Consider the following 52,007-nt stretch of genomic DNA (forward strand, 5'->3'; position numbering starts at 1 on the left):
CTTTATCAGTTAGAATAAATGCACTTGGTTTTTAATCAGAAACTTAGGGTTTTAATTGATATTGAATTTTTATCTTTAATAAAAATTCTGTCCTTATTGCACCTGATTGTTGACTTAGAAGGATCTTCTTTTGGATAGATTAATTTATCGGGTTGATTTAAAGTTTGATAAAGATAGATGCCAGATTTATCTTGGTAATAAATGTGGTTTCCAATTAGCTGGAAGTCTTGAAGATTTTTAATAGACAGCTTTCGAACAAATTGACCATTTTGATCCAATTGTAAAATGCCTTCATTCTTATAGAGTAAATACAGATAACTATTGTGTTCGAATATTTTAGTTACCTCTGCATCATCAAAAAAGGATACCAACAAAATAGTTTGATCTGCCAATTCGCCATTATTGGTGATGTGAGTGGCTTGTTTTTCTATCGAGTTGTACATCCAAAATCCACCTTTCTGAGAATTGCATACAAATTCAGTTTCGTTATCCGAAAAATCGTACAAATTGATTTCACTTCCAATGTTTGATAATTTATTGTTTAGATAAATAATCTGATTAAAATCTCGATAAAACACTAGAATTCTTAAAGGATCTGAAACATCAATAGAACAGATACTTCCCAAGGAAGAATCTGAAAAATTACAAACTTGTTTTCCCTCGGAATTGTACCTTGATAATTGAGCCCCATTTACCACATATACATTTCCCATGTGATCAATTTCGAAGAAATCGCAAGGAGTAGTAATTTTAGTGGGTTGATATAAGTTAAGGACAGATAAAAACCAGATGAGTAAAATCGGCATATGTTATTGATTGTCTTTAAGCAATTCTTCAATTAATGTTCGATTATTGGATAAACGAGGAACTTTATTTTGACCTCCAAGTTTTCCTTTCGATTTTAGCCAGTTGTAAAATAAACCTTTCTTGGCAATGCTTACAATTGGTTTTTCGAGAGTGATGTTTTTGTAACGCTTGGCTTCATAATCCGAATTTAGACTCATTAATGCATTATCCAGAACGTAATTAAATTCATCAATATTTTGCGGAGCTTGCTCGAATTCAATCAACCACTGGTGTGTTCCTTTCTGGTTTTTATCCATGAAAACCGGAGCGGCAGTATATTCTTTAATCACCGAATTGGTTTTGGTACATGCTATTTTCATTGCTTTTTCGGCATTATCAATAATTAACTCCTCACCAAAAGCGTTGATATACAGTTTTGTCCTTCCTGAAATTTTAAATTTGAATGGCGATTTCGATGTAAAATGAATGGTATCGCCAATTTGATATCTCCATAGTCCTCCATTGGTAGTAATTAGCATTGCGTAGTTTTTATGCAACTCAACATCTTCCAGACTAATTGCTTTAGGGTGTTCTTCATTTACATTTTCCAGCGGAATAAATTCATAATAAATTCCATAATCCAGCATTAATAACATGGCTTCATCATTTGGATTATCCTGAATCCCAAAAAATCCTTCTGAAGCATTGTATGTTTCCAGGTAATTCATCCGTGATGAAGGCAATAGCTCCTTAAATTGTTCGCGATAAGGGGTGAAACTTACACCGCCATGCACGAAAAGTTCCAAATTTGGCCAAATTTCATGGATATGACTTTTACCTGATACTTTTAGAATGTGTTTCAGTAAAACCAGGAACCATGACGGAACGCCAGAAAGACTGGTAACATTTTCGTTTAATGTAGCCTCAGTCATTTTGTGCAATTTCTCTTCCCATTCATCCAACAATACGATTGACGTATTAGGTGTACGAATAAAATCAGCCCAGAAAGGTAAATTTTGAATCAAAATGGCAGACAAATCTCCATAGTAAGAATCATTGTTCATGTTGTTGATTTGATGGCTGCCTCCCAGTGTTAATCCTTTTCCATATAGAATGCCGGTATCAGGATAAAGAGATGTATAAATGGCTAAAATATCTTTACCACCTCTAAAATGACAATCTTCAAGGGCTTCTTTACTAACCGGTATAAACTTACTTTTTGAATTGGTGGTCCCCGATGATTTTGCAAACCATTTGATTTCTGAAGGCCAAAAAACGTTTTGTTCGCCATTTCTCAGGCGTTCAATATGTTTTTCAATGTCTTCGTAGGTTAGTATAGGAAGTCTTTCTTTAAAGTCTTGCAGAGATTGCATTGACTTAAAGTCGTACTTTCGTCCCCATTCTGTGCCAGATGCCTGATACAGTAACTGGGTAAGAGTTTCTTTCTGGATTTCAATAGGATGCTCCTTGAAAAAATCTATTTGCGAAAGTCTTTTGGTATTTAACCAGCTGACAAGAGAGTTGATAAATGCCATTTTTTAGTGTTTTTGCTGTCTTAAATATAAATATTTTTAACAGGTATATTGTCTTAGTTCATTCTAAATTAAGGTCATTATGTTGGTTTTTCTTATCTTTGATCGTCTATTGATAATTATAACGAACCCATTATGAACATACTTGATATCCTAATTGGCTTGCCTTTAATTTATGCCATATATAAAGGATTTACCAAAGGGCTAATTATTGAAATTGCTACTTTACTGGCTTTAATTTTAGGAATTTACGGAGCCATACATTTTTCGGATTTTACTGCAGAATTCATTGAAAATCAATTTGATTACCATTCAAATTACATGGGAATTATTGCTTTTATTTCCACATTTTTGATAATTGTGATTGTCTTAAATGTTTTGGGTAAAATGTTGAATTCTTTGATTGAGGCAGTTGCTTTAGGTATGGTAAATCGTTTGTTGGGAGCCGTTTTTGGATTGTTAAAAGGGATTCTGATTTTAAGCATATTGGTATACTTTGTGGATTTTTTAGATCAGAAATTTGATTTTATTTCGAAGGAGAAAAAGAAAGAAAGCTTGTTTTATCAGCCAATGGTGCAAGTGTCAGAAACCATATTCGATATATTTAACTCAGATTTAGGAGATACTACCGACAAAATAAAGGAAGAAGTCCAAAAACAATTACCCGTTGAAGTGTGATGAAGCAAAGAATTAAGAAGTACCTCAGAAAATTACCCAAAAGAAGAGTTCAGCATTTCGAAGGTTTTTGTCCCAACTGTGAGTATCCTGTAAATGGCAAATTTTGCTCGAATTGTGGTCAGTCAACTAAGAGTTTTCAACGTCCATTTTGGACTGTTGTAAGTGAATCTTTAGGCGATGCATTGTCTGTAGACAATAGATTGATACATACACTTGTTCCCCTGTTTTTAAAGCCTGGTTATTTGACCAGGGAATTTATGCGAGGGAGAAGAGCTCGGTATACACCGCCTTTTCGCTTGTACCTGTTTTTAACTTTTTTTGCTTTTTTGTTGCTAGCTTATAATCACAAACCAGAAAGTGCAGCAGCCAAAGAGTTAGCCATTGAAACTGATGATGGTAAGAAATTGGATATGGTGTCCATACTTGAAGAAATGGTAAAGGAGGAGGACCATAATGTAGATAGTTTGAAATTAGACTCTTTGGCAAAGATCGATGAAAAGAGTGGGATCTTAACAATTAATGTTGGCAAGAAGAATGTTGCCAAAGATTCTCTAAAAGGAGCTGAGAAAGATGAGGACAGCCTTATTGATAACGGTAATGTGAGGAAACTAATTGAAATGTGGAAGTTAAATCCTTCTCTGATGATGGATAATGCTTTCAAGAAATTATCACAAACGCTATTGGTGATTTTGCCTCTTTTTGCATTGTCTTTAGCTCTTCTATATATCAGAAGGAAACACTACATGCTGGAACATTTGTTGATTTCTCTCAACTTTCATGCTTACATTTTTGTGCTTGTTATCATTAGTGAATTGCTGCTGATGGTGAACCTGGACTTTCTAAATACGCTGGCTTTGTACCTGTACCTATTGATTCCAATTCAATTGTTTCTGACCATGAAATTTTATTACAAACAATCTTGGGTAAAGACCTTTTTTAAGTTTGTGTTTGTTTCTTTTATCTATAATATTTTACTTCTTACGGGAATTATTATAAGCTTGGTTTCAATGGTAGCTTAAGAACCAATTTAATAGGAGAAAAGAAACGGTAAAATTCTTATCTTTGTCGTTCGATTAAAAAATAGGATAAGTATATCCAAATAAGGAAAAAAATAGAAAACATGAATTTTATTGAGGAACTACAGTGGCGTGGCATGATTCACGATATGATGCCAGGAATAGAAGAACAACTTCAAAAAGAATTGACATCAGCATATGTGGGAATTGACCCAACTGCAGATTCTCTTCACATTGGCCACTTGGTTGGTGTTATGATGTTGAAGCACTTTCAGGTGGCAGGACACAAACCAATTGTGTTGGTTGGAGGTGCCACAGGTATGATTGGTGACCCATCGGGAAAATCTCAGGAAAGAAACTTGTTGGACGAAAAAACTCTTCGTCACAATCAGGAGTGTTTAAGAGCGCAGTTGTCTAAGTTCATGGATTTCGATTCAGATGCTGAGAATGCTGCTGAAATGGTAAACAACTACGACTGGATGAAGGACTTTTCATTCCTTGATTTTATTAGAGATATTGGAAAGCACATCACCGTGAATTACATGATGAGTAAGGATTCTGTGAAGAAAAGATTAAGTTCTGAATCAAAAGTTGGAATGTCTTTCACTGAGTTTACTTACCAATTGGTTCAAGGTACAGACTTTTTGGAATTGTACCGCTCTAAGAACTGTAAATTGCAAATGGGAGGTTCGGATCAGTGGGGAAATATCACTACTGGAACCGAATTAATTCGTAGAAAAGAAGGTGGAACTGCTTGGGCGATTACCTGTCCGTTGATTACAAAAGCCGATGGTGGTAAGTTCGGGAAAACCGAATCAGGTAATATTTGGTTGGATCCAAAGCGCACTTCTCCATATAAATTCTACCAATTTTGGTTAAATACTTCGGATGAAGATGCAGAGAAGTATATTAAGATTTTTACTTTGATTCCAAGAGAGGAGATTGCTGCCTTGGTGGAAGAGCACAAAGAAGCACCACACTTGCGTAAACTACAACAACGTTTGGCAAAAGAGGTGACCATCATGATTCACTCTGAAGAGGATTATAATACTGCCGTTGAAGCTTCTCAAATTTTGTTTGGTAAAGCAACAGCTGATGTCTTGAAAAAATTAGACGAAGATACTTTCTTGTCTGTTTTTGAAGGAGTTCCTCAATTTAATGTAGATAAATCGGAGTTTGAAGCGGGAGTTGATATTTTGGAACTTTTAGCGGTTAAAGCTGAAGTATTTCCATCAAAAGGAGAGTTAAGAAGATTGTTCAAAGGAAATGCAATTAGTATCAATAAGGAAAAGATTCAGAATTCTGAATTAGTAGTAACAAAAGAATACCTTATTGCGGATAAGTATTTTCTTGTTCAGAAGGGTAAAAAGAATTATTTCTTAGTTGTGGCTTGTTAATTTGATGGTATTGCCTTAATTTTAGAGGATAAAGTAAAATCAAAAACCAAATCATAACCAAAAAATTGAAATTTATGAAACTATTAAAGTATGCCTTAATGGTATTGTTCTCTGCAGGAATGATGAGTTGCGGCGGCGGTGGAGGTGATGATCCTGTTGATGAGAAGAAGCCTACAGGAAGCATTACGAGTGCATCAACTGTAACTGCAGGAGATAATTATACTGTGGCATTTTCAGCAAGCGATGATATGGAACTTGAATCATACAGAGTTCAGATTGCATTTTCAAATGCAGTTGGTATGACTGTAAAAACTTATCAGGATTTTTCATTTGATTCAAATTCTGACTTAACAGATGCTGATGGAAATAACTTGCCAAGTATTGATGGGAAGAAAACAGCAAGTGTAAGTTTCCCTGTTTCTACTCGTTTCGGAGAGAATACTGTTGCTAAAAAAGGCATGTACAAATTAACAGTTACATTAACCGATGCTTCAGGAAAAGCATCTGATCCCGTGACTAAGGAATTCCAGATTCAATAACTTGGATTAAAAATATAAAAAAAAAGGATCGGCTACCGATCCTTTTTTTTTATGCTTTAAACTCTATACCAAACAAGGCAATATCATCCACTACAGCTTTGTTCTTTTTACCAAGATCTATGTGCCTGGTTAAATCAAGAAATGTATCTTTTATGTTTTTATTATTTGAGAATAAATTACTGATTAATTGCAAGCCAACTTCCATTTTATCATCTACCTCTAATTCAATTAATCCATCTGTATAGCAAAGTAATTTTGAGTGATCTCTAATTGCAACTTCACCTACCAATACCATGGGGATTTCATCAAGCATTCCCAAACCAATACATCCTTTTTTTAATTGTGTAGTTTCTTTTGTTTTGTAATTATACAAAATTGGAGGATGATGACTTGCATTTACATATCGAAGTTTTCGGGTAGTATAGTTGTAAACACCTATGAATAGGGTTAAGAATTTTTCATCGCTAGAACTTTCACATACCTTTTGATTCAACTTATTCATCAATTCATCCAATGGAGTATCCGGATTAAAAAGAGCTCGTAGAGTAGCCTGGAAGTTTGACATGATTAAGGCTGCAGGAATTCCTTTTCCTGAAACATCACCAATACAAAAGCCCAATTCCTGGTCATTAAAATTAATAAAATCGTAATAATCGCCACCAATTTCGAAGTGTGGTTGATAGTATCCTTGAGATGCAATGTACAGGTTCTGCGGAAGTGAGTTTTGATTCGGAATAAGTAGATTTTGAATTTTAGATGCCAGTTCCATTTCTTTTTTAATTGCCTCTTGAACGAGCAACTGCTTGTGCATTCGCTTATTTTCCATAGCAACTATTATAATGTTAGAAATGGTTTGGATAAAGGCCAGATGCTTAATAGCGGGACTCATTCCTTCCATTTCTTCATCCAAATCGCCAATAAAAATATAGGCAAGAACTGATTTCTTATGAAATACCGGAATTAAGAAATCAAATATTCGAAGATGTTCTGGAAATTCAGTTGAAATGTAGGTGATCTCATCATATTTTGCTAAATCGCTTTCGATTTTGATATTATCAATAGTACTGTTGGGAACACCTGAAATTAGCAATTTCTCCCAAGTAGAATTGAATTTAAAAACGACAATTTTACCAATCTTTAGCTCATTAAATAGGATGTTTTTATATTGTTTTAGCAGACCTTCAACGGATAAATTTTCATTGATTGCTTGTGTGATTTTCAGTATCAGATCTAACTTAAACTTACTGTTTACGCTTCGTTGCTTAATCACTATAGTGGGGTTTTAAAGATAAGGTTACCACTAATGTAGTAAATAATGGTGCTACAGACAATTCGATGGAATGGAATAAAAAAAGGATTCCATGAAGAATCCTTTTTATATGATAAGATTTACAGATATTAAGCTTTTACACGCTCAACATAGCTGTGATCACGAGTGTCAACTTTAATTACATCGTCGGTATTAATAAACAATGGAACCATAATAGTTGCTCCTGTTTCAATTGTAGCAGGTTTTAATGAATTTGTTGATGAAGTATCACCTCTAAGACCTGGTTCAGTATATGTAACTTGCATTGTTACATGGGCAGGTAATTCTGCATATAGAGGAGTTTCCGTATCAGCGTGGACTACAACCTCAACAGGATCTCCATCTTTCAATAAATCTGGAGCATTAAATAAAGATTCTTCAAGTGCAATTTGCTCATAAGTTTCAGTGTGCATTAGGTTGTAACCCATGTCATCTTTGTAAAGAAACGTATGTGGACGTCTTTCAATTCTTGCAACATCAACTTTAACACCAGAGTTAAAAGTGTTATCGATAATTTTACCAGTTTTAACGTTTTTAAGCTTAGTTCTTACGAAAGCCGGACCTTTTCCTGGTTTAACGTGTTGAAATTGAACAATTGTATATAAATCATCCTTATAATGGATACACATTCCATTCTTAAAATCTGCAGTACTTGCCATGATATTATGAATTTAATTTTATAATCGATTTCAATTTATAATGAGCATTCCATGCTCATTAATTTTGTGCAAAAGTAATTGAAACAATTAATAATCTAAAATATTAAGTGTTTTTGTTTGATATAGATAGCTGTGAGAAATATAGAATTTTAATTCTTACGTAGCGAACTTGTTGAAAAATTTGAAAAATTTATAAGATCGCAACGCAGCGAACCTAAGAATAGATCAAACTGTACGCGTACAGGAACTTTGTTGGCATCTGCCGAAATCCAGATTTTCATATCATCTTCATCTTCAAAAGCACGTCCGGTTTGAACAATTGGAATAAATTTGTAGCATTTCACATTCCCAATTTTGCTTTTTACATTTTCGTATCCCATAAATCTAAATTGCAGCAAAAATTCTTCGTCTGCGAAATAAGTTTGGATTTTAACTACCTGACCAATTTCCAAATCTGAATTAAAATAATACGCCCTGGCAAAATAAAAAGCAGAAAGGATGTCATGAATGCCAACAGGAACATTTTTAATTCCCGATCGCTGACTATTAATTTGATTTTTTTCTCGGTCGAATGTAACCTCGTTATATCTTTTATAACTTCCTTCTCTAATATCACGAATTGCTTTTACCGGAAGCAATGTCTCTTTATCAAAATAGCTTTCGTAGGTATCCCTAACCCGGTAAAGGCTATTAAACAATCCAACAGTTCGTCCCGTTAAAGTGGCATGATATACTTCTTTGCCATTAATTTTATCGGATTTAAGTTTTAAGCTGGCTTTCCCACCTCTTACAATGCCATAGTGGATTACATATTTTAAATGTTCCCCTTTATCAGTTGATTTTACAGGTGTATTTGAATATGTACTTGTTGATAGTACAAATAAGGAAATTAAAAATAGTGTAAATCTCAGCATACGCATTGTTTTAGTTCTTAATTAAAGATATTCTTTTTAGGCGTTGTTGCTACAAAATCTTTCAAATAAAATGGTTCAAAATAAGCAACATCTTCCAATTCATTTTTGTTGAATTTATCTTCTGCCAACTCAATCATTCCAACAGCAGTTGCATTTACATCATCAAGAAAGATGCCATTTTCATTTGTGATCACATCTTTGCATTTTCCGGAACCATCACCAAAGAAAACAATCTCTTGTTCTGAAAGTTCACTTGAAAATGAGTTTTCATCGATAATGTCAGCAGAAATGTCTTTTACCAATTCAGCTTTTGCATTGTAGAATGCTGTATAAACTTCCATTCTTCTGGCATCAATCATAGGGCAAAACAAAGCTTTTTCCTGATTCTTTACCACAGAGGATAAATCAGAATTGTTTTGCAAAGCTTTTGTCATTGATTGTAATGTGCTAACAGCGATTAAAGGAATTCCTGCCCCGTAACAAATGCCTTTAGCTGTTGATACACCAATTCGCAAACCTGTATATGAACCAGGTCCCATGCTAATTGCCACACCATCTAAATCAGCTGTACTTAAATTGTTTTCTTTCAATATATTTTCGATGAAAACAGTAAGGTGGCTTGCATGTTTCATGCCTTCTTTGTTTTCCTTTAAAGCCAATAATTTCCCGTCTTTTCCTAATGCAACAGAACAAATTGCTGTTGATGTTTCGATATTTAAAAGTAATGCCATGGTCTATTTTTTTAAATCACTGCAAAATAAATGATAAAATGGGAAATTAATGACAATTGCTCAAATAAAATTAGCTACTGTTTCTTTCTAACAAACTTACTGATATTGGGATAGCATTAATTCAATTTTAAATTGTACCGTTTTAAAAAGAAAACCCCCGACTAATAAATCATCAGCCGGGAGTTTCGAGTTGTTATGTGTAAACTTGATTATAATTTTATCTCAATGCCATTGTAAAAGTCAAGAATCTTTGTTCTGAAAATGTATTCGTATTTTGCTTGGAGCAAGATTGATTTTGCTTGAAACAGGTTGTTTTTTTCCTGATTGTAATCAACTGAATTTACCAAGCCTAAGTTGAATTTTTCTTCTGTGTAACGGAATGCTTCTTCGGTTGAGGAAACTGCTGTCTCACTCGAGAAATATCTGTTCATTGCAGCTTTAGCATTCGCATGAGCCTGTTGGATTTCTTTTCTCAAGCCATTTTTTCTGTTTTCCATGTTCAACTTTGAGCGATTGATATCAATTTTGGCATTGGCAATATTTCTATTTACTTGTCCACCATTAAAAATTGGAATGCTTAAATTGAATCCGAACATTTTATTTTCACGATTTGATAACTGATCGCTTAGCCTCATCTCTTCTCGAATAATAGCTGGATCACCATTTACATCTAATCCATATTCAGGGAAGTCTTTTGAATAACTAGATCCCCAATATCCAGACATGGTTAACCTAGGAGATCGTTGACCTTTCGCCAATATGAGTCCTTTTTCTGAACTTTCTAATCTGTATTTTGCAGCTTTTATTTCAGGTCTGAATTCCAAAGCATTAATAAATACAGATTCCGGATCGACCATTGAGCGAGTTGCATTCAATACAGGCAATTCAGGAACGCTAATGTCGAAATCCGCTGGTTTTTCAAGATCTAGCAATTGTGCCAAATCTAGCAAAGCCAAATCAAGATCATTTGATGCATTAACTACCTCAAGTTCTTCTCTGGCTGCCTGAGCATTTTGTTCCATCAGAGTTCCTTTTGGAAGCGTTCCTGCTTCAACCAAAGCTTCTGTTCTTTTAATCTGAAGTTTGGTAACTTTTAATTTTTCCTGAGCTATATATAACAACTCTTTGTTGAAAAGAATATTCAAATAGGAAGAAGTAATGTTTAAAGCCAAATCTTCTTTTGCTTTTTCTACATCTTGAAGGTAAGCTTGAAGGTCAAGCTCATTTTTCTTTATTGAATTATACTTTTGAAAGCCTTCGAATAAAGTTACATTTGCTGATAATCCAACCGAACCACTTTGCGTATTAAGATCACCATATGTGTTATCTGCTTTTAGTGTACGACCATAGCTAAAGTCGTACCTTGTGCTACCATTTAAATTTGGCAAAAGGGCAAACTTTGATTGTTTTGTATTGTTAGCTTGAACTTCAGCATCAAGTTTTCGAAGCTGTAAATCAATATTGTGTTCTTTCGCATAGTTGATGCATTTCTCCAAACTCCATTTTTCTTGAGCATTTGCTGAAGAGAATGTAAATGCAATCGCAATTAGCGGTAATAATATTTTTTTCATTTGTTTTTTGTTTTATAATCCGTACTACGGTTTAGGCAATTATAAAAACGATTTTGATATGATAAATATGAGCAATATTAAGCTCTTTACAAAGCTTGCTTAATCTTTCTTTTCTTCTTTTTTCTTCTCTTTAATCATATCAGATTTTTTCTTCTTCTCACCCTTAAGTTTGTCATCTTTGGTAATACCTTCTAGAACTTCGATATTGATTCCATCAGATAATCCGGTTTTAATGAAACGTCTTTCAAATTCTTGAGGAGAAGTTTCTACTTCAACAAAGGTTGAGTCATTCTCAAACTCTAACAAGCTTTCGTTTACAGCAAGTACTTTTTCTCTTTTATCCAAAACGATTTCAGCATTTGCACTATAACCTGAACGAATAAAATATTTATCGTTTAACTCAACTGAAGCTTTAATTTCAAATTGAATTGCACCATTTTCTTCAACTCCTTTTGGAGAAATGTATTCAAGATTTGCATCGAATTTAACATCCTCAATTGCACCGATGGTAAGTTTAAGGTTCATTCCTTGATTAATTTTTCCGACTTCAGTTTCATCAACTTTACCTTGGAAAATCATTTCACCCATATCAGCTACGATTGCTACAGTAGTACCATCGTTAAATGTATTGGATTGAATTACAGAATTACCTTCCTTAATTGGAATATCCAAAATCATACCTTCAATAGTTGAGCGAATGATAGTGTTCGTTGCATTTGCTGATTTTTTGGTAACACCTTCTTTTATCAGCTGTAAATTATCTTTTGCAGCTTGCAATTCTTCTCGAGAATTACGGAAAGCCAACTGTGTTTTCTGGAAATCTGATTCGGAGATTACTTTTTTGTCGTATAATGCTTTATCACGATTGTAATTGATCTCAGAATCTTCAAAGTTAATTTTGGCAACATTAACACGTGATTCGGCACTATTCAAGTTAATCATGTCTGGAATGATCTTAATTTTTGCAATTGGATCACCTTTTTTCAACATTTCACCAGCTTCAACATATAAAGTTTCGATAATACCAGAAACACCTTGAGGTTTAATTTCAATTTCTTTTCTAGGTACCACCGAACCAGTTGCAATTGTTTTTTTAACAATGTCAGTAATCTCAGGAGATTTTGTGTTATAAACTACAGGTTTGTCTTGCGACTTTTTATAAAGGAAAAAAATGGTTCCTACAAAAAGGACGATTAACCCTACAACCATTAAGATTCTTAGAACTTTTTTCATGACTTGTATTATTTTCAGATTTATGACTTTTATTCGTATCTCAACGCATCAACGGGTTTAATTCTGATGGCTCTTTGTGCTGGTAAAAGTCCAGCAAGAACTCCAAAAAATATCAAAACTCCGAGTGCTATAAATGCTACATTAATATCAACGTAGGGATTTAAAATTTGAGGGTTAGGACTTCCTTCAGTTGCTTTGCCAATTAACTCAACAATAACAACTCCAAGTACCAATCCCCAAAATCCTGCAAAAGTGGTTAAGAATACCGATTCGTTAATGATTTGACCAACAACTAATGCAGGTTTAGCCCCAATGGCACGTTTAATCCCAAGCTCTTTGGTTCTTTCTTTCACAACAACGTGCATGATATTACTTACACCAATTACCCCTGTGATTAGAACTCCAAAACCAATAACCCAAAACAGGAATCCAATACTATTGAATAGTCCAAATATCTTATTGAATATTTTTGCAATATTGAAGTGTCCAATTGCTTGGGTATCTTCAGGGTGAATAGAGTGACGACGAGCTAGAATTTCAAATATTTTATCTTCCAATTCAGCTACCGATTCACCCACCTTAGCAGTTGCAAGGAACACATAGAATTTATCGCCATAATTATACAATTGTTGCAAGGTAGTATAAGGCAACTGAATGATATCATCTCGATTCCCCATGTTATTACTCAAAGGTTTGATCTCACCAATGATTTTGAAAAAAATACCGTTCACCTTTAGGTATTGCCCAATTGGATCCTCATCTTCTTCGAACATGAGTTCTTTAACACGAGGACCAATGGTAATTACTTTACGGAATTCTTTAAGGTCATTCTCGTTGATAAACCTACCTGAGATTACTTCAACAGGATTTACCATGTTCATTTCTGGAGATGTACCTTTGATTCTGAAATTTCCTTTTTTCTCTTTTCGAAATGTATTGTGAGTTGCACCACCACTCCAACCATTAATATCAGGAGCGATATGTTCCAATTCAGGAATGTTTTTCTTGAGAGCTAATAAATCGTCATTGGTAAATTGGTAAAATCTGTTTCTGGGCAAGCCCTTATATGCTTTGGTTGTTCTTTCTACCCAAAACACCGTTGAATTGGTTGCAAAGTTTCCCAAAGAAGATTGAATGTTATTTTGAAATCCTCTTCCTATTCCCAGAAGAGTTACCAAAATAAGAATCCCGAACATCACACCTAAGCCTGTTAGGATGGTACGAAGTTTATTCTTTTTTAGTGCGGCAGTAATTTCTTGCCATTTATCTAGATCAAACATTCTAATGTCGTTTATAAATTCGTATTACTCGTCTCTTAAAGCTTCAATTGGTCTGATGGCTGCAGCTTTTCGTGCAGGGAAAAATCCTGCCAAAGCACCGGTAATTACCAAAACAATTGTTGCGCCTATTGCTATTCCAAGATCAACTTGTGGGTCAAGGAAATATATTGCTGCTGGTGCATAAATTTTTTCGATAATGTCAAACTGATTGATAGCTTCCAATAATCCTACCCCTGCAATTAATCCTACATAACCCGAAGCAGCAGTAATAAATATTGCCTCCATTAGGATTAAGCCAACAACAGAGCCTGGAGATGCGCCAATGGCTTTTCGTATACCAATTTCTTTTGTACGCTCTCTAACAACAATCATCATGATATTGAAAACGCCAATTACGCCTAATACAATGGTGAATATTCCTATTATCCAAACAAACATTTCGATTGCACTAAATAAACCAGCGAAAGTTTGAGAGTTTTCAATATTATTCCGAATCCATAGGGCATTTTTATCTTCCTTGCTGAAGTTGTGTCTGTCAGCCATTTTATAGGTAATCTGTCTTTCAATGTTTTTACTTTCCTCTACCGAAACATCATTTAAGGTGAAAGAGATTCTACGGATATGATCGTTGTTATTGAATATTTTTTGAGCTACAGTAATCGGAATGTATATTTCTCTTGAGTTATCATCGAAACTTGACTGATGAAAAATACCAATTACTTTAAACTTGATATCGTTAATGTTGATGTATTTGTTAAGAGCAGTTTCTTTTGGGAAAAGTACTTTTTTTACCTCATCCTGAATGGCTACAACTTTTCTGTGTTCATCCAGGTCATTTTGATTAAGAAACCTTCCCTTAAGGATTTCAAAGTTTTTAATTTCTTTGTAGGTATCATGAACAGGCGATACGTTAAAATTTCCGAAATTATTTTTGTAGGAAATGGTTTCAGCTCCTGGAATGTATGACATCGCCGAAATCACATCTATTTTTTGAATCGATTTTTTCAGATTCAGGAAATCATCATTTACCATTTGAATCCTTTTGCCTTCTGGAGTTCCTTTGTATGCTTTGGTCGTTCTACCACCAAATATTTGCATGCTGTTTGTTGCATCCTGAGCAAAAACAGAAGTCATACCATTACGTAGGCCTCTTCCTGCACCCAAAAGGAAAATCAACATAAATATACCCGTTGCAACCGAAAAACCGGTTAATATCGTACGGGTTTTGTTTTTCCTGATGGTACTAAATATTTCTTGCCACTTATCTCTGTCGAACATAGCTTGATATTAGGGTTTGTTTTATTCCTGAAGAGGAATTTTAACCGATTCAGTATTGTTAATTTTGTTATTCTCTACGATTGATTCGATAACACCATCCTTTAAATTGATGATTCTATCTGTCATATGGGCAATGTCATTTTCGTGAGTAACAATAATTACTGTAATTCCTGATTGGTTGATTTCTCTTAAAAGATCCATTACTTCAATTGAAGTTGCAGAGTCAAGAGCTCCGGTTGGTTCATCGGCTAAAATAATTTTGGGTTGGGTGATCATAGCACGGGCGATAGCTACTCTTTGCTTTTGCCCACCCGAAAGTTCGTTTGGCATATGGTGTGCCCATTCTTTTAATCCCATTTTATCAAGATATTCTACGGCAAGATTATTTCTCTTTTTTCTTGATACTTTTTGATAGTAAAGTGGGAGTGCCACGTTTTCCATGGCATTTTTAAAAGAAATCAGATTAAATGATTGAAATACAAAACCCAACAAATTATTGCGAAGCTTGGCAGCTTTTGTTTCGCTCATCGATTTAATTTCCTCATTGTTTAGCTCGTAAACTCCTTCGTCATGGTTGTCTAAAAGTCCGAGAATATTCAATAATGTTGACTTTCCGGACCCGGAAGATCCCATGATTGATACCAATTCACCTTCTTTAATGTGCAAATCGATACCTTTAAGGACATGCAACTTGTTGGTTCCGGTAATGTACGATTTGTGAATGTTTTGTAATCGGATCATAATATTGATGTATTTTTAAAAAACCTATATACAATAGTAATTTTATGTGATTGGATTTCAAATTTATTTAGACCAACGTACACAATTGTCGACAAACCTGTATTATCAACTGATAATGTCGAAATAAATAAGCATAATAATAAAATAGAAAATCTTCACCCCAATGATCTTATATTTTTCAATACTCGTGCCACATAACGGAACTGTCATTAAATCAGTGTAATGAATGATTTTTATATTTTTTTTTGATGATTTATGTGTACGATGTTATTACATAGGATGTACGGATTCGTACAATTCAATATATCAGTATAACAGTTAAAGTGGTGAATTGTTAATAATTGCTAAACAAATCGGGCAACGAGAATTTTTAATGTAATTTAGGAGCTTTAAATCTAAATTATGGATTGGATAAAATTACTTTCAACGAAAAGATTCGGACAAGAAGATAAATACTCACCAGCAAGTGTTGATGTGAGAACTCAATTTCAAAGAGATTACGACAGGTTGATATTTTCATCGCCATTTCGTCGTTTACAAAATAAAACACAAGTATTTCCGCTTCCCGGAAGTATTTTTGTACACAATCGATTAACTCATAGTCTTGAGGTCTCTAGTGTTGGAAGATCACTTGGTAATTTGCTGGCTGAAAAATTAATTGAGAAGAAAAAAGTAGATCCTGATTCAGGAATTAGGGAAATAGGCAGTATTGTTGCGGCAGCATGTTTGGCTCATGATTTGGGTAATCCTCCTTTTGGACACTCTGGGGAGAAAGCTTTGTCGCACTATTTTGAAAAAGGAGAAGGGGCAGAGCTTAAGGATAAATTTAGCGATGAGGAATGGTTTGATTTAATCAACTTTGAGGGCAATGCAAATGCATTACGATTATTGACACATGCTTTTAATGGAAGAAGAAAAGGAGGGTTTGCACTAACTTATTCTACCATCGCATCTATTGTAAAGTATCCTTGGGAGTCAAATAAAATTCCTGAAGTTGGAAAAAGAAAGTATGGATATTTTCAAACAGAAAAGGAATCTTACTTTAAGATTGCCAAAGAATTGGAAATTCCCGAGGTAAGTAAAGGAATATATGCACGATTTCCTTTGGTTTACCTGGTTGAGGCAGCCGATGATATTTGTTATCAAATTATGGATATCGAGGATGCTCACAAATTAAACATTTTGAGTACTGCAGAAACCAAGGAACTCCTTCTAAACTTTTATGACCCTAAAAAAGACAAATCAAGTCTTGAGAGAATTGATGAAACTTGCCAAGAGGTTACTGATACCAATGAGCAGATTGCATTTATAAGAGCCAGCGTGATTGGTAAACTGGTGGGAGAGTGTGTTCATGTTTTTCTTGATAATTACGACGATATTTTAAGTGGAACATTTACTGGTACTTTAATCAAGGAAGTAGAGCCAATTTGCAAGCAAGCTTATAAAACTTGCACGGGAGTTGCTGTTCAGAGAATTTATCGACACCGATCTGTTATCGAAATAGAATTGGCAGGTTATAAAATCTTAGGAACCTTATTGGAGGAATTCGTTTCAGCAGTGATGGAACCAGATAATTTCTATTCTAAGAACTTACTATCCTTAATTCCTCAGCAATACGATGTGTCGGGTGAGAACGATTACAAGAAAATCATGTCGGTATTGGATTTTGTATCTGGCATGACCGATGTATTTGCTCTTGATTTGTATCGAAAAATAAAAGGGATTGAGTTACCTGAAATAAAGTAAAGTATGAGAAAGTTTATATTGATCTGTATGCTAAGTTTGGCATGGATATCAGGTGCAATTGCACAGGAAGAATGGAAAAAGGTAGAATCAGAAAAATCAAAAATAAGATTTTCGATTCCCGATCAACCCATTGTTCAAAATAAAGAACTCAATGGAATTTCGATAGAGGTTTTTAGTTTTAAGGATGCAGTTACAGTATTTGGGATTGTAGCTTCTGATTTTTCAGGAGTAGGAATTGATTTTACCTATTCAGATCCGACCGAATATTATGAAGAAATGAAAGAAGGCAGTTTGGTAAGTAATGGAACAATTTTATTAGAGGAAAGATCCGTGGCTTACCAAAAAATGCTGGGAAAAGAAATTGAATATACCCAAATGGTTGGTAAACATGAGTATACCTATTTTAAACGATTCTTCTTCCGTGGAAAATACATTTATCAAATTGCGATAGGTGGGCCATCTCGAATGAAAAGAATACTTCTTGACAAAAAGAATTTGTACTTTAATTCGGTGGAATTTTTATAATAACCGGACTTTCTGTGAATAATATTTTTAGTCAAAATCAGGTTAATATTTACGTAAATATTAATTGATATTACGTAATTGTGAATTCATATTACGTAATCGTTAAACCATACAAAAACAGCTTGAATATTAATCATATTCCTATTAAATTTAAGGTAGTAAAACAGTAAACTTTAGGGGATATGAAACTATTAAAAAAGCTAAAAGATTTGTTCTACACGGTAGACGACGATTTCGTGGTTGTTGATCTTACTACGAAAATGATTCAATCGATGAATGCTAGAGAGTGGAATCGATTAAAAAACAAGAAAAACTTCATGGTAATAAAGTAGTTCTTTTTGTAAAAAGTAAAATAGATAGGCTAGAATGATATTGGCAAATCGTTTTAGCCTGAGGGTTTGGCGACCTTATGAAAAAATGATTTCGACTATTTGTCGGAATTTTTTTTGTCTTTTTCTTTGTATTTCTTCAATCCCCGAATAACAATGTTACCTGTTCCGTTTGGATTGCAAGGATATTGAAATTCCCTTTTGCTTAATTTTTCATCATTGATAATTTCATAGAATCTGTCGAGGTATTTAAGTGTGTGTTTCTTGTAAGTCTTATCGAGGAAGGTATTGCTCTTGTAAATGGCATAAATTTCTTTTTTCAATTCATTAAATAACTGGAAAGTAGATTCAAATTCACTCATATCATCAATACAATATCCTCTATACCTTCTATCGCGAACAGAATTTAATTGAAGGGCTTCTGCAGGTGCTGCATATGAAGTATTTACCATTCCCGACATGTCAAAATCATAAGGAACGGCATACAAGGATGAGTTCTTTTCGCTGTTTAAGATTTTAATATTGTGAAGGTATTGGATAGACCAATCGGTGTTGCCAATCAGAAATTGAAATACAGACATTTTAAGAAAATACTCCTTATTGATAGTTTTAGGATTAACATTTAACTGCTTTCGAATTGCAGAATGATTTCGCCCGGCCATTTCATCCTGATCTTCCAAAAGAATTCCATAGGTAGCACTTCTGATTTTATTTCTTTTTGTGTCTTCAAAAATTACTTTCACCAATCTTACTCGAAAGCTTTTCTCTGTAATTAACTGGTAGATTTTATAAACCAGGTATTCTTGCACAACAAATTTTTCATCAGCACAAGTTGTAACCAGTTTTAATTTATTCTGCCCCCTAAAAATGGTTTCAGCCAAATCTGGCAAAGTATCAAAATTTAAAAGTAGAGGAGGAGTTGCACAGTTTATTCTCATTTTGCGAAAATGCCCACGTGTTTTCACACGGATATCTAAAGAGTGTTCTTGGTTATTGATTTCATATGAGAAAACAAAAGGGTGATATTTTGCATTTTCTTTTCTGTCATTGAACAATTTTCTGATATCTCCTTTGAGTTTGATTTCAAAAATCTCATCACTATCGAACAGTGGAGATGGCCCATAAGAGTTGTTTGTGTCATTTTGAGCGCAAACTTCCCAGGTAAAACACAAGGATAATATCAGGACGAAAAAGAATCTCATATTAATAATTTGTGGTGTATGTGATTTATTTCCGAAGGGTATATTCATCAATCAATTCCAATGTGTCAGGATTCTTAACGCGAACACTGATTTTGTTTCCATCAACATCAATCAGCACAAGAGCATTTTGCGTAGAAAAGTTTCGAACATTTTCCGACCATGGCGTTTTCTCCTGTGCATAATAGGGGGCACCAGCTGCACCATTGTTTATCTGGTAAAAAGTTCTGCTCAATTCCAGCTTTTCGTGTGGATACTCTTGGGGATATCTTAGCATTTTATTGGTGATGGTAAGTAAGTTATAGTTGTGTTCATCGCCACTTAGAATGGCCACCGTTTTTTTGCACTTGTTAACGATGAGGTCAAGCAGTTCATCACGCCTTTCGATGATGCCTTTCTCATAAAATTGTCCTTTCACAACCGCTCTAAACTTGTTGTTCCCATCATACCACATATCATCTTTTACATGTCCGCCATTGGGAAAGAAAGGAGTGTGTATAGAGATAAAAACATGGTCGACATCTTTATTTTTTTCCAACTGCTTTAGTGTTTTTTGAAGCCATATCATTTGATTATCCATTATAAAAGCATGGAGATTACCACCAGTGGTGGATAAGCCACTTGGAGCATAAAAATAATCTGAATTCAGGACAACTACAGCAACATTATCGTAGGCATACCAGAATACACTTTCCTTGTAGGAAGGAAAATCTATTTTATTGGGATTTGGATCGTATTTTGAGTTGTCTTCGCTACGTGGGCCATTTTCGTGCAATACAAAATTATCCTGGAACAAAGATTCACTTGAATCATCCTTAAAAGGAAAGTGATCGATGGCATGATAAGTGCCTGCCTCGGTATCGTTAAAAACAAAATTATAGGCTTCGTGGTTTCCAAAGCCCGGAACAAAAGGAATGTAATGCCACCAGGGTTCCACTGCATGTTTCCAGTTTGCATATTGCAGATTCATCCGTTCGCGACTGGTATCGTAGCCATTAATTAAATCGCCTGTAAACTGAACAAACTTGACATTTTCGGACATGGCCAAAGCTGCAATCTTTTTCATGATGTAAGCATTGGTGCCAAAAATGTTTCGCTCGCCGCCACCGTTTCCAGCGCGAGAATCACTGCCATAAGCAAATGTAAAAGCCTTTCTGCTTCCCGGATTTGGAGCCGTTTCAAAACTAAAGTCATATTTAAAATCAGCCACCGAAACGGTATAGGTATGCTTGCGAGAGGCTTGTAAATCATTAACCTTTATTTCATGATATTTGGCTGGCCTTTTGTCTTTGTATGTCTTGCCATTAATTTGAATGCCTGCCTCAATCTCTTCAGATGTTGTAAAAGATATCACAGCACCTTTGTGCGAAAGCTGATTGATAAAAGGACCTTCAACAATGGTAGGTTCTGTTTTAAACATTCCGTCGGAGTAGGTAAAAGCCATTCTGCCATCGTAAAGCATGTCGCCTTTGTTGTTTACGATACGAAAGCCAATCACTCCTTTTCCTGTCTTCTCCCAATCGATCATATCATACTTACCCGATAAAAATCTTTTAATTGGGATATGACAAATGCCAATATTTATGGGCGAACTCTCACGAAAATAAACCGGTTGTGGATGCTTGCCATCATTGTAATTGATAAATCCATAGTACAGTGTACCATTCAGTTCCGGAAATTTAAAATCAAAGCTTAATCCTTCTCTTGTTCCGATGGCAGCCGTGTATAAATCTTCAAATTTGAATTGATCATCTGCTTTTAAGGCATAAATTCTTCTGTTTTCCATTTGTAGAAATACGCCATTTTCATCGGAGCCGATATTGCTGTAAACAGCTGGAATCTCCTGCGCAAGGCTAAGCGAAAATGTTGTCAGAAGTAGGGCAATGGTATTCAGAATCTTCATGTTGTTTGCTTATTTAAAATGATTCTATTAAAGATACAACATGATCAATTCAATGTGAAAATTATTTTTTGGATGATTTAAAAAAGCGAACCCCAAATATTCTTGAGATTCGCCCCGGTAAATATATCAACTTAACACTATTTTCTATTCTTCGTTTGTTGTTTCTTCAACTACTTCTTCATTTTCTTCGGCTTGTGTGGTCGATTTGCTCGAAGCATAAAGCACATAGTCGTTGTAAAAAGCTTCGTTTTTGTGCTCCCAGATTCTTTTACCCACCTCGCACAATTCAACAATTAATTCGTAAAGCTCATTACCCATTGCAAGACGCTCCACACTTTTTTGTTCGCGAATTGATATGGCCTCGGCTTGTGCATCAATGGCATCGTCTAAAGCAATGGTAGCATCGGTAGTTTGGGTGATTAACTCGGGAGTTACATTGCGTTTGCTCAATGGTTCTTTAAAGAATTCGGCAGTTTGACAAACATGCTTGGCATAGGCTACCAACTCATTATCGGTTTTGCGATCTACTCCGCTAAAACGGAAGGTTGCATACTCTTTACTACCGCTTCCCAAAGCCAATTTGGCTTTAAAAGCAACTTCTCCTAAAAGTCCTACCAAAGTACTTCTGCATTCGTCCTTGGCATTGGTTTTTAAGGTTTTTTGTCCTTCCCAATACATGTCGGGCAGGATATCTTTAAACTGTTTGGTTTTATCTGCCACCTGGGTAGGAATGGTTTCTTCGTAGCCAAACTTCACGAATTCCGCCACATCACGAGCAACAACAGCTTGAACTCTATCGCCGCGCTGTCCTAACTCAGAATAGGCCATTGTAAATTTTTTAGTCTGTTTCATTGTTTAATAATTTTAGGGTGATTAATATATTTTACCGTTGTAATTAATATGTTGTAAAAAAATACAGATTTAAGTTAATAATATTATGCTTTTACTTGTATTAAAATATGTTAAAAGTAATTGGAGGTAGCTGAAATGCCGATTAACAGTAGCTTTGCGACTATTTTGTTAGATGAGATTTTAGTTTTCGGCTTATAATCAGGTGCTAAAATGACTTTTTGTTTGAGTTTAAAAAGGCGAAAATAATAGTTGATATGTCATTTTTTGTATGAGACCTGCCAATGTTAGCGTGAGACTTGCCAATGTTTTCCTCAATGTTAATAAGTGCACGCTCATACCTGCCATCTGCATCGAGAGACCTGCGAACCGCACGCTCAATGTTGAAAACTGCGCCGTCAATGTTAATAAATGCACCGTGAGACCGGTCATCTGCATCGAGAGACCTGCCATCTGCACGCTCAATGTTGATAACCGCACGCTCATTGTTAATAAGTGCAATGCATTTGGTAGGAATGAGTCAAACATTGGCAGATGGGGGCATGCATTTGCTCACTCTCACAAGCCCAAGGGCAGGCAGAAGCACGCCGATGAGGAGAATTAGCGTACCAATAACAGGATTGAGGGAAACAAAAACAAGAATGAGAATGCAGTTGTGGGTGTTATGGTAGAGACGTAGCACTGCTACGTCTTTACGGATGAGGGGGGATTTTGTGAGGAATGGGGAGTTTTCCATAAAGCCTGCATTTAATGCTCGCGCAATCTTTTATTCAATTGATCAATTAGAGCGATATTGAAACAAATCAGGTAAAGATTAAAATTGCATAGTGTGACACAATGTCCTAGTTAATAGTTGTTTGTGTCAAAAATTCAGAAAAAATATTTTCAATAATGAAAAATTGTCAGTTAACAGTATTGCGGGGTTTTTAAAGAGCTTTTGATTTTCAGTGTAATACAAAATGTTGGTGGTTTTGGCATTCAGTTTGAAAGACATAAAGTGAATCGCGATTCTAATTTTAATGAGAATATAAGTATGTATTAATTTAAATTAGGGAGGATATAATTATGACTTTAGTTAAGAAAAATACCGATAATTTTTTCCCATCCTTCTTTGATAACTTTTTCTCCAGAGATTGGATGGATTGGAATACCACAAATTTCTCAACTACAAACACCACTTTGCCTGCGGTGAATGTAAAGGAGGATAAAAACGAATTTACGATTGAGGTTGCGGCACCAGGAATGGATAAGAAAGACTTCAATATTAATTTAGAGAACAATCAGTTGACCATTTCTTCTGAAAAGAAGAGTGAGGTTGAAAATAAGGGAGACAAATATACCAGAAAAGAATTCTCTTATTGTTCGTTCCAGCGTTCGTTCCAGTTGCCTTCGGAGGTGGTGGATGGCGATAAAATAAAGGCCAATTACTCTGATGGAATTTTGGTGATTCACTTGCCTAAAAAAGAAGAAGCGAAGCCTAAACCAGCCAGAATTATTAAGATTTCCTAAAATTCATAGGACTGTTTATAAAAAATATGCTTGCCACTTACTCTGCAAAAGGTAGGTGGTAAGCTTATGGATTAGAATGAGCTTTAAAATAAAAGGTTTATTTAAATTGGAATCAAGAGAAATAGATTTCTCTTATCCTCAAGCCGGTAGGCTCCTACTTTTTCCATTGATGAAAAAGTAGGCAAAAAATCTAGGGCGTGTAAGGTCAAACTACTGATACTTGAAAACTTTAAGTGCGGCGGGGTGATTTTCGAACAAAGTTCTCAACTTCCCCTTCTTTCTAAAAGTTTTCTGCGCATAAGCAACTTGACCTTCCAATGCCCATTGAGCCAATACATGTTTTGCGTCATTGAGTGGCGTTTAATTTAGTTGTGTATTCGGCAGTTATCAAGCTAGTAGTAAGATTTTAAACATTAAAATGATTTGTTATGAAGAAGATTGCTCAATTATTTATAGTTGCATTCATTGCCAGTGCAATTACATCTGTTGGATTTATTTTCTTTAATAAGGAAGATAAAACCTACACCATTAAACATGTAGATTCTGCACCCGTTGTTGGGGCGGCATACACGGTAAACCATAATGGAGAGGTGGTTCCATTGCAATTTACTGATGTATCCAAGAAAGTGATGGATGCAGTGGTGCATATTAAATCAACCCATATTCAAGGAACTCAAAGCAGACAGAAAGTTCCGTCGCCTTTTAGGGATTTTTTCAACGACAATATGCTGAAAGATTTTTTTGGTCCTCATTTTAAGTTCGAACAAAGAACACCTCAGCAAAGAGGACCATATACCAGGGTGGGAACTGGTTCGGGAGTCATTATTAGTTCCGATGGATATATTGTTACCAACAATCATGTAATTGATGGTGCTGAAGATATTGAAGTAAGCCTACACGATAATAGGGTGTACAAAGCGAAGGTGATTGGAACCGATCCAACAACCGATTTGGCTGTGATTCAGATTAAAGAAAAGAAATTGATTCACGTACCATTTGTAAACTCCGATGATGTGGAAATTGGAGAGTGGGTTTTGGCAGTTGGAAATCCGTTTAATTTAAATTCGACAGTAACAGCGGGTATTGTTAGTGCAAAAGGCAGGAATATCAATATCCTACAGTCGCAATCGGCAATAGAATCCTTCATTCAGACCGATGCGGCAATCAACCCTGGAAATAGTGGTGGAGCTTTGGTAAATCTAAAAGGAGGATTAATAGGTATTAATACTGCTATTGCGAGTCCTACAGGTTCTTATTCAGGTTATGGATTTGCCATTCCATCGAATATTGTGAGTAAGGTTGTTGAAGATATTTTAGAATACGGATTTGTGCAGCGCGGTTATATGGGCATTACTATCCGAAGTGTAGATGGAAATTTTGCCAAAGAAAAAGAATTGGATGTTACCGAGGGTGTGTATGTGGATAGCCTAATGAATGAAAGCTCTGCAAAAGAGGCAGGCCTTCAAAAAGGTGATGTGATTGTGAAGGTGAATAAAAATAGGATAAAGACATCTTCTGATTTGCTCGAAATAATTGGTCAGCACCGACCGGGAGATCAATTGTTGGTAGGAGTAAATCGTTTTGGAAAGACCAAAGAGTTTGAGGTTACTTTAAAGAATGCGCAGGGCGAAAGCGAAATTAGCAGTACCAATCAACAGGATATAATTTCCAAACTAGGAGCTGAAATTATTGAAGTGGATGAAGAAAAAGCTTCAAAACTGGATGTGCCAACAGGTTTAATGATTGAAAAGCTAAATTCCGGCTTGCTGCGAAATCAAACCAATATGAAGGAGGGTTTTGTAATCACACATGTGAATGATAAACGTGTAGAAAGCCTGAAGGAATTAAAAGCTTTACTGAAAGGGAAATCGGGAGGTGTGATGCTTAAAGGAGTTTACCTTGATTATCCTGGACAACATTATTACGCCTTTGGCATTGGTGAATAGGCACAAATGATTTAGATGTAATTAAAGTGTTAAAGCAGATTTTCTTTTAATACTATTTTAATGTTGTATGTATTATGTCGATCGATTTCTAAAGCCTTAGATAGAGAACGCGAAGCAATATGGCATGTTAGAGATTGATCGGTATAATTAAATAATCATCAGATATGTTAGAACATCAGAAGTTTGTTTTGCAGGCTGTTGCCGATCAGGAAAATTTATTTCGAAAAGAGTTAATTAAATCAATGAATTGGCTGGATGAATATGATCAGGAAAAGTTATTAAACTGGCTTAAGGAGCGTTTTAACAATCGAAAGGATATCATCGATGAGATCATAAATACTAGCTTGGTTCCATTATATTAGTCTCTTTGCTTATTTTCTAAAAAGAGTCTATTCGGTGTAAACTGGATAGACTCTTCTTTAATATTTTTCGATAGATATATTTACTGGAGGTGATTTTTACAATCCTCTCATCCATTCCTCGCGCAATCTTGCATTGGCAGGATCATCGAGAACTGCATTAATTCTATCGAGCATTTCCTGTTTGTCGCGAGGGAAGTTGCCACGCAAAACCAAATAGTTGGAAGCATGGTCGCTGCGGAAAACAGTTGATTCCAGTTCCAGGTTTTCGATAAAGACTTTCATTTCGGCAATCAGCTCAACGGTGTTCAAAGGAATAAATTCACCATCGAACTTTTTGGCAAAATGATCTTCGCCATAAGGATAGCTCAAAACCAATGTAGAAAGGAACTCTGGTTGAATTTCGTTGATTACCTTGGCAGAATTTAAGGCATGCTGGTAGGAGTAGTTTTTACCACCCAGTCCGTTTAGAATCATTACCGAAAGTTTGATTCCTGCTGCACGCGCTCTTTTTAAAGCTTTGGCAGTACTCTCATAGTTTTCCGATTTGTTGATTCTGCCCAACAATTCATCATCCCCAGACTCGATTCCTACGTATAGAAGTTTTAATCCTTTTGCCGCCAATTGTTGTAGCTCTTCATCAGTTTTGGCTTCAATATCTTTAGGCAAAGCATAGGCTGATACACGAGTCAATCTTGGAAACTTCTCATTTAATCTGTCCAATATGCGCGAAAGCTTGTCAAAGGATAATACCATTGCATTGCCATCAGCCAAAAATACCTTGCGATAATGATTGGCATAGGGCTGCATGGAAGCTATATCGGCAAAAATATCTTCTTCTTTGCGAGTGCGAAATTGCTTGCTGCTGTACATTTCGCAAAATGCACACTTGTTCCAGGCACATCCTAGTGTTACCTGCAGTATAAAGGAGTAGGCCTCGCTTGGCGGGCGGAATAATGGTTCGTCGTATTGGATCATGATGGCAAAAATAATACGTAGGGACGTTGAATGCAACGTCTGTAAGTGTAAATGATTGAAATCATATAAAATCATAAGCATCATGAAAACCTGCGTCTTCATGAGTAGATCATGTTCCTAACTTAAATTTCTTAACTTCGTAACTCAAATTGTAATGGATTCGTTTGTGGCAGAAAAATCAGTAAATATCACCGTTTTTGGAAAAGTACAAGGAGTTGGTTTTCGTTATCATACCAGAAAGGCGGCGCAGCGTTTTGGTGTGAATGGTTTTGTAAAGAACCAGGTAAACGGAACAGTTTATGTAGAAGCAGAAGGGGATGAATTGGCTGTTGAATTGTTTTGCGAGTGGTGTAAGCAAGGACCAGACTGGGCCAGAGTAGATCGCATTAATATTTGCGATGCTGGTGCGAAAGAATATTCTGGATTCGAAATCAGGTAATGGTATAAAAATAAAAAAAGCTCCGAAGTAATTTCGAAGCTTTTAAGTTGACCCATAAGGACTCGAACCTTAAACGTCTGGACCAAAACCAGATGTGTTACCATTACACCATGGGTCAATACCATACAGTCATTTTCTGACTAAGACGCTGCAAATATAGTGGAAATATTTTTACGTCAAAACGAAAAATTACAAAAATATTGCGAAGATTTTTGCATTAGGAAATAGGAGCGCTTGAATGCTTCTCATTGTCAATTTGAAAGAGGTTTAGAAATGGAAGAAAAAAAAATTGAATCTTTAACTGGAAAGTGGATTTACGAAGAGGATTATGGCTATGGGACGGCCCAGGGAGAGTTAATTTTGGTGCAGGAAGGAAAGAAATTGTCTGGCAAAATTATTTTTTCGGAGAATGCCGATTCCGATGATACATTCATGATTCAGGAGAAAATAGAAGGAGAAATTAACAAAAACAGAATTAAAATTCAGGCAACGGAATACGATATCATTCATGCGGATTACGATATACGATATGAATTGGACTCCTGGGAAGGAATGATGATTAATGAAACCATTATTGAAGGAGAAAGTTTGGATGATCAGGGAGTGGCCGGGAGTTTTAGGTTTACGAAGATCGTTTGAAAGTACAAGAGTAGAAAAGTGAAAAAGTATGAAAAGAAAGAAAAGTCTTGAAGAGTGGTAAAGTACAGAGAAAATAAGGGTTTAAATATTTTGAAGTACTAAAATCGAATTTAGGTCTCCCCTTTTAGGGGATCCGCGATAACTATCGGGAGGTGACAGCCAGAGGGTGCATTTTTGATTATATTTTTCTTATTTCACCCTTTTCCCGGTCGGGATTTTCCCTAAAAGGGAAAAACTCTATTTGAAAATGCGATAAGAGATTTTATCACTGCCTAAACTATGGAGTATGAATTGCTCCGAGTTTCAATTTGGAGTTTTTTTAGAATTGGTTAGGAATTCCGAAAGAAGTGAAAATTATAATGTTCCGACTTTCAAATCGGAGTTCAGATATGGTACATAAGTATGGATACAAAAAAAGCTTCGAAAGTAATTTCGAAGCTTTTTTAAGTTGACCCATAAGGACTCGAACCTTAAACGTCTGGACCAAAACCAGATGTGTTACCATTACACCATGGGTCAATCATAATGCGCCTTTTCGTAAAGACTCTGCAAATGTAGTAATTTTTTTTTTTGTGCAAACAAATTCCGAAAAATATTCTGTAGGAATTCAAGGGAAACACTGAAATTTGACTATTTTCGTTCAGATTATTTCACTACGAATCAGTAAAAAAAACAAAAATACACACAAGATGAAGTCGAATTACAAATTGGTTAATAATGTGTTAGGATGGGTAGCTTTTCTTATCGCTGCCATTACTTACTTGTTAACAATTGAACCAACTGCCAGTTTATGGGATTGTGGAGAATTTATTACCACAGCTTATGGTTTAGAGGTTGGTCACCCACCAGGAGCCCCTCTTTTCATGATTATGGCTCGATTTTTTGCACTTTTTGCACCAAGTCCTTCCGAAGCTGCCTTAATGGTAAATGTAATGTCTGCTTTGGCTTCGGCATTTACAATTCTGTTTTTGTTCTGGACCATTACTCATCTTGCGAAAAAATTGGTTGACAAAAACGAAGAACTTTCGAAAGGAAATCTATTTGCGATTATGGGAACCGGAATGGTAGGAGCTTTGGCTTACACTTTTTCTGATACCTTTTGGTTTTCGGCAGTAGAAGGTGAAGTTTATGCATTATCATCACTGTTTACAGCCATTGTTTTCTGGGCAATCCTGAAATGGGAGGATGTTGCTGACGAGAAGTACGCCAACCGTTGGATTATTTTGATTGCATACCTAATGGGATTATCGATTGGGGTTCACTTGTTGAACTTGCTTGCCATTCCTGCCATTGTTTTTGTGTATTACTTTAAAAAGTATGAACCAACTCGAAATGGAATTATCGCTGCAGGAGCTATTGCGGTAGCCATTTTAGGAGTGGTAATGTATGGTGTTATTCCTGGCGTTGTTAAAGTGGCATCGTGGTTCGAGCTGATGTTTGTAAACGGATTTGGATTGCCTTACAATACTGGTGTAATGGTGTATGCTGTATTGCTGATTGCTTTTGTGATTTGGGCAATTGATTATACCATTAAAAAGAACTATGTGGTTTTAAATACCATTGTTACTGCCTTTATGGTGATTGTAATTGGTTACTCATCATTTGCAATGATTGTAATTCGTTCGTCGGCAAATCCACCAATGGATGAAAATAATCCGGATAATGTATTTGCATTGCTTTCCTATTTAAATCGTGAGCAATATGGCGATAGACCATTGATGTATGGTGAGTATTACAATGCTCCGGCAGTTGATTTGGTGGAAACCAAACCGAATTACATTCAGAAAAATAACAAATATGTAATTGCATCGCGCAAGCAAAAATATGAGTTCGACTCTCGTTTCGAAACTCTTTTCCCTCGTATGTATTCTTCTCGCGACAACCATGTTAGAGAGTACGAGTTTTGGGGCGATGTGAAAAAAAATAACCCAATTGCATTAGGTAATGGAGAAGTGGTTTACAAACCAAGTTTCGGATCGAACCTTCAGTTTTTCTTTAAATATCAGGTAGGATGGATGTATTGGCGATACTTCATGTGGAACTTTGTTGGTCGTCAGAACGACATTCAAGGTCATGGTGGAATTTTGCATGGCAACTGGGTATCGGGTATTCCTTTTATCGATAGAGCAAAAGTAGGAAACGAAGATAAATTGTACCCTGAGTTAAAGAACAAGAAATCGCGAAATAACTATTTCTTCCTGCCATTTATACTGGGATTAATTGGTTTGATTTACCAGTTTAGATCTGGCAAGAAAGGAAAGCAGGATTTCTCTATAGTAATGTTGTTGTTCTTCTTTACGGGATTGGCCATCGTGGTTTACCTGAATCAATATCCACATCAGCCACGTGAGCGTGATTATGCCTATGCCGGTTCGTTCTACGCTTTCGCGATATGGATTGGTTTTGGTGTGATGGGCTTATACCAGACACTGAAGAAGAAAATGCCTGAAGTTTTAAGTGCAGGATTAATTACAGGTTTGTGTCTGGTAGCTGTTCCAGGATTAATGGCACAGCAAAACTGGGATGATCATGATCGTTCGGGTCGTTATGCAACTTTGGCTTATGCAAAGAACTATTTGAACTCATGTGCGCCAAATGCCATTTTGTTTACTTATGGAGATAACGATACTTTCCCATTGTGGTATGCACAGGAAGTGGAGGGAATTCGTCGAGATATTCGAATTGTGAACCTGAGTCTGTTGGCTGGTGATTGGTACATCAACCAAATGCGTAACAAGGCTTACGATTCTGACCCTATTCCGATGAGTTTTGGACCAGAAAAAGTTGAGCCAGGGAAGCGTGATCAGGTGCCTATTTTGGAACGTCTGGAGGATGAAGAATCATTACAGCAAATGCTTGACTTTGTAGCCAGCGATAATAAGGCTTCAAAGGTTGAAATGCAAACTGGCAGAAAACTGGATTACTTTCCGGGAAGAAATGTTTATATCCCAGTTGATTCGGCTAAGGTAGTGAACAACGGTACGGTTCGTCCTGAAGATGCACATTTGATCAAGAAAAAATTGGATTGGAAAATCAAGAGGAATTATCTGTATAAGAATGACATCATGGTTTATGATATTATTGCCAATAACAATTGGGAACGACCAATTTATTTCTCAGTTGGTATGGGTACAAGTAGTTTCTTAGGTTTGGAAAAATATTTTCAGTTGGAAGGTGCAGCATACCGCTTAGTACCAATTGAAACCAAAACGAATAGTTTAGAAATTGGACGAATCGATACTGATATTCTGTATGATAATTTCATGAACAAGTTCGAATTTGGTCGTATCAAAGAAGCAGATGTATATATGGATCAATTCCATATCTTAACCATTAATATCATGAGTTTCCGTTCTAATTACAGTCGTTTGGCAAGTCAGTTAAACGATGAAGGACAGATGGAAAAAGCCGTAAAAGTATTGGATAGATGTATGGAAGAATTGCCTACCAACAAAATTCCATATGACAATAGTTTGGTTGGATTTATTCAAGAATATTACAGAGCTGGTGCAATTGATAAGGCAAATGCTTTATTTGAAGAGATGGCACAGCAATGCTACGATAAATTGGATTACTACTTCTCGTTACAACCAGCATTGGCTAAGAGTTTCCGTAACGAACAAGAGAGAGAGATTAGAGTTGTACAGATGCTGTTAGGCTTGGCTGAAATGGGTGGGCAAACAGAGCTGAAAGACAAAACACAACAGAAGTTTGAACTCTTGTTTAAATCCTTCACAGAATAATACTTGAGCTTTATATAGAGAATGGCCGTCACAACAATGATGGCCATTTTTTTTTGCTTATGGTTTAATCATTAAATTATTCAGTTTGATAAGGGAAAAGTACATGTCGGTATCAGATTTACAATAAGTCGCAGTTTTATTTTAAGTTTTTTTCACATAATTAAAAACAATACTTTTTTCGGAAAGTAGTATCTTCGATGCTTAATCACCATTTAATAAAACCCTTATTTCGACTGATATGAACAAATATCAAAAAATCAATGTGCTTTTTGGTTGGCTTTCATTTGCAATAGCCGCCATTGTTTACCTCTTAACCCTTGAACCTACTGTTAGTTTCTGGGATTGCGGAGAGTTTATAACTGCATCATACAAATTACAGATTGGTCATCCTCCTGGAGCACCATTTTTTATGTTGTTGGCACGGTTTTTTGCATTGTTTGCCGGGGGAACTGAAAATGTGGCATTCATGATTAATGCACTTTCGGGCATGGTAAGTGCCTTTACAATTCTTTTCTTGTTTTGGACCATAACTCATTTGGCAAAAAAACTTGTTTCCAATGGAGAAGAACCTGTTGGAATGCAAATTTGGAAGATCATTGGAGCAGGTTTTATTGGAGCAATGGCTTATACTTTTTCAGATACATTCTGGTTTTCGGCAGTAGAAGGAGAGGTGTATGCAACATCATCGCTATTTACGGCAGTTGTATTTTGGTGTATTTTAAAATGGGAAAATGAGTCGGATAAGGCTTATGCCAACCGATGGATTATTTTGATTGCTTACCTAATGGGTTTGTCAATTGGAGTTCACCTGTTGAATTTATTGGCGATACCAGCCATTGTAATGGTGTACTATTTTAAGAACTATACGCCTACACGAAATGGAATTATCAAAGCTCTTGGGTTGGCGATACTCTTACTTGGTGGAGCCATGTATGTAATTATTCCTGGAGTTGTGAAGCTCGCATTCCTGTTTGATTTATTCTTTGTAAATGTAATTGGATTGCCATTTAATTCTGGTTTAATCATATTCATACTAGCTGTAATTGCAGCAATTGTTTGGGGTGTTCGATATACCATTCAAAAGCAAAAAGTTCTTGCCAATACAATTCTGATGGCATTTGCGGTTGTGTTAATTGGATATTCGTCCTATGCAGTAATCATGATTCGATCCAATGCAAATCCTAGTTTGGATCAGAACAACCCTGAAGATTTACATACCTTACTATCCTATTTAAATAGAGAGCAATATGGTGATACACCATTAATTTATGGGCAGTATTTTAATTCACCTTTGGTTGAAAATAAACGATTTGTAAAAGATAAGAATGTATACATCAAGAAGGATGGAAAATATGTGGTTTCGTTTGAGAAAACAAAGGCAAATTTTAAAGATTCGCACAAATCCATTTTTCCAAGAATGCACACCAAAGGCATGACAGGAAAGAATCCTGTTGAGTATGCAAAATGGACTGGTATTAATCCTGAGCAGAAAGAAATACCGAGTTTTGGCCAAAATCTGAAATTCTTCTTCTCATACCAGGTGAATTACATGTATGTTCGCTATTTCTTATGGAATTTTGCAGGCAGACAATCTGATAAACAGTCGTATGGAGGAGTGGTAGAAGGAAACTGGATATCTGGAATTCCATTTATCGACAATATGCGATTGGGCGATCAATCTCTTCGTCCGGATCACATGAAAAATAATAGAGGAAGTAACAAGTATTATTTCCTGCCATTTTTATTGGGAATTGCAGGGTTGCTTTATCAATATCGAAAGAACAGTGCAGGCCAGAAAGACTTTTGGGTGATCATGCTCTTATTTGTGTTTACCGGAATTGCCATTGTGTTGTATTTGAATCAACCTCCTTTGCAACCTCGCGAAAGGGATTATGCCTATGCAGGATCGTTTTATGCTTTTGCCATTTGGATTGGTTTGGGCTTTTTAGCTGTGTTGGAAGTTAGCAAGAAGGTTCTGAAATCAGAGAAAATTGCAGTTCCTGCTGTATTTGTTCTTTGTTTTGTTGCTGTGCCTGGACTTATGGCTCAACAAAATTGGGATGATCACGACAGATCGGGAAGATATTTGGCTCGCGATATGGCCTATAATTATTTGAATTCTTGCGAACCCAATGCCATTTTATTCACTATGGGCGATAATGATACTTTCCCACTTTGGTATTTGCAGGAAGTAGAAGGCATTCGTACCGATGTTCGTGTATGTAATTTGAGTTACCTGTCTACCGATTGGTATATCGATCAAATGAAGCAGCAGAACTACGATTCGGCACCACTTCCAGTATCAATGACAAAAGATAAATACCTGGAAGGAAAACGAGATATTGTTTATTTGGTAGATGATCCAAGATTGAAAGCTTATGTAGAGAAGAACAATGGTTTGGATATCAAAGATGCCTTGGAATATGTTTTAAGCGATAAAGAAAGTACGAAAAACATTTATGGTTACGATGAAAGGATTGATCACTTTCCTGCCAGTAAGTTCAGATTGGTAGTTGACAAAGAACAAATTCTAAAAACAGGTATAGTAAGTGAAAAAGACTCTGCTTTGATTGTAGATCAGTTGGAGTGGGAGATGAAAGGAAATTATATCGAGAAAGCCGGACTAACCTTGTATAACATGCTTTTGGAAAACAATTGGAAAAGACCAATGTATTTTGCAATTACAGTTCCATCGAATGGTTATTACGGGTTGGAAAATTATTTTCAATTAGAAGGATTTGCTTATCGATTGGTTCCAGTAAAAACAGAAAACGAAGATGGGCAAGTTGGTAGAGTTAATGGATCGAAAATGTATACCAACATGCTAGAAAAATTTAGGTGGGGAAATATTGAGGATCCAGATGTATATTTGGATGAGACTTGTTCGAGAATGACTTTGAGTATGCGCAATAATTATTTGCGATTGGCAGAGACTTTAATGGACGAGGGAAAAAGAGATTCGGCTGTTATGGCACTTAATAAGTGTGTGGAGTTGATCCCAAATGATAGAGTTCCTTTGGATTATTGGGGAGTTTTAATTGCAAAAGCTTACTATCGCGCTGCAGAATATGAAAAGGCAAATCAGTTGGTGCAAGAGGTTTCGGAACGTTTGGTGCAAGAGTTGGATTATTATGCCAGCCTGACTCCGGTTTCGACATCAGAATATCCTCGTTGGCAAAACCGAAATTTGTATTTGATGCAGGAGCTGTATCAAATTACGGCACGATATGAACAAGAAGATCTGAATAAGAAAATTGAATTGGAATTTAAGAGGTTGTTAGGGAATTATAGGAAGGGATAATGATGTTAAGGTGGTTGAGAGCGCCGGGAATAATCAGAAGGTTATTTCCCGACTTTGTGTGGAGGTACAATTCAGGTGAGAAAAAGGTTTATCTGACCTTTGATGATGGACCAATTCCAGAATCTACGATGTGGACCTTGGATTTGTTAAAAGAGAAAGGCATAAAAGCAACTTTTTTTTGCGTGGGAGACAATGTTCGTAAGTACCCTAATCTGTATCGAAGAATTGTAGAAGAGGGACATGCGATAGGCAATCATACTCACAATCACCTTAAAGGATGGTATATCAATACTCAAAAGTATGTTGAGAATGTTATTATGGCTTCTGAATTCATCGATTCTAAGCTATTTCGACCTCCGTATGGACTGATAAAGCGTTCGCAAGCAAGATACTTGCAAACCGATTATAAAATCATAATGTGGGATGTATTGAGTGGCGATTACAGACAAGACATTTCTCCTGAGAGATGTTATCGAGATGTCATGGAAAAAGTGCGTCCTGGTTCAATACTTCTTTTCCACAATCATCTAAAATCAGAAAAGAATATGCGCTATACAATTCCTCGCTTAATCGATGAATTGCACGCGCAAGGATATGAATTTGGTGTTTGCCATTAGAAAAAAACAAATTCATTGCATATCATTCAGGATAACTGCAATTGAATCCTTAAATTTGCTGTCGATCAATACCATTTTATAACAAAATCATCTTTACTGATCAGGCTTTATCACTAGTATTGATGATGATATTCAATTTATTTGACACATGAAAGTACTTCTTTTGGGGTCTGGAGGCCGAGAGCATGCATTCGCATGGAAATTCAATCAAAGCAAAAAACTGGAAAAACTTTTTGTTGCACCTGGAAATGCAGGTACGGCAGAAATAGCAGAAAATGTAAATCTTAATCCAAATGATTTTGATGGCATTAAGAAATTTGTTTTGGACAATGACATCAATATGGTGGTTGTTGGTCCTGAAGATCCATTGGTGAATGGAATTCACGATTTCTTTTTAAATGATGTGGAGATTAAAGAAATTCCGGTGATTGGACCAGAAAAATTGGGAGCTCAATTAGAGGGAAGTAAGGATTTTGCAAAGGAATTCATGTTCCGACACAATATCCCAACTGCAGCTTATAAAAGTATAACGACGGAAAATTTAGAGGAAGGATTGGCTTTTCTTGAGACAATGAAAGCTCCGTATGTGTTAAAAGCTGATGGTTTGGCAGCAGGTAAAGGGGTTTTGATTATTGAAGATCTTGATGAGGCCAAGAATTCATTGAAAGAGATGCTGGGCGGAATGTTCGGTGATGCTGGAAACCGTGTAGTAATCGAAGAATTCTTATCAGGAATTGAATTGTCTGTTTTTGTTTTAACTGATGGTAAATCATACCGAACTCTTGCCGAAGCTAAGGATTACAAAAGAATTGGTGAGGGCGATACCGGTTTGAATACGGGTGGAATGGGAGCTATTTCTCCAGTTCCATTTGCGAAAGGTGATTTTATGCAGAAAGTTGAAGAGCGTGTAATTGCTCCAACAATTGAAGGTCTGCAAAAGGACAATATCCCCTATAAAGGATTTGTATTTATTGGGCTAATGAATGTAGAGGGAGATCCTTATGTAATCGAGTACAATGTACGAATGGGTGATCCGGAAACAGAAGTGATTATGCCTAGAGTCAAATCAGATCTTTTGGAATTAATGGAAGCTGTATCTAAGCAAGAGTTAGATCAGGCTGATTTTGAAATGGACTCAAGAACTGTTTCAACTGTAATGTTGGTATCTGGAGGATATCCAGAAGCTTACGAAAAAGGAAAAGCGATCAAGAATCTTGAAAAAGTGGAAGGAAGTATCGTTTTCCATGCAGGTACAACAAATTCTAACGGAGATGTTGTTACCAATGGTGGGAGAGTAATTTCGGTTAGCTCTTATGGAGATAATCTCCAAGAAGCTTTGAGATCATCTTTTAAAAATGCTGAATTAATCGATTTTGAAGGTAAATACTACCGAAGAGATATCGGTTTCGACTTATAAAATAATCTATTGCGGTTTTCAGTAGGTCTGGAAACTGCAATCAAATATTTATACATGCTGCTAAAAACGCTTAAAGGGAGGCACTATTTGTTACTGTTTTTGGTGCCAATTTTACTCCTGTTCTTATGGATGAAGGCATTTATTTCTCCAGTATCTTTAACCCCAGGGCAAGATCAAATGCCACTTTACGAATTACTTCAACAGATTACTGGGGGCAGCATTATCGCATTAAACATTGTTGGGGCGGTCATCTTAATTCTCCTGTCGCTTTTGGTAGTGCGATTAAACGAACGATATATTTTTATCAGGCAAAGAACCGATTTGCCAGCTTTTGTTTTTACTTTAATAGCAACGGGTACAGTTTCATTGTATGGAATGCATCCTGCACTATTGGCTAGTTTCTTACTGTTTTTTGCTATTGATTGCGTGTTTGCAATATATCACGGATCAAGAACCTTGGCTAAATCTTTCGAAGCAGGAATGTTTATAGGATTGGCTACAGTTACCTACCTTTTTTCGGGTGTTTACCTATTTTGGTTTTGGGTAGCTTTGGCATTTTTGGGATATTTTCGACTTCGTGAAATTCTTGCAGGTTTGGTGGGCTTTTTATTGCCGGTATTTGTTGTTTTAAGTTGGTATTTCCTTAATGATAATTTGACGGGCTTACTTCAGACTATAAGTTCATTATACAATTTTGAATTTAATGCTGAATATTCAATATTCCAGAAAGTATATTGGGGGATGTTAGCTGCTTTTGTTCTGATTGCTTCTGCATTTATGGCGAATGTTGTGGAAGAGAAAAAAATCAGTTCGAGAAAATACTTCATGATTTTGTTTGTATTCTTTTTAACTGCGATTGGGAACTATTTTATTTTTTCTTCTGCTGGTACTGAATTATATTTTCTTCTTTTGATACCCACTACTTTTATTGTTAGTCATTACTTTGTTTTAAGCGGATATTCTTGGGTAAAGGAAATTTTGTTTATTCTTTTTGTAGTGGCCAGTATTTTGGTTCATTTTCTGGGATAAAAAATGCCAACTCAAAAATGAGCTGGCATCTTCATAACAAAGTGGTTGTGATTATTTCTCGATAATGTTTTCGGTATCAAATGCAGTTGCAACTAGATTATCCTCTTCATTATCGGTTACTGCGAATATAATGTCGTTGTAGTCCTTATCCCCATCAGGAAGCTTGATGTCTTCAAAACAAAGTACAATATCCTTACAGTTCTTTTCTATGAACAAAACATGCTGTTGGTTTCCAAATTCATTAAACTCGGTATTGGTATAGTGCTTGTAAATGCCATCTGTGGTTGCACCATTTTTCCATCCTTTAGCAACTAGGCAGAAACCAATAACTGTATTTTCAGGGAAAGCTGCATCACCCAATTGAACTCTGTCTCCTGATTTTAATCCTCCGCCTTCTCCTTCTTTCGAGACATTAGGGAATAACATATGAAGTTCAATCTCATCTTCACCAGTTGGTGGGTTTTCAGCATCGTATGTATAGTAAGCCAAGGAGTTTCTCCATCCAGCTCCTTCATCAATAAATGTTAGGTACACAGGCGATTCTTTCTTCAATTTCAGAATCAATTTGCTTTCATCTGTAAATAAATCAGAATGATCGTCACGATTATCTTTGCCCGCAGGGAACATTGCAACAATGTTATCAATTAATGTTGGACAAGGTTTAGTAGGGATGATGTCATCAGGAATACCTTCATCCAATTCAATGCTTAAAATTTTAAGACCACCAGTTCCAGCAGCAACAAAAATGCATTCATCTTTAGATTCAACAAAATTTACTGATGCATCAAAAAACATACTACCCATTAGTAATACTTCATCATCTATTTCAGGAATGATAGCACCTACATATAGTCCAGCACCACCATTACCAATTAATAACAGTTCTTCGTTTAAAGCAACGGAGTTGGTTACGTAGTTTTCATCTAATCTTCCTTCTGGTGTAGGCGGTCTATCGAAATGCTCAATAAGCTCACCTTCTAAATTTCTGATGTCAAGCCCACCTTCATTCAAAGCAGCAAGCAATAAGTCATCTGTAACGTCGATTTCTGTTTTTGATTCTGCTGTAACAGGTCCATTCAGGCCAATAAATTCAGGTCCTGATAAATCTGTAATAGAGAATTTATGCAACTGAGGAGTTGTTCCTTCTAAAACATAGATATGGTCAGTATTGATTGCAACAGATCTGGCATCATTAATATCTTTGTATCCAGCTAAAGTGAAATTGTGATTTAAAACAGTAAGTTTTCCGTTAGATCCACTGGTTACATAAATATAATCATCATCAACCTTAACATCTGTAGCTACGTATGAGGCAATATCATATGTGTTCGAAACATATAGGATTTGACCTGATTGGCTAAGTTCCATCTCAATAAGAATTGCTGGTGAATCAAATACAAACCCTGGAGTGTCAGGATCATGGGCACCTGCCAAATAGAGCTTTCCATTGTAATAATCTACAGCACTAATGTCAACATCGTGAAACATTGCTTGCGCCTGAAGAATTGGCTTTGTTTTGTCGGTTACATCGAACAATTCAACACCTCCATTGTATTCAGGACCTTTGGTGTTGTAGGTTACAAATGCCATTTCACCAACTATTTTAACGTGTGTTGCTTGAACATATTCACCTTTAACTTTTGGAGCCTCAACTTCGGCTCTTAATTTAAAGGCATAGTTTTTTGTTGGATCAATTTCAAAATCTGATTTGAATGACTTTGTTGATCCAGCTGGAATATCGTTTACAATAACCAATTTATCGCTGTAAGTAACACGAGAACTTAAATCAGCGGCATTATTGATAATGTTAACCGATTGAATTACATCATCTTTTTTTTGTGGCTTTTCAGTCTCTTTAAAATTATCTTCTGAGCAAGATGAAACAATAGTAGCCAATAAGATAAAAAAGACTAAATACTTTTTCATAATTATTGAGGTTTTAATGTGTGACTTGATTTAATTATAAGCAAGTTACATTCTTTAATTGAAACCTAATTATTCATTATGGTAGAACATGAAAAAGTTTTGATGAAATTGTATTTTTCTTTTGTCAAAATCTTCAATAGATTGTTTGTGATGTATTTAAGATTTATTGTTTTTAAAATGCTTATTTATCCATCTGGGAAGTAAGTAAACTCCAATAAACAGATAAGGATAATATGATATTAAGCGCCAAATTAAGGCCATACTAGCAGCTAATCCTGCAGTAGGCAAGAAGTCACCTAGATATTGAGTAAATACCCACTCTGAAAACCCACTACCACCAGGAGTTGGACTAACCAACATCATGATCCACATTACCAATTGTCTGGCAAATATCATGATGTGATCAGCAAAGCCATAGCCTTCCAACATAAATGCGACCAACATTGCATTGACTACCCAATATCTGGCTGTCCAAGACCAGAATGTAGCCATAAATGCTTTAAACCAAAACAAGAAAGGTTTTCTTCTGAGTTCTTTTGAACTTTCTATGATATCACTGCCTGCCTTATTGGCTCCATGTTTCCATTTGCGTAGGACAGGAAGCTTAAATATCCATAAAAGCAGCCATTTTAAGCCTCTTGGATTCCAAAAGAGCCCGTAGGTAAGCACGATTAGGTAAACAAGTTTCACCAAATATCCACCAAGTGCGAAATACAATAAAGAATCGAGCCAGATAGAATGCTCCGGAGATTCTATCATGAACAATTGTTTTACATTTAAAAGTAAAATCAATAATGGAAACATGATGATAAAATAGAGCTCATCTAAAAACGATGTAGACATTACAACAGCAGAACTTCTTCCTACTTTAAGTCCCTCTTTGTTTAGATAAAGAATGGCAACCGAAGTTCCTCCAATTGCCGAAGGCGTGATTGCTGATGTAAACTCCCAAAGCATGATGATGCGAAATGCTTTGCCCCAGGAAAATTTTCTGTCGGTAAGGATTCTCAATCGAGCCATATAGCCTAAATCTCGAATCACCATCATTAAAAGTGCAATGAAAAGCCAAAAAACTGTATACCAGGTAAACTCTATTAAGGAGAATGTATTGGCATCAACTTCTTTTACCAACATGTACACAACTACTGCCAATCCAATTAAAATAGGATAGATTATCCTACTTGGTCGGACGCCATGCAATAATTTCTTCGGTGAACTTTGTTTGTCAGTTATTTCCATGCTACTTTTTGTGGAAAATAAAATTACACAAATAAAAAACTTAAATCACAATGTATTGGTGAACTATTTGTTAAAAATATCTAAATATAAGAAGTATAAAATATTCCATCCTTTTTTCTATTTTTATTAAACTAACGATATAAAGTTTACTATGCCGACAAATCAATCAGCTCAAAAATTTGGAACTGCTCCAGTCTTTTTTACCGCAATATCTACAATATTAGGTGCCATATTGTTTTTACGATTTGGCTATGCAGTAGGAAGTGTTGGTTTCTGGGGAGTAATATTTATTATTTTATTAGGACATGCAGTTACCATACCTACCGCTTTTGCAATATCTGAAATTGCAACCAATAAACGTGTTGAGGGAGGAGGGGAATACTTTATTATATCCAGATCGTTCGGTTTAAATATTGGAGCTACCATTGGTTTGGCTTTGTTTATGTCGCAAGCCATAAGTGTAGCATTTTACATTATTGCATTTACCGAAGCTTTTGAGCCAGTTTTTAATTGGGTACGTGAAACATATGGATATCATCTACCCAGGCAAGTTGTAAGTATTCCTGCCATGTTAATTCTTTCGGCATTGATCTTGAAAAAAGGTGCCAACCTGGGAGTGAAAGCTCTTTATTTTGTGGTAGCAATTCTTTTTATTTCATTGGCCTTGTTTTTTCTAGGATCTACAGAATATTCCATGACTAGCGATTTTAATTTATGGAATGCAGACTTTAGAAATACAGACAATTTTTTCATAGTATTTGCAATAATTTTCCCAGCATTTACAGGAATGACAGCCGGAGTGGGCTTATCTGGAGATTTGAAGAATCCTTCAAAATCGATCCCCTTGGGAACTACAGCTGCCACTTTAATAGGAATGATTATTTATTTCTTTATCGTATATAAATTGGCAGGATCGGCAAGTAGTGAAGATTTGGTTGGGGATCAGTTAATTATGTCGAGAATTGCACTGGGCGGTGCTATTGTAATTCCACTTGGATTAGCTGCATCAACAATTTCTTCTGCAATTGGATCTGTAATGGTTGCACCAAGAACTTTGCAAGCACTTTCGATAGATAAATCTTTTCCTTCGAAATCATTAAACAACTGGTTGGCAAAAGGTCGAGCAAAAGATAACGAACCCATCAATGCATCATTGATAACTTGTTTAATAGCTATCGTTTTTGTTGCATTGGGCGATGTTAATGCTGTAGCAGAAATCATTTCCATGTTTTTCATGCTTACTTATGGGGCTTTGTGTTTAATCTCTTTTTTAAATCATTTTGGATCGTCGCCAAGCTATCGTCCATCTTTTAAGTCAAAATGGTTTCTATCGCTTATTGGATTTTTTATTTCCATTTGGGTAATGTTCAAAATCAATACGCTTTACGCATTTAGTGCAGTTGTTTTAATGAGTTTGATTTATTTGTTTATTAACCGATATCATAAACACAGGAATGGATTGGAATCAATTTTCTTGAATTCTCTTTATCAATTGAATAGAAACATGCAGGTTTTCTTGCAAAAAGCAGGTAAAAGAAAGGCAAGAGAATGGCGACCTAGTGCAATTTGTATATCGAAAGATTCGTTTGAACGCGATACGGCATTTAAGTTATTAAACTGGATATCCTACAAATATGGATTTGGAACTTATCTACACCGAATAGAAGGATATTATTCCAAAGCAACTTATCAACAATCACAAAAGGAATTAGACAGGTTAATAAGCAGTTTCGATAAAATTGAGAATCATGTTTATGTAGATACCATCATATCACCATCGTATACTTCTGCCATTGCCCAAGCTATTCAGTTGCCAGGAATTGCAGGAATGGAAAATAATATGGTGATTTTCGAATTTGATAAGGAAGATCCAGAGCGTTTAGATCTTATTATTGAGAATTACTCACTTGCAAGAGCTGGAAATTTTGATTTCTGTATTTTGGGAAGTTCAAGAAGAAAATTCAATTACAATAACAATATCCATGTTTGGATCAAATCTTCAGATACTGATAATGCAAATCTTATGATATTGTTGAGTTTTATCATAGGTGGACACCCAGATTGGAATAAAGCCGACATTCAAATATTTAATATTTGTAAAGAATATCAGGCTAATGAAACCAGGAAGCAATTGGATGAATTGGTGGTTAGTGGCAGATTGCCAATCACCAACTCGAATATCGAAATTATTCTCGAACAGGAAAATATTGCTTCTCGCGAAATTATTAATCAAAAATCGGCAGATGCAGGTTTAACAATTCTTGGGTTTAGAGGAGAAAGCTTAAAGCATGAAAAATCAGAACTTTTTAAAGGATATGATGCGTTAGGGAATATTCTATTCATAAATTCTAATAGCCAAAAGGATATTGATTAAAACAAAAAAGTCAGGGAACCACCCCTGACTTTACTCTAACCCATTTTAATCTATGAAAACCTAATCCTCTCGGAAAGGACATTACAAATGTATATATTCCCGTTTTACCGACATTATAAAAAGTGTTAAAGAAGGTTAAAAGCTAAGTTAATTAATGTTTTACTGATTTTCCCGTTACATTCAGGAATGGTCTTTCGATAGGCAATATCCCATATACTTGGTACAAGATTATGAATATTTATGTAGAAATACTTAGAAATGAAAAAGCGGCCACAGCATAATTGCCACAACCGCCTTGATTTGAGGGTGGAGAGTACCGGAATCGAACCGGTGACCTTTTGACTGCCAGTCAAACGCTCTAGCCAACTGAGCTAACCCCCCTTTTAATAATTAACAGCTCCAAAATCGAATTTTAATGATCAGGAATTCGCTTGCAAATATAAATTAAAATTAAACACGCGAAACTACTTGATAATGAATTTTTACTGAAAGCAAACATTTTTAATTCTTATACGTAAGGGAATTTAGAGTGAGGAATCTATTTTAGTTCGAAAAATTGTTTGTCAATAGACAATTGATTGGTAGCAATGTATAGTGTGTGTATAGGTAGGATGAGTTCGGACAATATGGATTTTTCACTCTTCTTCGTTAAAAAATCTAATTTAGAATGGCTTTAAAGAAAAAAATGTACTAAATTTATAGTTGATTTATTTACAGTGGGTTTATCTATATTCAAATTAGGGCATTTTTTATAATTATTATCAAATTTTCAATGGATCTTACATGTTGAAAATCAAAAAATACCATTAGAAAAAATTGATTGCTCGTTATTTTTATATCTTTATGCCTCAAATATTTTCGCAGAGAATAGAATTTTGATTATAAAATTGAATTACTTACTTTTAAACGCTGAATTTAAAAGAAAATTAAAAGAAGATTATGGAAGTTAAGAAGTCACCTAAAGCAGATCTTGAAAATAAGAGAGGTCTCTTTCTTGAGATTGGTCTGGCGCTGACTCTGCTTTTTGTCTTTGCTGCATTCGAATGGCGTGTAGATTCCTCAGAAGCTACAGGTTTACAAGATCAGCAAGAAATGGAAGCTGAGGAGGAGATTATTCCGATTACCAGACAGGAACAGATTAAACCACCACCACCACCACCACCAGCACCTAAAGTAGCTGAGGTATTGGATATCGTGGATAACGATGAAGAGATCGAAGATGAGCTTGAAATTGAAGACTCGGATGCTGACATGGATGAAGAAATTGAAATCCAAGTAGTAGAGGAAGAGGAAGAAGAAGATGAAGCTCAGGTATTCGTTATTGTAGAGGATATGCCTGAATTCCCAGGTGGACAGCTTGAATTACAGAAATGGATCGCAAGATCTATCAAGTATCCTGTAATTGCTCAGGAAAATGGTATCACAGGCCGTGTATTTGTTACTTTCGTAGTAAATAAGGTAGGTGGTGTTGAGAATGTTCGCGTTGTTCGTGGAGTTGATCCATCTTTGGATAAAGAAGCGATTCGCGTAATCAACAAAATGCCAAAATGGAAGCCAGGAAAGCAGCGTGGAAAACCAGTTAAGGTTTCTTATACTGTGCCAATCAACTTCCAATTACAGTAGATCAATACTATACAATTATATAAGAGGTTTCGATTTTTCGAAACCTCTTTTTTTGTGCCTTTCAGAAAGCATTGCAGAATATTGTGTACTTTTGCCTTACAATTCATCTTTTTCTAATTATTGAGAGAGTTTGATGTTGTAACAAATAGAATCAATTAGAGGCGTAAAGCCTTTTGTTATTCCTAAAATAAGTAAATGGGAGACTATCTAAGAACAAAAAAGGAACAAGAAAAAGCGGTTTTAATCGGAGTGATTGATCAGTCTAAGAGTATGACTGTTCAGGAAGTTGAGGAATATTTGGCTGAGTTGGACTTTTTGGCTTTAACTGCGGGAGCAAAAACAGTAAAAAGGTTCACCCAGAAGTTAGATTATCCTAATCCAAAAACTTTTGTTGGAGCTGGAAAACTTCAGGAAATTCAAGATTATCTGGAAGCCAATGAGGATGTTGGTATGGTGATTTTTGATGATGAATTATCTCCAACTCAACTTCGAAATGTAGAGAGAATCTTGAAAAGAAAAATTTTGGATAGAACCAATTTGATTCTGGATATTTTTGCCAGCAGAGCTCAAACGGCACATGCAAAGACTCAGGTTGAGTTGGCTCAATATCAATATATGTTGCCAAGATTGACCCGTATGTGGACTCACTTAGAGCGTCAACGAGGAGGTATTGGTATGCGCGGTCCTGGGGAAACCCAGATTGAGACTGACCGCAGAATTATCTTAGATAAGATTGCCAAGCTGAAGGAAGATCTAAAGAAGATTGATAAACAAAAGGCAACTCAACGAAAGAATCGCGGAAAATTGGTACGTGTTGCTTTGGTGGGATATACCAATGTGGGTAAGTCTACAATAATGAATATGCTTAGTAAATCAGAGGTTTTTGCCGAAAACAAATTGTTTGCAACTCTTGATACTACAGTTCGAAAGGTAGTAATTCAGAATGTTCCTTTTCTATTAGCAGATACAGTTGGATTTATCCGAAAGTTGCCTCACCATTTGGTAGAATCTTTTAAGTCAACTTTGGATGAGGTACGTGAGGCTGATGTTATTCTCCATGTTGTTGACATTTCACATCCTAATTTCGAAGATCATATTAAAGTAGTAAACGAAACCATGGCTGAAATTGATAACAGAGAGAAGCCTTCTTTCCTGGTATTCAATAAAATTGATGCTTTCACCTATGTGAAGAAAGATGAGGACGATTTGTTACCCAAAACACGTGAAAACTATAGTTTGGATGAGCTAAAGCAAATGTGGATTGCCAAAGGAGATACTCCTTGTTTGTTTATTTCGGCAATTGAAAAGCAGAATATTGAAGAATTTAGAGAAAAAGTGTATGGGGTGATTCGAGAAATTCATTCGGCACGATTCCCTTACAATGATTTCCTTTATCAGGATTATTCAAACTTGATGGATTAAAAGACTAAGATATAAAAAGAAACCCGATGTTTTGCATCGGGTTTTTTATTGTGTTACACCAACTTTTGTTTGGCTAAATATTCTGCAATTTGAACTGCATTGGTTGCTGCTCCTTTTCTAAGATTATCGGCAACAACCCACATGTTTAAACTGTTTGGATTTGAGTAATCACGTCTAATACGCCCAACAAATACTTCGTCTCGTTCATGCGAATATTTTGGCATTGGGTATTCATTATTATCTAGATCATCCTGAACAATTACACCTTCCGTTTCTTTTAGTAATTGTTTAACTTCTTCAACATCGAAATCATTGGCAAATTCGATGTTTAATGATTCACTATGACCTCCAACAACTGGTACTCTAACTGCAGTGGCAGTAACTCTGATGCTGTCATCCTTCAAAATTTTTCTGGTTTCGTTAACCAGTTTCATCTCTTCTTTCGTGTAACCATTTTCAGTAAATACATCGCAATGTGGAAGACAGTTTTTATCTATCTCATGCGGATAGGCTTTCTCTCCATCTACTCCTAAGCGTTCATTCTCAAATTGCTGCACTGCCTTTACTCCCGTACCAGTAATCGACTGATAGGTTGAAATTACCAAGCGTTCAATCTTGTATTTCCTATGAAGAGGAGCTAATGCAACTACCATTTGAATTGTTGAACAGTTCGGATTGGCAATAATCTTGTCCTCTTTTGTTAATTCTGTAGCATTAATTTCAGGAACAACTAATTTTTTGTTCTCATCCATTCTCCAAGCAGAAGAATTGTCTACTACAGTAGTGCCAACTTTGGCAAATTCAGGAGCCCATTTTAATGATGTACCGCCACCTGCTGAGAAAATTGCAATTTGTGGTTTTAGATTAATTGCATCTTCCATACTGATAACTTTGTACTTGTTGCCTTTAAATGCAACTTCTTTACCCACAGATCTTTCACTTGCAACTGGGTATAAATCGCTAACTGGAAAATTTCTTTCCTCCAGAACATCCAGTATTTTCTGGCCTACCAGGCCTGTAGCTCCTACAATTGCTATTCTCATAACATAATAAAGCTTTAATTCCTTGTTAATAAAATCGATTATAGTTAAATTAGCTTTTACTCAGAAAAGCAAATCAAAGTTAAAGTTAATTTCCTATGAAAAAAACACTTTCCCAGAAATTGTTCATACTCTTGGTTTTACTGATAAATACAAACCTACATGCAGAAGATATATGGACAAGAGACTTCTCAAATGCTGCAGATTTAAATAAAGGTTATTGGGGTTCAAATGTAGATATGGAGGGGGTTGTTGATTGGAGTTTGGATGTCACTAACTGTACTCTTGCCGATGATTCGGATTACGTTAAAGTGGTAGAAACCAGTGGTGGAAGATTGGAAGCCGTTGATTGTGATGGTGAAGCTGTTTGGATGAGTAAAGCAATTGATATTTCCTCATATACCAATTGTACTATCTCTGTGTTAGCAGCTGAGACAGGCACTTCAACAAATGAAAATAAATACATAAAACTGTTTTATAAAGTTGATGGTGGGGCAGAACAACTTTTTACTGTAAATGGTGAAAATATTGGCAATTGGGGAAGTAAAGAGGCATCTATTAATGGACTTTATGGTAGTGAACTTGAAATTGTAATTCGATTGAATAATCCATTGTCTAGCAATAAAGTTTATTTCGACAATATTGTGGTTAGTGGTGATCCTATTGTAGTTGAAAATGACAATTTTACTGTTTTAAAGAAAGCTGAGAATCAGCTTGGAGAATTAACAATTAACACGGATGTTGATACAGAGTTAGAAGCTTTGCCTTGCTTTCGGTTCATAATTGATGAAACGGGTTCAGCAAGTGATGGTGTTCCTACGAAAATTTCCAGAATGACGTTTTATAATTCTAATCCTGAAAATGGAATTGATTGGGAGAATCAATTAGGAGGTGTTAGGATTTACTCGCAAGGCAATTTGGTGAATTATCAGGCTGTAAGCATAAGTTCTGATTCGTTATTTTTTGACTTTTTAGAAGATCAATTATCAATTCCTGATGGTTCAAAGAGAGAATTTGAACTAAGGGCATATCTTAATTCAGCTAATGAATTGGTTGATGGATCAAAGTTTCAGTTGGCTTTAGGAAAAGCTGCAAAGGGATTTTCAACATTTGCAAGTGGATCGGGTTTTGCAGAAAGTAATGAGACTATAAGTTCTGCCATTCATGCCATAAATGTAGAAGCTACCCAAGTGGTGGTGACTGGAATTCCTGAATCAGCTGTAAGAAATCACTTGTTTCAATTATCAGTTGAAGCCAACGATCAATTTGGGAATCTGGATACTGATCAAGAGGAACAAATTAGCTTGTCGCTGTATTCAGGAAAAGGAGAATTAATAGCAACTAATGGTTTTAGTAAAAACTTAGAGAAAGGTAGCTTAATGTTTGATTCTTTAAGGTACCAAATTGTAGATACGATTCGGTTAAAGGTCGTTGGAGAAAGTTTGCCTGAGCTTATTTCAGACAAAATTGTTATTGAGAATACATATGAATCTCAAGTGGTTTCAACTTCATGGATTCCAGAAAATAGCCTTCTATCAGCTCTACTTATTCAAAAAAACGACGCATTTAAATTGTTTGAATTTGCTATAAAGGATTCTGGTAATGATGATGCTCCTACTATTCTTAGGAAAATCCCGATTACCAGTGGAGAAAGTAATCAAGTCGATTTTAAGAGGAGCTTAGCTGGTCTTTATCTTATGCGCAATAATCGTGAATTAGATGTTGATTTCGAGATTTCAAAGGACAAAATTGATGTCTTTTTTCAAGAATCAGATCCGGATGCAATTATTAATAGTGAAAGCGAGGCCTCCTATTCTTTGTTTGGATATTTTAAGGAAGGAGCTTGTATAGATAAAGAAATGATTCAATTACGAATAGAACAATCTAGCGAAAACTGGGAAGTATCAGAGGAGGATAGTGGATTAAAACTCCAGTTTGATAATGAAGTTTTAGGACCGAAGTTAGAATGTGATGTGAAAGCTGTTCAAATGCAGTTTAGTTCAGTTCCAAAATCTGTAAAACCCAATGAGTTGTTTACAATTAAGGTAGAATTGCTTGATGAATTGGGAAATTTGGATACTGATTTTACTGAGCTGGTGGAAATTAGTTTGGCTGCTGGAACAGGTGAATTGAAATCGGTGTCAGGAATGAGGAAAACTATGGAGAATGGAAAAATAATCTGGATAGATTTGGTGTATGATAAAGCTGAGCATTTTACCATTCAGGCAGAAACAGATGGTTTTGAAACAATTCTTTCTGAAGATATTTCAAGTGTTGACCAAAACTCGACGCTTATAGAAGGGGAGAAAATTGTAAATCATCAGTTAACATCTTTATCTGTAACAGAGGAAACTGCAAGCACTGTTTTGCATTTTACAATTGCAGATTCGGCCTCATTCGATAATTTACCAACCCTTATCAATACCGCAATATTCTATAAAAAAGAACTTTCAAATTCTTTTGATTGGGAAAAACATATTGCTGGGGCTGTAATAAAAAGTGAAGGAGAAATTCTAGCGCACAGCAACGATATTGACAATGAACGAATCAAGTTTAATTCAAGTAAGGGCTTATTTCGTGTAAGTAATGGAACAATTCATAAGTTTGAATTGGGTATATATTTCAAAGAATCCTGCTTGCCGGACAATAAAGAGTTTCAGATTTTTATTCCACAGTCTGGTTCAGCTTGGAAAACAGGAATAAATAGCTCTGAGTTAATGACAAGTTTAATTAAGGATTTTAATTCAGCAACTTTCAGCTTAAATGTCGAGGCTGATAGGCTTAGAACTATTTCGTCACCCTTGTTCATTAGGGATAGTATAGAACAATTTAATCTTAAGGTTGTTGCCTGCGATCAATATCAGAATATTGATACGGATTATAATGGTACAATTAGTTTAGATTTGATTCAGGGGGATGGTGAATTGATTCATGATAATGAGCTAAATCTAATTAATGGTACAATTGATTTGAATTCTATTAAGTACTCAGGGAAAGAAGATTTTAAGCTTAGAGTTCATTCGAGTTTAGGTTCAGATTCTTGTAGTATTGCACTTGGACAGAGTTTATTAAACTTTATTTATGATTTTGAAGAACATTCCTTGGATGAGTTTACAAATTCTTCAGATTGGTCAATCTCCACATATCAACCAATTCATGGAAGTAAATCACTGAAACACAACTTAAGCAATCAGGTTGGAAATAGCTATATCTCTAGGAAGATGGAAAGTTGGCGCAGTGAGAATGGAATAACAAGGTGGAATTTTGTTTTGCGAAATGGTGATTGGGATCCGAGTTCTGGAAATTATTTTGTGTTTCACCTTTGCATGGATGATGAAAATCCAACCAAAGCTAAGGTAAAATATTCTGTAGGAGTGAATCTAAAAGGTTCTACAGACATGTTAAGTCTTTGGAAAACGAATAATGGGGAAACCCCAGAAGTATTAGCTCAGACGAAATTTGATTGGAATGAAAATGATGCAATTGCCATTCAGATAGAATATAATGCCAATGGTAATTGGGGTTTGGCCTACAATAGAATGGGAGAGAGCAATTCTTGGTACAAATGCGAAGGGTTTACTTCTGAAATTACAGATAAAAGCGAAGCATTTTATTGTGGGTTGGAGTTTAATTTTGAATCAGCAACACGAGCAGGAGAACTGTGGTTTGATGATTTTCGAGTTCAATCTGTAAACACGGCTCCTTTTATTAAGTCATATCAAATAAGTGGACAAGATTCCATTTTTATAGCTTTTTCCGAAACACTTAATGTCGATCAACAATTAACTCTTGAGAATTTCAAGATTAGTTGCGATGGTGAAGAATTGAAAGACTTTAAATTTTCAATCACTGATTTAGGTAGTGAAATTCTGATCATTATGAATTCAGAATTAAAGACAGGTATTTATCAAGTGGAAGTTTTAAACATCACTGATAAAGATGGCGCGACATTGGTTTCTGATTCTATTAACTTTGAATATTTGGCCCCAGCAAATGAATTTGATGTTGTCATCAACGAAATCATGGCAGATGAAAGCCCAACGCAAGGATTACCAGAATATGAATACATAGAGCTTTACAATACCAAAAGTTATCAAATTTCAGTTGAAGGATGGAAGTTGCAGATTGGTAGTAAGGAGCTTTCGTTTTCTTCAGATACAATTCAAGCAAACTCTTATTTGATTCTCTGTT

General features: G+C 35.7%; 39 protein-coding genes and 3 tRNA genes. 21 read left to right on the forward strand and 21 right to left on the reverse strand.

Going from position 1 to position 52,007, the window contains the following annotated elements; genetic code table 11:
* Positions 1-35: 35 nt before the first annotated feature.
* On the reverse strand, positions 36-806 hold the full coding sequence (locus M0051_RS12865) for a hypothetical protein (protein ID WP_306741921.1): 771 nt from the start codon (positions 804-806) through the stop codon (positions 36-38).
* A gap of 3 nt (positions 807-809) precedes the next feature.
* Positions 810-2,321, reverse strand: coding sequence for a GH3 auxin-responsive promoter family protein (locus M0051_RS12870; RefSeq protein ID WP_306741922.1), 1,512 nt, complete (start codon positions 2,319-2,321; stop codon positions 810-812).
* Between the two features lie 132 nt (positions 2,322-2,453).
* Here M0051_RS12870 and M0051_RS12875 point away from each other — a divergent pair, with 132 nt between their 5' ends.
* The 4 genes from M0051_RS12875 to M0051_RS12890 all read left to right on the forward strand — a co-directional run bounded on the left by M0051_RS12875 (position 2,454) and on the right by M0051_RS12890 (position 5,948).
* Positions 2,454-2,996: a CvpA family protein gene (locus M0051_RS12875; RefSeq protein ID WP_306741923.1), complete on the forward strand. Its 543-nt coding sequence runs from the start codon at positions 2,454-2,456 to the stop codon at positions 2,994-2,996.
* Positions 2,996-4,015, forward strand: coding sequence for a DUF3667 domain-containing protein (locus tag M0051_RS12880; protein ID WP_306741924.1), 1,020 nt, complete (start codon positions 2,996-2,998; stop codon positions 4,013-4,015). Before M0051_RS12875 ends, M0051_RS12880 begins: the two co-directional genes overlap by 1 nt.
* Before the next feature lie 101 nt (positions 4,016-4,116).
* A complete protein-coding gene (tyrS, locus tag M0051_RS12885; RefSeq protein WP_306741925.1) occupies positions 4,117-5,409 on the forward strand; it encodes a tyrosine--tRNA ligase in 1,293 nt (430 codons plus the stop codon).
* Positions 5,410-5,483: 74 nt separating this feature from the next.
* On the forward strand, positions 5,484-5,948 hold the full coding sequence (locus M0051_RS12890) for a DUF4625 domain-containing protein (protein ID WP_306741926.1): 465 nt from the start codon (positions 5,484-5,486) through the stop codon (positions 5,946-5,948).
* Positions 5,949-5,997: 49 nt separating this feature from the next.
* Here the strand turns inward: M0051_RS12890 and M0051_RS12895 are convergent, their stop codons facing one another.
* The 9 genes from M0051_RS12895 to M0051_RS12935 form a co-directional block, all read right to left on the reverse strand.
* Positions 5,998-7,218, reverse strand: coding sequence for a GAF domain-containing SpoIIE family protein phosphatase (locus tag M0051_RS12895; RefSeq protein ID WP_306741927.1), 1,221 nt, complete (start codon positions 7,216-7,218; stop codon positions 5,998-6,000).
* 128 nt (positions 7,219-7,346) lie between these two features.
* Complete coding sequence (gene efp, locus M0051_RS12900; RefSeq protein WP_110363581.1) at positions 7,347-7,916, reverse strand: elongation factor P; 570 nt, start codon at positions 7,914-7,916, stop codon at positions 7,347-7,349.
* Positions 7,917-8,065: 149 nt separating this feature from the next.
* Complete coding sequence (locus M0051_RS12905) at positions 8,066-8,830, reverse strand: DUF3108 domain-containing protein (protein ID WP_306741928.1); 765 nt, start codon at positions 8,828-8,830, stop codon at positions 8,066-8,068.
* A gap of 17 nt (positions 8,831-8,847) precedes the next feature.
* Entirely contained in the window at positions 8,848-9,561 is a 714-nt protein-coding gene (tsaB, locus tag M0051_RS12910) for a tRNA (adenosine(37)-N6)-threonylcarbamoyltransferase complex dimerization subunit type 1 TsaB (RefSeq protein ID WP_306741929.1), read from the reverse strand.
* Between the two features lie 209 nt (positions 9,562-9,770).
* The gene (locus M0051_RS12915) at positions 9,771-11,132 is read right to left on the reverse strand and encodes a TolC family protein (RefSeq protein WP_306741930.1); all 1,362 of its coding nucleotides are present in this window, start codon (positions 11,130-11,132) and stop codon (positions 9,771-9,773) included.
* Between the two features lie 99 nt (positions 11,133-11,231).
* Positions 11,232-12,365: an efflux RND transporter periplasmic adaptor subunit gene (locus M0051_RS12920; protein ID WP_306741931.1), complete on the reverse strand. Its 1,134-nt coding sequence runs from the start codon at positions 12,363-12,365 to the stop codon at positions 11,232-11,234.
* A 29-nt stretch (positions 12,366-12,394) separates the two neighbouring features.
* On the reverse strand, positions 12,395-13,645 hold the full coding sequence (locus M0051_RS12925) for an ABC transporter permease (protein WP_306741932.1): 1,251 nt from the start codon (positions 13,643-13,645) through the stop codon (positions 12,395-12,397).
* 24 nt (positions 13,646-13,669) lie between these two features.
* Complete coding sequence (locus M0051_RS12930; protein WP_306741933.1) at positions 13,670-14,923, reverse strand: ABC transporter permease; 1,254 nt, start codon at positions 14,921-14,923, stop codon at positions 13,670-13,672.
* Between the two features lie 21 nt (positions 14,924-14,944).
* Positions 14,945-15,664, reverse strand: a complete 720-nt coding sequence (locus tag M0051_RS12935) for an ABC transporter ATP-binding protein (RefSeq protein WP_306741934.1) — start codon at positions 15,662-15,664, stop codon at positions 14,945-14,947.
* A 402-nt stretch (positions 15,665-16,066) separates the two neighbouring features.
* Between M0051_RS12935 and M0051_RS12940 the strand changes: the two genes are divergently transcribed.
* The 3 genes from M0051_RS12940 (at position 16,067) to M0051_RS12950 (ending at position 18,267) form a co-directional block, all read left to right on the forward strand.
* Complete coding sequence (locus M0051_RS12940; RefSeq protein ID WP_306741935.1) at positions 16,067-17,410, forward strand: deoxyguanosinetriphosphate triphosphohydrolase; 1,344 nt, start codon at positions 16,067-16,069, stop codon at positions 17,408-17,410.
* A 3-nt stretch (positions 17,411-17,413) separates the two neighbouring features.
* Positions 17,414-17,935: a hypothetical protein gene (locus tag M0051_RS12945; protein WP_306741936.1), complete on the forward strand. Its 522-nt coding sequence runs from the start codon at positions 17,414-17,416 to the stop codon at positions 17,933-17,935.
* 182 nt (positions 17,936-18,117) lie between these two features.
* Positions 18,118-18,267: a hypothetical protein gene (locus tag M0051_RS12950; protein ID WP_306741937.1), complete on the forward strand. Its 150-nt coding sequence runs from the start codon at positions 18,118-18,120 to the stop codon at positions 18,265-18,267.
* 95 nt (positions 18,268-18,362) lie between these two features.
* Here M0051_RS12950 and M0051_RS12955 read toward each other — a convergent pair whose 3' ends face one another.
* From M0051_RS12955 to M0051_RS12965, 3 genes are all read right to left on the reverse strand, one after another.
* Positions 18,363-19,466, reverse strand: coding sequence for a CotH kinase family protein (locus M0051_RS12955; protein ID WP_306741938.1), 1,104 nt, complete (start codon positions 19,464-19,466; stop codon positions 18,363-18,365).
* Between the two features lie 25 nt (positions 19,467-19,491).
* Complete coding sequence (locus M0051_RS12960) at positions 19,492-21,366, reverse strand: metallophosphoesterase (RefSeq protein ID WP_306741939.1); 1,875 nt, start codon at positions 21,364-21,366, stop codon at positions 19,492-19,494.
* 144 nt (positions 21,367-21,510) lie between these two features.
* The gene (locus M0051_RS12965) at positions 21,511-22,218 is read right to left on the reverse strand and encodes a hypothetical protein (RefSeq protein ID WP_306741940.1); all 708 of its coding nucleotides are present in this window, start codon (positions 22,216-22,218) and stop codon (positions 21,511-21,513) included.
* A gap of 1,062 nt (positions 22,219-23,280) precedes the next feature.
* Between M0051_RS12965 and M0051_RS12970 the strand changes: the two genes are divergently transcribed.
* From M0051_RS12970 to M0051_RS12980, 3 genes are all read left to right on the forward strand, one after another.
* On the forward strand, positions 23,281-23,724 hold the full coding sequence (locus M0051_RS12970; protein WP_306741941.1) for an Hsp20/alpha crystallin family protein: 444 nt from the start codon (positions 23,281-23,283) through the stop codon (positions 23,722-23,724).
* Positions 23,725-24,152: 428 nt separating this feature from the next.
* The gene (locus tag M0051_RS12975; protein WP_306741942.1) at positions 24,153-25,670 is read left to right on the forward strand and encodes a Do family serine endopeptidase; all 1,518 of its coding nucleotides are present in this window, start codon (positions 24,153-24,155) and stop codon (positions 25,668-25,670) included.
* Positions 25,671-25,834: 164 nt separating this feature from the next.
* Positions 25,835-26,032: a hypothetical protein gene (locus M0051_RS12980; RefSeq protein ID WP_306741943.1), complete on the forward strand. Its 198-nt coding sequence runs from the start codon at positions 25,835-25,837 to the stop codon at positions 26,030-26,032.
* A 96-nt stretch (positions 26,033-26,128) separates the two neighbouring features.
* On the opposite strand, the gene M0051_RS12985 is transcribed toward M0051_RS12980, so the two are convergent.
* On the reverse strand, positions 26,129-27,007 hold the full coding sequence (locus M0051_RS12985) for a radical SAM protein (protein WP_306741944.1): 879 nt from the start codon (positions 27,005-27,007) through the stop codon (positions 26,129-26,131).
* 154 nt (positions 27,008-27,161) lie between these two features.
* Here M0051_RS12985 and M0051_RS12990 point away from each other — a divergent pair, with 154 nt between their 5' ends.
* Complete coding sequence (locus M0051_RS12990) at positions 27,162-27,446, forward strand: acylphosphatase (RefSeq protein ID WP_306741945.1); 285 nt, start codon at positions 27,162-27,164, stop codon at positions 27,444-27,446.
* 47 nt (positions 27,447-27,493) lie between these two features.
* Here M0051_RS12990 and M0051_RS12995 read toward each other — a convergent pair.
* Positions 27,494-27,564: transfer RNA gene (locus M0051_RS12995), tRNA-Gln, on the reverse strand.
* Positions 27,565-27,719: 155 nt separating this feature from the next.
* On the opposite strand from M0051_RS12995, the gene M0051_RS13000 reads away from it, so the two are divergent.
* Positions 27,720-28,085: a hypothetical protein gene (locus M0051_RS13000; RefSeq protein ID WP_306741946.1), complete on the forward strand. Its 366-nt coding sequence runs from the start codon at positions 27,720-27,722 to the stop codon at positions 28,083-28,085.
* A gap of 448 nt (positions 28,086-28,533) precedes the next feature.
* On the opposite strand, the gene M0051_RS13005 is transcribed toward M0051_RS13000, so the two are convergent.
* Positions 28,534-28,604, reverse strand: a tRNA-Gln gene (locus M0051_RS13005).
* A gap of 170 nt (positions 28,605-28,774) precedes the next feature.
* On the opposite strand from M0051_RS13005, the gene M0051_RS13010 reads away from it, so the two are divergent.
* The 5 genes from M0051_RS13010 (at position 28,775) to M0051_RS13030 (ending at position 38,192) form a co-directional block, all read left to right on the forward strand.
* Positions 28,775-31,828, forward strand: a complete 3,054-nt coding sequence (locus tag M0051_RS13010) for a DUF2723 domain-containing protein (RefSeq protein WP_306741947.1) — start codon at positions 28,775-28,777, stop codon at positions 31,826-31,828.
* Between the two features lie 238 nt (positions 31,829-32,066).
* On the forward strand, positions 32,067-35,129 hold the full coding sequence (locus M0051_RS13015; protein WP_306741948.1) for a DUF2723 domain-containing protein: 3,063 nt from the start codon (positions 32,067-32,069) through the stop codon (positions 35,127-35,129).
* Positions 35,129-35,746 carry a polysaccharide deacetylase family protein gene (locus M0051_RS13020; RefSeq protein ID WP_306741949.1) on the forward strand — a complete coding sequence of 206 codons (618 nt, stop codon included), beginning with the start codon at positions 35,129-35,131 and terminating at the stop codon, positions 35,744-35,746. The genes M0051_RS13015 and M0051_RS13020 overlap by 1 nt, the downstream gene beginning before the upstream one ends.
* A 148-nt stretch (positions 35,747-35,894) precedes the next feature.
* Positions 35,895-37,163 carry a phosphoribosylamine--glycine ligase gene (purD, locus tag M0051_RS13025; RefSeq protein ID WP_306741950.1) on the forward strand — a complete coding sequence of 423 codons (1,269 nt, stop codon included), beginning with the start codon at positions 35,895-35,897 and terminating at the stop codon, positions 37,161-37,163.
* A gap of 54 nt (positions 37,164-37,217) precedes the next feature.
* Positions 37,218-38,192, forward strand: coding sequence for a hypothetical protein (locus tag M0051_RS13030; protein WP_306741951.1), 975 nt, complete (start codon positions 37,218-37,220; stop codon positions 38,190-38,192).
* A 51-nt stretch (positions 38,193-38,243) separates the two neighbouring features.
* Here M0051_RS13030 and M0051_RS13035 read toward each other — a convergent pair whose 3' ends face one another.
* Positions 38,244-40,118, reverse strand: coding sequence for a DUF4114 domain-containing protein (locus M0051_RS13035; RefSeq protein WP_306741952.1), 1,875 nt, complete (start codon positions 40,116-40,118; stop codon positions 38,244-38,246).
* Positions 40,119-40,274: 156 nt separating this feature from the next.
* Complete coding sequence (locus tag M0051_RS13040) at positions 40,275-41,357, reverse strand: lysylphosphatidylglycerol synthase transmembrane domain-containing protein (protein ID WP_306741953.1); 1,083 nt, start codon at positions 41,355-41,357, stop codon at positions 40,275-40,277.
* A gap of 151 nt (positions 41,358-41,508) precedes the next feature.
* On the opposite strand from M0051_RS13040, the gene M0051_RS13045 reads away from it, so the two are divergent.
* Positions 41,509-43,731 carry an amino acid permease gene (locus M0051_RS13045; protein WP_306741954.1) on the forward strand — a complete coding sequence of 741 codons (2,223 nt, stop codon included), beginning with the start codon at positions 41,509-41,511 and terminating at the stop codon, positions 43,729-43,731.
* Positions 43,732-44,038: 307 nt separating this feature from the next.
* Here the strand turns inward: M0051_RS13045 and M0051_RS13050 are convergent.
* A tRNA-Ala gene (locus tag M0051_RS13050) sits at positions 44,039-44,112 on the reverse strand.
* Between the two features lie 558 nt (positions 44,113-44,670).
* On the opposite strand from M0051_RS13050, the gene M0051_RS13055 reads away from it, so the two are divergent.
* Together M0051_RS13055 and hflX are read left to right on the forward strand one after the other, a co-directional pair.
* A complete protein-coding gene (locus M0051_RS13055; RefSeq protein ID WP_306741955.1) occupies positions 44,671-45,354 on the forward strand; it encodes an energy transducer TonB in 684 nt (227 codons plus the stop codon).
* 195 nt (positions 45,355-45,549) lie between these two features.
* Entirely contained in the window at positions 45,550-46,776 is a 1,227-nt protein-coding gene (gene hflX / locus M0051_RS13060; protein WP_306741956.1) for a GTPase HflX, read from the forward strand.
* A 53-nt stretch (positions 46,777-46,829) separates the two neighbouring features.
* Here hflX and M0051_RS13065 read toward each other — a convergent pair whose 3' ends face one another.
* Positions 46,830-47,819, reverse strand: a complete 990-nt coding sequence (locus M0051_RS13065; protein WP_306741957.1) for an aspartate-semialdehyde dehydrogenase — start codon at positions 47,817-47,819, stop codon at positions 46,830-46,832.
* A gap of 95 nt (positions 47,820-47,914) precedes the next feature.
* Here M0051_RS13065 and M0051_RS13070 point away from each other — a divergent pair.
* Positions 47,915-52,007, forward strand: a 4,093-nt coding sequence (locus M0051_RS13070; protein ID WP_306741958.1) for a lamin tail domain-containing protein, incomplete at its 3' end; no start/stop codon positions are given.

This window comes from Marinifilum sp. D714, assembly GCF_030851345.1.
Taxonomy (GTDB): domain Bacteria; phylum Bacteroidota; class Bacteroidia; order Bacteroidales; family Marinifilaceae; genus Marinifilum.

Excerpts from the sequence above, each read along its gene's own strand:
- M0051_RS12990 (WP_306741945.1), top strand. The coding sequence starts at position 27,162 with ATGGATTCGTTTGTGGCAGAAAAATCAGTAAATATCACCGTTTTTGGA.
- M0051_RS13000 (WP_306741946.1), top strand. The coding sequence starts at position 27,720 with ATGGAAGAAAAAAAAATTGAATCTTTAACTGGAAAGTGGATTTACGAA.
- M0051_RS13015 (WP_306741948.1), top strand. The coding sequence starts at position 32,067 with ATGAACAAATATCAAAAAATCAATGTGCTTTTTGGTTGGCTTTCATTT.
- M0051_RS12880 (WP_306741924.1), top strand. The coding sequence starts at position 2,996 with ATGAAGCAAAGAATTAAGAAGTACCTCAGAAAATTACCCAAAAGAAGA.
- M0051_RS12870 (WP_306741922.1), bottom strand. The coding sequence starts at position 2,321 with ATGGCATTTATCAACTCTCTTGTCAGCTGGTTAAATACCAAAAGACTT.
- M0051_RS12975 (WP_306741942.1), top strand. The coding sequence starts at position 24,153 with ATGAAGAAGATTGCTCAATTATTTATAGTTGCATTCATTGCCAGTGCA.
- M0051_RS12940 (WP_306741935.1), top strand. The coding sequence starts at position 16,067 with ATGGATTGGATAAAATTACTTTCAACGAAAAGATTCGGACAAGAAGAT.
- M0051_RS13010 (WP_306741947.1), top strand. The coding sequence starts at position 28,775 with ATGAAGTCGAATTACAAATTGGTTAATAATGTGTTAGGATGGGTAGCT.
- M0051_RS12915 (WP_306741930.1), bottom strand. The coding sequence starts at position 11,132 with ATGAAAAAAATATTATTACCGCTAATTGCGATTGCATTTACATTCTCT.
- M0051_RS13045 (WP_306741954.1), top strand. The coding sequence starts at position 41,509 with ATGCCGACAAATCAATCAGCTCAAAAATTTGGAACTGCTCCAGTCTTT.
- M0051_RS12970 (WP_306741941.1), top strand. The coding sequence starts at position 23,281 with ATGACTTTAGTTAAGAAAAATACCGATAATTTTTTCCCATCCTTCTTT.
- tsaB (WP_306741929.1), bottom strand. The coding sequence starts at position 9,561 with ATGGCATTACTTTTAAATATCGAAACATCAACAGCAATTTGTTCTGTT.
- M0051_RS12905 (WP_306741928.1), bottom strand. The coding sequence starts at position 8,830 with ATGCTGAGATTTACACTATTTTTAATTTCCTTATTTGTACTATCAACA.
- M0051_RS12985 (WP_306741944.1), bottom strand. The coding sequence starts at position 27,007 with ATGATCCAATACGACGAACCATTATTCCGCCCGCCAAGCGAGGCCTAC.
- M0051_RS12875 (WP_306741923.1), top strand. The coding sequence starts at position 2,454 with ATGAACATACTTGATATCCTAATTGGCTTGCCTTTAATTTATGCCATA.
- M0051_RS12965 (WP_306741940.1), bottom strand. The coding sequence starts at position 22,218 with ATGAAACAGACTAAAAAATTTACAATGGCCTATTCTGAGTTAGGACAG.
- M0051_RS12920 (WP_306741931.1), bottom strand. The coding sequence starts at position 12,365 with ATGAAAAAAGTTCTAAGAATCTTAATGGTTGTAGGGTTAATCGTCCTT.
- M0051_RS12960 (WP_306741939.1), bottom strand. The coding sequence starts at position 21,366 with ATGAAGATTCTGAATACCATTGCCCTACTTCTGACAACATTTTCGCTT.
- efp (WP_110363581.1), bottom strand. The coding sequence starts at position 7,916 with ATGGCAAGTACTGCAGATTTTAAGAATGGAATGTGTATCCATTATAAG.
- M0051_RS13065 (WP_306741957.1), bottom strand. The coding sequence starts at position 47,819 with ATGAGAATAGCAATTGTAGGAGCTACAGGCCTGGTAGGCCAGAAAATA.
- M0051_RS12865 (WP_306741921.1), bottom strand. The coding sequence starts at position 806 with ATGCCGATTTTACTCATCTGGTTTTTATCTGTCCTTAACTTATATCAA.
- tyrS (WP_306741925.1), top strand. The coding sequence starts at position 4,117 with ATGAATTTTATTGAGGAACTACAGTGGCGTGGCATGATTCACGATATG.
- M0051_RS13055 (WP_306741955.1), top strand. The coding sequence starts at position 44,671 with ATGGAAGTTAAGAAGTCACCTAAAGCAGATCTTGAAAATAAGAGAGGT.
- M0051_RS13035 (WP_306741952.1), bottom strand. The coding sequence starts at position 40,118 with ATGAAAAAGTATTTAGTCTTTTTTATCTTATTGGCTACTATTGTTTCA.
- M0051_RS12950 (WP_306741937.1), top strand. The coding sequence starts at position 18,118 with ATGAAACTATTAAAAAAGCTAAAAGATTTGTTCTACACGGTAGACGAC.
- M0051_RS12890 (WP_306741926.1), top strand. The coding sequence starts at position 5,484 with ATGAAACTATTAAAGTATGCCTTAATGGTATTGTTCTCTGCAGGAATG.
- M0051_RS12945 (WP_306741936.1), top strand. The coding sequence starts at position 17,414 with ATGAGAAAGTTTATATTGATCTGTATGCTAAGTTTGGCATGGATATCA.
- M0051_RS12935 (WP_306741934.1), bottom strand. The coding sequence starts at position 15,664 with ATGATCCGATTACAAAACATTCACAAATCGTACATTACCGGAACCAAC.
- M0051_RS12930 (WP_306741933.1), bottom strand. The coding sequence starts at position 14,923 with ATGTTCGACAGAGATAAGTGGCAAGAAATATTTAGTACCATCAGGAAA.
- M0051_RS12955 (WP_306741938.1), bottom strand. The coding sequence starts at position 19,466 with ATGAGATTCTTTTTCGTCCTGATATTATCCTTGTGTTTTACCTGGGAA.
- M0051_RS13040 (WP_306741953.1), bottom strand. The coding sequence starts at position 41,357 with ATGGAAATAACTGACAAACAAAGTTCACCGAAGAAATTATTGCATGGC.
- M0051_RS12925 (WP_306741932.1), bottom strand. The coding sequence starts at position 13,645 with ATGTTTGATCTAGATAAATGGCAAGAAATTACTGCCGCACTAAAAAAG.
- M0051_RS13020 (WP_306741949.1), top strand. The coding sequence starts at position 35,129 with ATGATGTTAAGGTGGTTGAGAGCGCCGGGAATAATCAGAAGGTTATTT.
- M0051_RS13030 (WP_306741951.1), top strand. The coding sequence starts at position 37,218 with ATGCTGCTAAAAACGCTTAAAGGGAGGCACTATTTGTTACTGTTTTTG.
- M0051_RS12980 (WP_306741943.1), top strand. The coding sequence starts at position 25,835 with ATGTTAGAACATCAGAAGTTTGTTTTGCAGGCTGTTGCCGATCAGGAA.
- purD (WP_306741950.1), top strand. The coding sequence starts at position 35,895 with ATGAAAGTACTTCTTTTGGGGTCTGGAGGCCGAGAGCATGCATTCGCA.
- hflX (WP_306741956.1), top strand. The coding sequence starts at position 45,550 with ATGGGAGACTATCTAAGAACAAAAAAGGAACAAGAAAAAGCGGTTTTA.